Consider the following 53,180-nt stretch of genomic DNA (forward strand, 5'->3'; position numbering starts at 1 on the left):
AAATTTATGTAATAGAGCCTGTAAAGTGGCTCTGAATTACCGGAATATGTGGCTCTCATTCTCCGGAATGGTGGCTCTCAAAGTTCGGACAGGTGGCTCAAAGAGCCCCGGAATAATCACCGTTGCCAACCAGAAGGGCGGCGTTGGCAAAACGACCACCTGTGCTAACTTAGGGATATGTGGCCTACCGCAGGGCTGGATATTCAAAGAAATTCCGGCAGGAGCATGAGGAGGAAATCTTGCTGCACCAGGCCGCCAAGGAAGCCTTCAACGAGCTGAACGTGAAGAAGCTGCCCACCATCAAGGAGCTTCAGACCGAGTACGCCCAGCTGCTGGCGGACAAGAAAAAGGCTTACGGAGAGTACCGGCAGGCCCGCGCCGCCATGCGGGAACTGCTGACGGTCAAGAACAATGTGGATCGTGTCCTGGCGGTGGAGCAGACCGAGCCGCAACAGAAAGAAAAAGACCACGGCCAGCGGTAAGCTGGTCGCGGTCAAAAGCGTTCGCCAGAACGCGCAGCCACAGATTGAAAATCTGTGTTCCAAGGGGGCTTGGGGGACTTCCCTCAACAAGCGCGTGGGGCTATCTGGATAGCCACAGGCATCGCTTGCTGCTCGCTGCTCGTGTGCTTACATTATTATATATAGCTTCTCAAAGTGCGTATTTGTAATTTCCCGGCGCAGAATGCCCATCCTATACAATAAATATGAAAAAAGTATAGGAGGCAGGAATCTAAAAACAATACATGGAATCACAGCACAGGCTGCTGCGCCGTAATCTGTACCAGCAGTAAAATTTTTCATAATTTTATGGTATTCTTATCTATATACCCGGATATGTAGAAATAGAAAATCCGTAGTTTGTGATCTCAGACTCTAAAGCGGCGCCGCAGTTTGTCGATATTGGCATGGAGAATGAGGGAAGCAGCGTGACATATACAGACGTCGAAGGCAGAGTATATGAATATGAGATCACGGCAGTAGTGACCGGATACTAGTCAGAAGAAGGCGGTGGAGCACTCGTACTAATCATGGAAGAACAGTTGTCAGGACAGAGAGTGGAGATACATTGCGCACAGATACCCTGACTGCCTGGGGTGTTGCCGTTCTCAGTAGATCTGAGATGAAAAAATCTATAAAAACGGTAACTTTTACAGCTTGAATATGGTATTATTATCAGCATAGAAATGTGTTTTCAGAGGAGTGAGAGGATGGACAAGCTATATAAAACAGTGCTCGCAGCGGTGACAGCTGCTTCGGTACTCGTCTGCAGCGCCTGTGCGGGCGCTCCGGCAGCAGATCAGGTCCAGGACCCGGATGCCGGAAAAACATTGCCGGAGATGACAGAGAAGATTACCATACCTGCCTCGATATTTAAGTTTGCCAATACAGATATCGAGGACAACATGGAGGCTTTTGAAGATTACTGTACCGATGTAAGGCGTGACGGGGATGATCTAATTCTGGAAGTGACGCCGACGCAGAAAGAAGAACTTATAGAGATGTACGCCGGGTCCATTGACGATGTGCTGGAAGATATGGAGAAAGACGAACAGGGCTATTATGTAGAGGCGGATACCGATCACAGCCGTTTCATATATCATATCGACGAGAATATCGACGGTATTCTACAGGCAAAGATGCTGTTGACGATCACGACATCGGATGTCCTGACCGGAATCATGGAAACAGGGGATCCAAACTGGAGTGTCAGCGCAAAGATCGTGAACTGCCATACGGGGCTGACTGTCGGTGAAGGCACATTTCCGGACGGGAGCATCACCTTCGGGCCCGACGAATGGAAGGCCAGCTATGACGGCGGCGCATGGCTTGGTGCCAGACAGGAAGAGGTTATGGACATGACAGGCCTTACCGGGCCTTATGAGGAACTGACCGATACACAGAAAGGGGTCGTTACATCTGTCGTGCAGATGCTGGACTGGATCGAAGGGAAATATGAGCAGCAGTTTCATTATATATCCTACGCGCCGGGAGACGCCGTCGAGCAGGAACACCTAAAGGTGTATCCGGAACAGGGCGGTGAATCGGATGTTGTGACAGTGTACCGCACATATGAAAACGGCATGTACCGGTATGAAGACGATTACGGGGCGATCCTGATGCGCCCCGCCTATGAAGAGCAGGTACGCGCATTTGCAGAGCAGTATCTGCCTTCCGAAGGGATAAAGATATACACGGAGATAAAGAACGGCGGCAGCGGCGCGGCAGAAGAAGAAGCGATACTGAACGAGGTTTCCGCCGTGACGTATATTTTTATGGACGACGCCCTGTGTTCAGAACAGTACGAGGCGTTTCTGGAGGCTGTGCCGGACTGGCTGACGGAGAACTGTCAGGGCGTGCCGGCCGGGATCTATCTGCGCATGGCAGAGTCTGAAGCGTGGAAACAGATTGGCAGATCTGATTATGAGGATAAGCTCCGGGAAGATATCTATACCGAAGAGGCGGAGTGCGCGATATCCGGGAGCGGGAAAGTGACCGTATATTAGCTGAAAGGAAGAGAATTTATGAGGAAGGTATTACTGCTTATCGTATGCTGCGCCCTTGTATGCAGTTTGAGCGGATGCATCGTTTTCAGGCGGGGATCATCCAATGCATATCGTTCTGATAAAGAATTGGCGGATGAAATGATAGAAAACATTATCGGGTGCGCAGAGAAGGAAGATGCAAAAGCGCTGACGGGATTATTTTCGCAGTATGCCGGGGACAGTACGCTAAACTTAACGGAACAGGCGGAAGAATTCATAGAGTTTTTTCAGGGCGAATGTAAAAGCTGGAAAGGAAATGCAAGTTCCCATGAAAAAAGTGAACACGGAAAAATAACATGGCGGGAATTGAGAGGGCACTATTCGGTTATTACAGATGAAGCACAATATGAAATCGCATATATTTATATTCCTTTTTACAGAGAAGAACCGGATAAAGAAGGGCTTACTGCGATAGAGATCACTACGGAAGAAACTTTTAACAAGGATGAATTTCTCTGGAGTCTGGATCAGAAACCGGGTATCTATGTGACAGAAACCGGGGAAGAGACGTATTCGGAACAGAGGCTGATCACTCCGGAAGAACTGATCCGGGCGGCAGGACTTACAAAAGAACAGTACAGCAAAGTTGATCTGGAACAGTTTATTGAGGATTTTGACATCACGACAGAAGATGTGGATACGCTCAACATACCTTTGCTCCTGGAAGAATACGAACCGGAACGCAAATTCGGCATGTATGATGTAAGTTATCTCATTGAAGACGGCATAGAAGAACGCACATCTGATTTTACAGAAAATGTATATGCTGTAGCTTTTATGGAAAATAAGAATACAAGTACAGAATGTGTATATTATGATCTGCCGGACAGAAAAAGGTATCAAACGTCGGACGCGTATCTCTTTGATGACCTCTACCAGATACAGGGCGGATATTATGCGGACGGACAGCAGATCATTGAGGCGTTAGACAAGTATGGTGTTTTTGGCTGGGAATCCGGAACGGGTGAAGAGGAAATTACAGATCCCCAGCATATGGTGCTGGCTGTATTATATGATGACGGAACGGTCTTCCGTGTAGAAGCGTCCGGCTTGTTGTCGCAGGCGCTGCCGGACGAATACGATGAAGTGAAAGAAATGCTTCTGTCAGGAGAATACAGCGGAAGTTAAAAAAGAGTTTTGTTTCAAAGGGGGACGCTATGGATAGAGTGTTTGAAGATGAATTTATGGATGCGCAGTCACGGATTATTTCACTATGTGTCGAATTTGCGGGGAATAGGACTGATAAAGTTTATGCCTATGGCTCTATCGAAGAAAGCAGTATTTCGTTCAATGCATTTTTCAAGATTGATGGTCAGATAAAAACAACAAATAATATAGCTGCCGATCCGGACGCGATATGGGATTTTCTGGATCTTGGGGAAGCGGATCTTGAGAAGATAAGACAAATATGCATACATTACGAAAAACCTGTCCCCACGGAATTAAGAATGATTTATGACTGTAAAAGCGGTAAAATAGACACGGAATATAAGTATGAAAGTATCTGTTCCGCAAAGACGGGGACAGATTCAAGCGAGATTTTTATGAAGTGGTTAGATGAGGTTCGCCAAAGCACATGGAAGAGATAAAACAGCATTGTGAAAAAGTCATACAGATACTCCGTTCCGATTATAGTACGCAGTTACAGTATTCGGGAATAATCAAAAAAATATACGACGTTATGCTGCAGATCATATGGCGTCCATGTGGAGCAACAGAAAAGGGATGAAAATATTTACCAGATTGCAGAGCAGATAGTCCAATTACATCAGAAAGCCTATGAGTTTTATTTACCATTGGTTGAAGATGTGTGCAGCAGAACTGTGTCGGAAGATGAATTGTCACATTTGTTAGATTATTTACTGGACTTTGCGTGTGATGAAAAAATCCTGGGATTGTACAAAAGGGTATGTAGAAAGTATTTGGATGTATATCCCGGTTGTATTAGGGATTATATTGAAGCATATCGGGAAATGTGGGAAGATGAAGATAGTTACTCAGCAGATTTCTCTTAAAGGGAAAAGAATACGGTGTTTCAAAATGTTATGGTTTGCTTATGGGAGGTATAATGGGAAAAATAATTAAGGATACAATTCATGCGGCTGGGGTTGATATTGGAATTTATACGCAGGATTTTGAAAATGAATTTATTTCCTTGACGGATATTGCCCGATATAAGAGTGATGATCCGACAGCAGTTATTCAAAACTGGATGAGGAATCGGGATGTGATAGAATTTTTAGGTCTCTGGGAAAGGCTACATAATCCAGATTTTAAACCCCTCGAATTCGAGGGGTTTAAAAAGCAGGCTGGTGCCAATGCGTTTACAATGTCACCTAAGAAATGGATAGAAGCAACAGATGCTATTGGCATTGTTTCAAAAGCAGGACGTTATGGAGGAACATATGCCCATAGCGATATTGCCATGTCTTTTGCAACATGGATTTCTCCAGAGTTCCAGTTATATATTATGAAAGACTATAGGCGTTTAAAAACAGACGAAAATAGTCGGCTATCGTTGAATTGGAATTTGAATAGAGAAATTTCTAAGTTGAATTACAGGATACATACAGATGCGATTAAAGAAAATCTAATTCCACCAGAATTAACGCCTGCACAGGTGGCATATACCTATGCGAATGAAGCGGATCTATTGAATGTTGTTTTGTTTGGAAAGACGGCTAAGCAATGGAAAAATGAAAATCCAACAGTGAAAGGAAATATGCGAGATGTAGCAACACTGAATCAATTACTGGTACTTGCAAATCTGGAAAGCTATAATGCAGTTTTAATTAGTCAAGGGAAGAACCAGAAAGAGCGGATGGAATTACTTCGACAGTTGGCGGTGCAACAGTTGCAGACATTGGAGATGATAAGTTTAAATAATTTGCCGAAATTGGAAGATGGGTTTAACAAGAAGTAGGAAAAAAGTGATAGGTAAATAGTTATGAAATATGAACTTTTCTTTTTAAATAATATACATGATTCTATGGAAATGGTAAATGTAGAGCTAGATTCGTTTTTGGATTTGTTTAGTCAGGGTGATTTTGATGAATTAACCATAAAACATATTATATTGAATCTAGCAAGAAACTAATGGAACGGAGGAGGCTTGAATGATGGAGGATAAAAAAGGCGGTTCCGATACTGTTGGAAGTGAAATTATCATATATCAAACGGAAGATGGGCACACAAAAATTGACGTTAAGTTTGAAGATGAGACCGTTTGGCTTACACAGGCGCAATTATGCGAACTCTACCAAACCAGTAAATCCAATATCAGTGAGCATATTAAACACATTTTTGAAGAAGGCGAACTGGAAGAAAATTCAGTTGTTCGGAAATTCCGAACAACTGCTTCTGACGGGAAAAAATATAATACAATACATTATAATCTTGATATGATTATTTCTCTTGGGTATAGAGTAAAATCAAAAATTGCTACAAATTTTCGCCGGTGGGCTACTGAGCGCTTAAAAGAATACATGATAAAAGGCTTTACAATGGATGATGAGCGGCTGAAAAATCTGGGCGGCGGTAACTACTGGAAAGAGCTGTTAGACCGCATACGAGATATACGTTCGTCTGAAAAGGTTATGTACCGACAGGTTCTTGACCTTTATGCAACGAGTGTTGACTATGATCCTAAGAGCAGTGAATCTATTGCATTTTTTCAAATGGTGCAGAACAAATTGCATTATGCAGCACATGGACATACAGCAGCGGAGGTTATATACGAGCGTGCGGATGCGAGCCAGCCTTTTATGGGATTGAAGAGTTTTTCTGGTGACTTTCCTACTTTAAAGGATATAGGCATTGCAAAGAATTACCTTAATGATGAAGAATTAAAAATATTGAATAATATTGTATCGGGATATTTTGATTTTGCAGAAATTCAGGCTATGCGCCATAATCCCATGTATATGTCAGATTATGTGGAGCATCTTGATAATGTTTTGAAGACTACCGGGGAAAAGGTGCTGCAGGGTGCCGGTACAATCAGTCATGCGCAGGCAATTGAGAAGGCAACAGAAGAGTATAGAAAATATCAGGTACAGAATTTGTCACCGGTGGAAGAGAAATATTTGGAAAGCATTAAAAATATTCAAAGCATAGTAAAGAAAAAAGATAATAACTAATAGAACAGGATGCTTCCATGCAAATATCAAAATTGTTAAGGAGACTATCCATGTAAAAGGTATTGACAACAGGAATCTATACTACAAATTTTGAAAATGAATTTATTTCATTAACGGATATTGCAAAATATCGAAATGAGGACGCCCCGAGATTTGTGATTCAAAACTGGATGCGAAATAGAAATACGATTGAGTTTTTAGGCGTTTGGGAAGAATTGTATTGACACTATCATTGCATAATCCAGATTTTAACCGTGTGCAATTCGAGGCGGTTAAAAATGAGGCTGGATTAAATCGTTTTGTTATGACACCGACAAAGTGGATTACGCAGATTAATGTGTAAAAAGGAAATGATGATAGAAACACGGATATTTTACAATGTACCGGCGGGTTATCCTTATGGGGATGGCGTGTCCGGGACAGCGGTTTAAAGATAAGGAGACATAAAATTGCGTGCAGACACAGAAATCATGAATCTGATTATCCATACGGCTCAAACGGATGACAGAGTCCTGGCGGCATATCTGAAGGGATCGCGGACCAATCCGCATGCCCCGAAGGACCGCTATCGGGACTTCGATGTAATGTATGTGGTTAAAGAGACAGAAAGCTTTATTTCTAATCCGGTATGGCTGAATGTGTTCGGAAAGGTTATGCTCAGGCAGGAACAGGATGATGATTTTGGATATGGGGAGAGATTTGGAATACGCGGCCGTTATGAGGAAAGCTATTCCTGGCTGCTGCTGTTTGAGGATGGAAGCCGTATCGATATTGGCGTGGAGACGGTTTCGGCGCTGGAAAAGGGCAGCAATCGAAACAAGCTGTTTCTTCCGCTTTTGGATAAGACGGGATGTCTTCCGGAGTGTCCGCCGCCCACAGATGAGGAGTTCTATGTGACTCCGCCGGCCGCGAAGAGATATCGGGGCTGCTGCAATGAATTTTTCTGGTGCCTTTGTGATGTGGTCAAGGGGATTGCCAGAGATGAACTTCCCTTTGCCATGACGACCTATAATATGCTTGTGCGCAGTATGCTGGAGCAGATGCTGGTCTGGTATGTGGGCATCCTGACGGGGTATTCCGTCTCCTGTGGGAAAATGAATAAGTATTTCAAAAAGTATCTGCCGGCAGAAGTGTATCGGCAGTATCTGGAAACGTATTCGGACAGCAGCACCGGGCATTTTTGGAAGGCCATTGACACAGCCTGCGGCCTGTTTCATCGAACGGCGCAGTTTGTTGCGGAAGAGTCTGGCTTTCGATATCCGCAGGAAGATGAGGAGGGCTTTCGAAAATACGCTGAAATAGTAAAATCGATGCAGTCATATCAGTCTGACGAGGCAGGGAAAGAATAAAAGCAAGACAAAAGGACAAAAAGGACAGGCAAGACAGGAAGAAACGCAGAAACGCAGGAGGGGCATACGACATTTCCGGAAACAGGAAAGAACGTATGCCCCTCATCTCTATCACTTCACATACATATATTTTTCATCAAATTCTTCCGCGCTCAGGGGCCTGCTGTACAGGTATCCCTGTCCCACGCCGCAGCCGATCTCGCGTATCAGCTGTTCGTCTTCCGGAGTCTCGACGCCTTCCGCTACAGTGGAGATGCCGAGGCGGCCGGTCAGCCGTACGATTTCCTCCAGGATGAGCCGGATGCGTCCCTGATTCTGGGAGGGAGCGTTCATCAGGAAATCCCGATCCAGTTTCAGCTCATTGATTTTCAGGCTCCCGAATACATTCAGGGAAGAGTAGCCGCTTCCGAAATCATCCAGAGAGACCCGGAAGCCTTTTTCCTGAAGCTGCAGGATTCTGGCGTTCAGTTCGTCTACATTTTCCAAAGCAAGCCCTTCCAGAATTTCCAGAGTGATAAGGCTGGCGGGAATCTGATACCGGTCCAGCAGGCAGGTCAGGTTCCGCACATAATCCCGGTCGAAGAAGAGCAGCTTTGACTGGTTTACAGAGATGGGAACGGGGTCAAGGCCCCTGTCCAGCCAGGAACGGATCTGGCGGCAGGCCTGCTCAGCCATGTAGAGATCCAGATTGACGCAGAAGCCGTTCCTTTCAAAGAGAGGAATGAACTGTCCGGGGTAAATGGTGCGCCCGCTGTCTGCCTGCCAGCGGACCAGGGCCTCCGCGCTGTCCAGTCTGCCGGTTTTCAGATTGATTTTCGGCTGCAGGTACAGCTTGAATTCCCGGCTCTGCAGGGCATGGTGCATATGGCTTTCGATATAGTTTTCCAGTTCTTCCTGTTTATGAAGCTCTGTGTCGAAAAACCAGATGGTGCTGCTGTGTCCGCCTTTGGCCTTGTCCAGAGCAAATTGAACTCTTGTCAGCATATTTTCCGCTTCCAGCTCCGGTTCAATGCCGGCAGAGGAGAGGGTCACGCCGCAGTACAGGGCCAGCTGGTAGTCTGTCCGGATGTTCAGGGCATTTCTTTCGATTTCCGAGGTAAAAGCCTCCAGGCGTCTTCGTATGATTTCCGGATTCGTCTCCTGAAAAAACAGGTAGAAGCGGTCTTCGGTGTCATGGCAGAAAAATTCGTTTTTCTTTATATGTCTGGAGGCTGTTTCCTTAATGTGGCAGAGCAGCTCCACAGATTTTGTTTTGCCGAAGATTTCCGTCAGAAAAGGAAACTGGCGGATGCTGAGGGCGGTGACGCTTCCCCCGGAGGCGCTTAAGGAATCCGCCAGTTTCTGGCGGAAGCGGGTCATATTTTCCGCGCCGGTGACAGTATCGTGATAAGCCAGAAACAGCAAATCTTTATTATAATTACGCAGCGCCCGGTATCCATAGATCATCAGGAAGACGATCAGAAGCAGCACAGTGATAAATATGGACTGTATGATGCGCACGGAATTATCAGTGCCGGCGCTCAGCCCGTCGCCTGTGCTGACGCAGAACAGATACCAGTTGTTGAGTCCCACAGGTTCCATCAGAAAGGGGTATTTTTTCCCTTCATAGGTAAAGATGGAAAAGGTTCTTTCCTCTTTCTGAAGGGCTTCCTGCACCTCTTTTCTGGAATCCCCTTCCAGATAGGGACCATCAAAGATAGAAGAAATATCGTCCTTTACGACAGTCTTTGGAGAACGTACCAGAAAATCTCCTTTGGAGTTAATCAGATTGATATAGCCGCCCCCTCCCAGGACGGTGTTCCCGGACAAAATGTCAGAGAAAATCTCGATGTGGTCGCTGGCGGCCAGAGCGCCGATTACTTCACTGCCGTCATAGACGGGAACGCTGTATACGAATACGCGGCGGTCGGAGATGGTGCTTTCGAAAAGCTTTGAAACAGAGGCTTCTCCCGCAAGGGATTTTTCCACCGCCGCCTGCCCCTCGGCAGAGAGATCGGAAAGCTCCGCTTCGGTCAGGATGCTGCCCTCATAGTTGGAAAGGACGCCCTTTCCATCGCGGCTGAAGTAGACGATATTTACAAAATTGGTATACTTCTGTGTCTGCTGCAGGCGTTCTGCCAGAAGGTCCCAGTCCGAATAGGATGCATCCTTCAGAAATACGGACAGCGTTGAAAGGGTCTGAAAATCAGCCCGGAGCTGTTTCATGATCCGGGATTTGTATTCTTCGGCTTCCGTAATCACCTGTTCCTTCATGGTCTGGTTCCTGGCGGCCCGCAGATAAGCGGAAAAGATTCCGCCGCATACAAGGAGGCTCAGGTTGATGCAGACGACCAGGATTGCGGCCCGTCTCAGCCGTTTTCTCAGTTTTTCTTCTATCATGTCTGTACACTCCTTTGTCTTAAGCCGGAAATAAAATACGTATTCCCCATTGGCGTTTTACAGCTTTTTCTTCAGCATTTCCGGATTGGAAGCATGGGAAAGGGCTTCCTCCCGGGTGATCCGGCCGGAACGGCAAAGGGCCGCCAGGCTGGTATCCATGGAAAACATGGTATCTGATGAAGCGGAATAGATCATGCCGTCGATCTGCGGAATCTTATTTTCCCGAATCATATTTCGGATAGCGGGGGTCATAGTCATCAGCTCAAAGGCGGCGGTTCGGGCAGAGCCGTCGGCGGCCTGGAGCAGCTGCTGGGATACTACTGCCTGCAGGGTCGTGGACAGTTGTACAGCTATCTGGCGCTGCTGCCCGGGCGGGAAGACATCGATAATCCGGTCGATAGTGCTGGCGGCTCCCGGCGTGTGAAGGGTGGAAAGCACCAGATGGCCGGTTTCCGCCGCGGTCATGGCGATGGAGATAGTTTCAAAATCCCGCATTTCGCCAAGCAGGATCACGTCCGGACTCTGGCGGAGAGAAGCGCGCAGAGCTGTCACATAGCTCTCCGTATCAGAACTGATTTCTCTCTGGCTTACGATGCTTTTTTTATGCCGGTGAAGATATTCCAGCGGGTCTTCCATGGTAATGATGTGCTTCTCCTGGGTCTGGTTGATGGCATCTATGATGCAGGCCAGGGTCGTGGATTTTCCGCTTCCGGCAGGGCCGGTCACCAGCACCAGGCCTCTGGGGAGGCTTCCGAGACTGATGACAGCCTCCGGGATACCGAGAGCCCGGGGGTCCGGCAGCTCAAAAGTGATGATGCGTATTACCGCGGCCATGGAGCCGCGCTGCATATAAGCGCTGACACGGAAACGGGAGAGGCCGGATACCGCAAAGGAAAAGTCATCGTCTCCCCGGGTCTGAAGACGGGAAAGATCCCGGCCGTCCGCCAGGGAATAGATATCCCGGATCAGCTGCGCCGTATCTGCCGGCATCAGGCGTTCTTCCCCTATCGTCTCGATTCGCCCGTCCTTTTTGCAGGAAAGCTGGCGTCCGGCGACGATGAAAAGGTCGGACGCCCCCATTCGGATGGTCTGTGTCAGAAAATCTAAAGCATTTATCATAGTACTCTCCATTCTTCCGCCTTTGTCCGGCGGTTATTCCTCCATCAGCATATCTGACAGGGCATCTTCGTCCAGAAGAGGCAGACTTTCGTCAGATTCCCACTGGTGGGTGGACTCAGTGCGCCATTTCAGAATGCGGAAGCGGCTTCCGTTCCAGAGGGCTTCATAAGAGAGCTCCAGGGATACGCGCAGCAGCTGTTCTTCTTCCAGGGGAACCGCGTACTGCAGAGTCCGCTCGTCTGTAAATGTGATGCCTTCCCGTCCTTCCAGTTCTTCCTGTACCTGAGCGTAGAAAGAGGTCTCATTTTCGGCGCCGGAGTACTGCTCCAGGCAGGAAATGATATCCAGAAGAATGTCATTTGCCCGGTTCTCCGCGTCGTAATAGGCGGACGTGCGGTCCGCGCTCCGCCGGCTGAGCCGCAGATCGGCTCTGGCAGTAGCCAGAGAGAGAACGGAAAAGGTCAGCAGGCAGAGCATGACAAAAATCAGTACAAAGGAAGTAATGCCGACGCTGGCGGCAGAGCGTTTGTTTTCAGGATTCATGAGCCGATCCTCCTTCTGTCCCGGTATGTTCAGACGGATAACGCAGGTCAAGCTTATAGATGATAGTTCCGTCCGGCCCGGTCATGGACAGGCGCGCGTCTGTGCGGATGCCTTCCTGACTGGTGTGAATCAGAAGCGTATAAGCAGCTTCCTCACGGGAACAGGGCTGCCGGCTGCTGTCATAATAGACGGCGCAGGTCTGTCCGTCCGAGAGGGCAGCAGGGTCATCAGAGCCGGAGGCGCCAGTGACGCCGTCGGTGCTGACAGCCGCGGCTCCCGGAAGATAGACGGAAACGGCTTCCGGAGAACCATCCGTATACCGGATGACGGAAGCGGCGCTGGAGACCTGGGCGGAAGCAAAGCTTAAGTCCGAGGCCGCCTGGCTCATCAGATGCGCCTGGGCAAACGCCCGTACGCAGACGGCGCTTCCGGCGGAGAAAAACAGGATGGCGATGATGAGCTCTATCAGAAAAAGACTGGAGCGCGCGGGTTTCAGACGTGTCATATTCCGCCTCCTTCCGTATTCCTCAGATGCAGGAGAAAGGAAAGGACCTGTCCCCGGCTGTCCGGAACGGTAAAACGCAGGAAGCCCTCTCCCAGGTCCTCGATGGCAAAGCCCTCTGCCTGCAGAATCTGCTGTCCCATGGAAGCAAAGACTTCCGTGCCCTGCCGGACCACAAGCTCACAGAGATACCCGCCGTCCGGGTAAATATAAGTCTCGTAGATGCTGCCATCGATCTCGTCTGTCAGCAGAATGGCGTTTCTTCCTTCCAGCTGAGTCAGAGCCGTCTGCCCCTCTGCGTCATGCTGCCGGATTTTCTCCGCCACATAGGAGAGCGCAGTACGCGCGCTGTAGGTATCCTCCAGATACCGGGCCGTGGACCGGTATACCTTTACGCCCATGGAAACCACCAGAAACGCGCAGACAGCAAAGACGCAGAAAAGAGACAGGGTAAACAGAAAATCCACCGTATGGGACTGGAATTGTCTTCGTCTCATGAGCCTGCCCCCCTTTCCTTCAGAGGAATCACTGTCACGTCCGGCATCAGATTAGAGCCGATGACCTCATAGGAAACTACGTATTTTTTTGAGTCGTAGGATAGTCCGTAGTGTTCTTCCAGATAATTTAAATCTTCCGGATAAAAGCCCTCCAGCGCATAGCACTGGACTGCGTCCTGGAGCACAGTTTCCCGCAGCCTCAGCGCCTCTTCCCGGGCGGCGGCAGAAGAGACGGAGGAAAGGCCTTCAAGAAGCAGCAGAAGCATGACGCAAAAGAGCAGAGCAGGAAGCAGAACGCGGAGATACCGCAGCCGGCCCCTGCTTTTATGGAAACGGTTCATACATTATCCTCCGATATTTACCATGATGCCGAGAAGCGGCAGCATGACAGAGAGCAGAATCAGACCCACAGCCACGGACAGGACCGCCACCAGAGTAGGCTCCAGCCTGCCCAGGACTGTGTCGATTCGTTCCTCGATCTCTTCCTCGTACTGAGTGGAGATCTGCTTCATGACTTCCTCCAGGGAGCCGGCCCGGAAGCCTGCGGAGAGCATCCGCGCGTAAGTGCCTGAAAAAATCCGCGCCCGGGCAGCAGCTTCGGCGAAATTTTCTCCTTCCGCCACATTTTTGCGGATTTCCTGAATCTGATCCCGGACTTTCGGATGCTCCACCAGCTGTTCCGTCATTTCCAGGCTCTGATCCACATCCAGTCCGCTGCTTATGGACAGCGACATGGCGTCTGCAAAACGGGAGCAGGCGATCTTTTCAGCCAGCCTGCGGGTGAACACAGAACGGTTAAAGAGCCGGGAAGAGAGCCGCCGCCCCTGTTCCGTAAAAAAGAGGAAGACGCAGGCGGCAGCCACGGCCGCGGCCAGAATCAGAAAAACGGCGCTGTAATCGCCAAGGACGCCTCCCAGCTCCATGACAGCCCCCGGAAATCCGGTCATCTGCGCGCCCAGCTGGTCGAATACCTGGCGGAAGATGGGCATTACTTTTATCAGGAGCACGGCCATCACAGCAATCATCATTCCAAGCATCACCAGCGGATAGGCCACGGCGCTGCGCAGATTTCTGGAAAGCGCCTCTTCCCGACGGTAGTGGGCCGCCAGAGACTCCATCACGTCGTCCAGACGCCCGGTCTGTTCGCCCAGCTCCACCATGCTGCAGAGATAAGCGGGGAATACCTGCGCGGACTCCAGAGAACGGCTGAGGCTGCCTGTCTCCTCCATTTCCCGAATCAGCTGCTCCAGGAGAGTACGCCCGTCTCCCCCGGGGGAATCCTCCAGCATCAGCGACAGGCCTTCCAGAGAAGAAATGCCGGAGCGCAGAGTGAGAGCCAGCTGGCTGCAGAAAAAAATCAGTTCCGTGTTATTTAAAGCTTTCATAAGACTCCTTTCTCACCGGATATACTGAGTGGTATAGTTGGACCCGTCGCCAACATATTTCAGGGCGGCGCTGCTGCTGTCATTTCCGGCAGCCAGCGTGGGGTCCATGCGGGTCCAGCCCCCGGAGGTAAATTCAATCAGCCGGTCGATCCAGCCGGTTTCTTCCGTATAAACGCTGATCCAGGCGTGATAGATATCGCCGGAATAACCGATTTCCAGGCGTGTGGGAATATTCTGGGAGCGGAGCATGGCTGCCGTCAGCGAAGCGTAATCAAAACAGATTCCCTTTCCGGTCCGCAGAGTCTCATCCACATCCGGCAGATAGCCTGCGGCCACCGTCTCAGCCTTTTCCAGATCATAGGCGACATGCCCGATTACATAATGGTAGATATCCGCCACAGCGTCCAGGTCGTCGGACGCCTCCGCCGCCGCTTCCGCCGCCACAGCGACTGCTTCGGTCCTGGCATTGAAATTCACGTACTGGTTGGGATACAGAAATGGAAACAGCTCATTTTCCAGGCTGACCTCCGTGGTTTCGCGGAAAAGAACGGCGTACTGGGTGCCAGCGATATTTTCGTATCCGTCTATCTGATAGGTTCCGTCGCCGCTGGTCAGCGGGAGAGAGATAAAAGAATCAGACGGCGTAAGAAAATACTTGTAATGAATGCCGTCCGGTCCGGTGATTTGAATATTGGCTTTGGCAGCGCTGCCCGTATACCTGGCCATGACATAGCCCTGGTCTGTATGGGAAATGTCTACGATCAGAGGCTCCTCTCCAAGGGTGCTCTCCAGCGGAGCCTGAGGCTCGTACACCACCGGCGTATTGGGCCGGACGCCGCTTTGTCCGCCAGCCTCAGCCTCTCCTTTTTCCGCGGCAGCCGTGTTTCCGGCGGCCGTATTTTCCGGAAGCTTTGCTTCCGCCTCCGCTCCGGGTCCGGGACTGCTGCCAGAGCAGGCGGACAGGAAAACAGCAGAAAGCAGAAGCAGGAACAGGACCCGCCAGGAAGCGCAAAATCTTAAATGCATGCCTTCTCCTTCTTATATAAATGTATATCAGCTATAAATGTATATCAGCGCCGGTGTACAAAGGAAGTACGCCGGCGCTAACAGGTGAATTTTTTCTGCAGATACTTTCGTACCTTATTGATGGCCCGCTTGACCGTACTCAGACTCACTCCGAGGAAATCAGCAATTTCCTCCAGCTTCAGATTATTCTCATAGCGCAGAAGAAAAGCCTGCCGCATAGGGGAAGGAAGCTCGTCCAGATATCGATCCATACGCTCCTGGAAATCTTTGTCCCAGATTCCCTGAAAACAGTCGTTCTGCTCTGTCAGATTCAGCAGAAATTCCGTATCATCATTGACAGAAGTCTCATGGCTTGCCACAAGCTGGGATTTTTTCTGAAAATCACAGCATACATGGTAGGCGATCTGCTTGGCCCATGGATAGAACAGACGGTTCTCCTTCAGGGAAGAGATGGAACGCCATATTAAGATGTAGATTTCGTGCAGCGCATCCTGTGCCAGATGAACATCCTTCAGGAAATAACAGGCGTATCGGTACAGGTTCTTATATGTAGCGTAGTAAAATTCAGTAAAAGCCTCAGTGTCATGGTTCCGGATGCGTTCTGCAAGAAGCGAGTAATACTCGATATCAAGCTTATTTTCCATAGAGGGAACTCCTGCAAAAAATATGTTACTTTGTGAACGCAATTTGATATGCAGGACATTGCCTGCTGTGAACGTAGATAAAAATACGTTATTAACGTACTTAAGTATAACACCAATGAACGTAAAGAACAAGGAAAAGATGGTGATTTCATGCAAATGGGGGAAATTTACAGGAATAAGGCGGAGAATGTGTTTCTCCGCTTCTGGTGCCTGGGGCGCGCATATCACATTCCGGTGTTCCCGTTGAAGCTCCGGTGCTTCCAGAAAAAGCAAGAGATCTTTATCCATTATTAAGGAAGAAATAAGTTTCTGTTTATAAAAAATTTAAAAATGTGAAAAAAATGTGACCCATTTGTGAACTTATGACCGTCTTTAATTAACAAAGGGGTTAGAAAGAGTCTGTCTGAGGGCTCCCTCCGGTGGGGAATACTTGAGGGGCCCGGCCGGACAGATTCCTGACGGATAAACAGTAAGTGACAAGAAAAGGAAGGAGAACGTCATGAAAACCAGGAAGACGAAGAAAAGGAACATCATAAGGAGAACCGTCGCATTCCTGCTCTGCATGACCATGGTATTGGGACTGGGCATGCAGGATGTCATTGAGCAGGTGTATGCGGAAGGATTGTCCGCAGTATCGGAGCAGAGCGCGGATGTTCCGGAGACGCAGGAAGTGGAATTGACAGAGACCACGACTCCGGACGAAGAATCTGAACCGGAAGCTTCAGGAGAAACGACGGGTTCTGAAGAAACAGCGCCTACGACTCCGGAGGAGCCGAAAGATCCGGAAGTAGATACGGAGCCGACAGAACCGGCGAATCCGGCAGATACGGAGGAAAATACGGATGTCACGACTCCGCCGACGGAGACGACAGAACCGAGTGCTCCGGCAGAACCGACTACTCCGGCTGACGGCACAGAGAATACGGAGCCGGCAGAACCGGAAGTGCCTGAGACTCCGGCTGTTCCGGATGGTTCAGAGTCTTCCGATGAGACGACTCCGGGTGAAGATACAGAGACAGACGAAGAGGGGACTCCGTCTGAGGGAGAGGAGCTTCCTGTTGAGGAAGAGCCTGTATCCGAGCTGACCTATGCGGCAGAGGACGGAAGCTTCAGCGTGAAAGCTACAGCAGTGAGCGAAGATGTGGATCTGAGCGGTATCGAGATTCATGCGGCTCAGGTACAGGAGGACGGCGAAGAGTACGCAGCTGCAGAAGAGCTGGTAGCTGCTGCACTGGACGCGGAATCCCGTCAGATAGAAGAGTTTCTGGCATATGACATTTGGTTTACATATACAGAGAGCGGAGAGACGGCTGATCTGTCCGGTCAGGTGCAGATTTCTCTGGAGTATACTGAGCCGGAATTTCCGGAAGGAACGGACATGCAGCTTGAGGTATTCTGTCTGAACGACGGTGCTGCAGAAGCAGCTGGCGGAACAGATGCACTGGAAGCAGGGTACGATCTGTATGCGCTGGCGTGGACTGCATCTGCAAATGCGACTTATGAGACAGTCGTAGACGGAGTCAAAGTGATTGTAAAAGCAAAGCCGGGAGTCCTTCCGGACGGAGCGGTTCTGTCTGTGGAAAAGATAGAGTCTGAGGAGACAGAAGAAGAGATTAAGGAAGCTGTTGCAGAAGATATTGCAGCAAACAATACGACCATCCAGGATATGATGGTGTTTGATATCAGATTCCTTGTGGACGGTCAGGAAGTACAGCCGGACGGTGCAGTAACAGTAGAGTTCGAGAACACAGGATATGGAGCTGAAAATGGCATCTCCGTTTATCATGTGGATGATGAAAATGCAAACGCTACAAATATGGAAGCTACTACGGAGACAGAGGCGGACGTAGCGTTTGAGACGACCCATTTCTCTCAGTATGTCATTATAAACAATGGAAACAGTGAGGTAAAGGTAACCATACAGCATTTTCTTGAAGATGCTCAGGGCAGCGGTCAGCCGGTAAAAATATACCGTGATTTCGAAACTACCCTTAAGACGGGAACAGAAGAGCAACAGTTGACGGGATTCACCAAAGAAGACGAAGATTATGCCCTGAAACGTGTTGTAAAAGTAGTTGGTTCTGAGGAAGAACCTGTGTCTGGAGAACGGATTATAGTGGACAGTGATGCAGTATTTAAATGCTATTATACTGCGATAACAGGCACTTACGAAAATGGAACGACGTTTTTTGATTATGTAAATGGAGATGCTTCTGATCGTCGTTCTATTAACTATTTTGGTAACTACAGCGGAGGAAACGATAAAAACACATACAATAATCGGCTGGGTACTATCGGTGCAGCAAATGATTACCGGCTCATGGTGGAACGGACAGTAACAGTTAATGGGACTGAACAGAGCGGCCGGTTCAATGCCAATGCATTCTGGAGAATAGATACAGAAGATGGTGACATAGGAAATGGTTCCATTGAAGGGCTGGATGATAGAAATTATACGAGAGATCAGTATAATGGAAGCGATTGGGCAAGTAATCCACATGACTTTAGCTGGCCGATTATTACCGGATTAATCACACGCCTTAGCGGAGACAAGTGTGAAACTGTAAATTTCGCTTGTGACGAGCCGGGATTCTTTAGTAAAGAAAGCAAGAATGGTAAGACAATATACGAAGATTATGACCTGGTTTTTGATAAAAACGGCAATCGGTACACTCTTTCCAGAGTGGAAGAAAATAACGTAACAGTCGTAGATAATTTAAGTCAGTTCTTCCCACTTAATAATAAAAATGACGGTCAGAAGAATGAATATTTCGGAATGCGTTATGATTTCGAGTTTTCTGTGGGTGATTATCTTGGGGATATGACCTATTCCTTTACAGGAGATGATGACCTGTGGGTTTTCCTTGACGGTGAGTTGATTCTGGATTTAGGCGGAATTCATGCTGCATATGAAGGTTCAGAATATAATGAACTGACAAATTCGCTGTGGCCGACAGAAGTGGATATCTGGTCAGTCCTTTTGGAGAAGGAAGGAATTATCCAGTCGGGAGCAGACTATACAGAAGATGACAAATTGCAGGTAGATACGGAGGCAAAGCATACCGTAACGGTTTTGTATATGGAACGTGGCGGTGAAGCATCCAATTGTTATATGGAATTCGTTATGCCTAATGTGCAGGCTTCCGATCCGGTAATTTCTGCCACGCCAAAGGCAGAGCTGCAATTTACGAAAATAAATGCGGATACAAAGGCAGGTCTTCCGGGGGCAACGTTTACGCTGTATTCAGATGAGCAATGTACAACTATGATTGAGCAGGCAACATCGGATGCTAATGGAATTGTAAAATTCAATACACGGTTAAAGGCGGGAACTTATTATTTGAAGGAAACGGCTGCGCCGGATGGATATATTGCGAATTCAGAAAAATATACTGTAACTGTTACGGCGACGACTGATTCGGCAACTGCAGTTATAACGAACAGTAAAAACGAAAAAATTACGTCTATTTCGAATACCGAAATCGTGAAAGCCATTGAAAAAGATAAGACGGCGCATGTAGTAAACTGGGATGAAAGAATATATGAGATCGACCTGTCTGCGTCCTCACGTATGCAGTCTTCTATTCCTGGAACGGCCAAGGCAGTAGATGTAATGCTGGTTTTGGACGCGTCAGGAAGTATGTGCGAGTACAGCGGTTCCCTGTCGGGTGAGGAAGTCAGCTGGACGAGTGCGCAAAGTAATTATAATAGCGAGTATTACTTTGAACAGAACGGTACTCTATATAAAGTAAGTTATGCCCGCAGTTGGTTTGGCGAATGGAGGTGGCGAGTTTATTCTGAGTATGGAAGTGACGGAGGCGAACAGCAGTGGTTGGAGACTGATCGTGTAAATATCCCGGCAACTGTTAATACTGATTTTATTTCCAGAAATGAGGCAATGAAAGCAGCAGCCACTGAGTTTGTAAATCTGCTGGATGAAAAATCTCCGGACAGTAAGGTGGGAATTGCAGGATATTCAGACGGCTTGATGAATTGGCTGGCTTTAACGACCGTCGGAACAGATAAGGACAGTATTATTAATGCGATAAATAGAATTGATGCAAATAGCAGTACCTATGCATATCATGGTTTGCAGTATGCTAATACACAGCTGAGTTCGAGTGAAAGTGGAAATGATAAAATTGTTGTTCTCCTCAGCGATGGAGCGGATAATGGTGAAAATAGCGCGGAGTGGGTAGCTAATACATTAAAGAATAATGGAACCACTATTTATTCAGTTGGTTTCAAGGTTAATAGCAGTACGAAGAACTTCCTGGAAGGCATAGCGACAGATTCAGGGCACTATTATGGTGCAGACAGCATGGAAGAACTCGTGAATAGTTTTAAGCTGATTGTAGAAGGCGGTCTGGAAGGAACTACAATAGAGAATGCTACTGTCACGGATGTGATTGATTCCAGATTTGATGTCGTAGATGAAAATGGTAATCTCCTGTCTGATGGTGCCGAGATCGAGGATGTCAACGGAAATATAGGCATATTACGCAAAAATTCATCAGGCGAATGGTACGTGGAATGGTCTGGTATCGACATAGCGCCAAAATCTGAAGGCAGTAATTTGCCGGGATGGTCCGCGAAGATTTATGTCAAGGCAAAAGCCGATTATATCGGAGGCAATGACGTTCCGACCAATGCTGCTGGTTCAGGCATATCGTTCTCGGGAAATACAGTGCCGTTTGATCCGCCCAAAGTCAATGTAAAGGTGGAATTGGATATTTCCAATAAGGAAGTAACCATTTATAAAGGCGATACAGTACCGACGGGTGATACGATATTGGCTCAGCTGTTCAGTACAGAATACATAGGCAAATATGGAGTGACGGAAAACAGCTTTACATGGGGCTGGTATGATAATGAGGATTGCACTGGTACTCCGCTGACAACAGACCAGCTGGTTTCACAAAATCCGGAAGCAGATACCACATATTATCTGAAAGTGACATATAATGCAGGTGATCCTTCCGACGCCAGCAATACTAACACTACTTTGGGTGGAACTATTTACCATGCCGGCGTGGCTGACGGCGCTGGAAATTATATCGTTGAAGCTGTCAATGATGGTCTTGAGGCAGGAAGCACTCAAAATGATACCTTTACTGACTATGAAGATAAGCACTATGGAGTTTATAAGATTAATGTTATTTCAGGAGAAATAACAATTACGAAGAAACTGACGGAAGCAGCAGCTGAGGCGCAGACATTTAGTTTCCGGATCACCAAAGACGAGGCTCCGTTTAATCCTGCTGATGGAGGAACAGAGTGGACGGTTGATGTAGCTGCAGGTGCGGCGGAGGGTACTCAGACGATTCTGAACCTTGCAAGAGGGAATTATGTAATCACTGAAGTCAGCCGGGATGGATATGAATTGCGGAGCGTAGAAATTAATATAGGCGCTCCCGGCGGTACAAACTGTGAGAATACACGGGATGGTATGTCAGCCACTTTCGGACTGGGTAAAGACATGCATGGCAATAATGTCATTGGAAACGATTATACCTATGATGCAGAGGATGGTGGCACAAAGGGGGCTGTAACATTTACAAATGCAGCGGTTATTGGAAACTGGAGAATTGTAAAGAGGAGCAGCAGCGACACAACATTGACGCTCGAAGGCGCTGTATTCAAGCTGGAATCGAATGACAGCGGTTCAACACCCGGCGAACCTGGCGGACAGACAAAAACCACGTATTACGGAAAATCTGACAATGCCGGAATAGTAAAATGGTACAGTGATGAAGCGTGCACAAATGAAGTTACATTTTTGAGGTCAGGAGAGTATACACTGTCAGAAATTAAGGCACCTGTTGGATATACACTGAGTGAGGAGACATGGACAGTGACACTCCTAAATAACCGGTTAGAGTCTGTGACCAAGGCTGATGAAACCCCCATTGTGCCCAGAATGGAGACAGATGAAAGCGGAAAAGAGATTTATGTGTATACTTTCTATGATGCTATCCTTTATGATCTTCCCTCCACTGGAGGCCCGGGTATCTACCTGTATATGCTCGGCGGAGTCGCGCTTATGATGGCAGGCACGCTGTTAGTATATAAGAAACGGAAAGAGGAGGTGCTGAGAAGTTAAACTTTGAGAAGTGGCTTGTCGGCATCCCGACCGCCGGGACGGCTGCAGAAATACAATAGAAGCAGCCGTCCGGACGGCCCGGCAGAAGCAAGACTTGCCGGACGTTTGACAGACAGTCAAGTCTTAAAAATCAAAAAATCAGAGGGAGGTCCCTCGGAAAAGGAGTAAGAGAATGAAAAAGGTAAAGAAATTGTTGGCCTTGGTTATGGCGATGACAATGGTGCTTGGTATGGCGATTAGCGTATCAGCAGCTCCGTCGACAGAAAAAGGAACGGCTACAGTGATGGGAGTTACAGAAGAAGGTGCACAGGTAACTGCCTATCAGATGGTTACTTATGACGACACGGGAGTATACAGTGTTGTTCCCGCATTGGAAGGAAAGTATACAGTTGGCGAGGATGATGCGGCTGTAATTACATCCATTGCCAGTGACACAGCGCTGTTAGGACAGTTAAATGCAAAGAATCTTACAGATACAGATGGCGATGGAAACTGGACAGCAGAACTCACAGCTGGTACATATCTGGTACTGGTTACTGGTACAGGGGAAGCTATTTACAATCCTATGCTTCTGAGCCTTGAGGTTACCTATGAGGCAGGTGGCGTTGGCGACGGTGAGGTAGATGCAGATGGCGACTATGTGGTTAATGATGTGGTAATTTATGCAAAATCTACGGAAAGTGTTCCGGTAGACAAGAAGATCACAGGTGTAAGCGGAACTGCAATTGGTGTGGATAATCTTGGAAAAATCGATGATGTATCTGGAGGAGATACCGTTTATTTCACCATAACAACAAAAATTCCCTCCTACAGTGATCTGTATGATAACGAGAATCTCACATTTAAACTTACAGATACGGCAGATGAAAGACTGACACTTGACAATGAAAATGGCAAGCTGGTTGAGGCAATTCAAAACTGCCTTGAGGATGATGCGGCAAATGTGACTGTTAACGGTCAGGTGATCACTGTTGAGTTTAAGAGGGAATATATTCTTGCAAATGGGGGAGAAACGATCACGATTACCTATCCTGCTGTAGTAGAAGGCAAAGATGAAGATGCATTGCTTACAAAGGAAACTTTTGAGGCAGTGGAAAACAGCGTTGTTCTGGAGTATTCCAATACACCTACAGAGACAACAAAGAGTGATCCGAGTGTAACGAAGCATTATACATTTGATTTTCTGGTTTATAAGACAGATGCGACGACCCATGAGCAGCTGGTAGGTGCAGAGTTTAGTCTGACAAACACTGTAACCAACGAAACAATTACATCTACCTATGATAAATATTATCAGCAGCACAGGTATATATTTGGAGATGTGGATGCGGGAACATATATTCTGAAAGAGACGAAGGCTCCGGCGGGTTATAGCTTGTCTAATGAAGAGTATACTGTGAAAGTTACTCCTTTTTATGGAACTGGAAAAAATTTAATGAACTATACTGTAGAAATTCGTGATAGTGCAAATAGGCAGGTTGGCTTAACTACCTATCAACTTATAGGAGGTGGTGTTGCGATTCAGAATGCAAGTGATTTGAAACCGAATATTCCGAATACCGAACTTGCCTCTCTTCCCTCCACCGGTGGCATCGGTACTACGATCTTCACCATCGGCGGCTGCGCTATCATGATTGCAGCAGCAGCTCTGTACTTCGTGAACAGAAGAAAGTCCGAAGAGAACTAATGAAAGCAAACATCATATCTTTCAAAGTCTGAAGATGAGAAAGATACATAAGAATTCCAGGGCGGAATCTCCGCCCTGGATTCTGAAAAAATTACAGCCCAGATGATACTGGAGAATCGATACAGCATAAAGGAGAGTCCGGATGAAGAAAATTACTTACAGAATATTGGTGGCAGTCATATTTTTAGCCGGGTTGTCCTTGCTGTTGTATCCTTTTGTAGCAAACGAGTGGAATACATACAGGCAGGAACAGCTGATCAGCAGCTATGACGAAGTGGTCAGTGAAAAGACAGCCGCTGGAGCGATAGATTATGAAGGAGAATGGCTGAAGGCCCAGCAGTATAATGAAGAACTGCTGCCTTCGATTCTTCCTGATTCCTTCGCAGTGGCGGAGGCTTCGGAAGAGGACGAAGAATACATGTCGGCCCTGAATCTGGCGGGCGACGGCATCATGGGAACGGTGGATATTCCGAAGATAGGAATTACCCTTCCGATATATCACACGACAGATGAAGAGGTGCTGGAAAAGGCAGCAGGACATCTGGAAGGAAGCTCTCTTCCCGTAGGCGGAGAAAGTACTCATGCAGTTATATCGGCACACCGGGGACTGCCCAGTGCGTCGTTGTTTACAGATTTGGATCTGCTGGAAATCGGAGATCATTTTCTGATAAAGGTATTAGATGAGACTCTCTGCTATGAGGTGGACCAGATTCTGACTGTGGAACCGGATGAGACAGAGGCTTTGCAGGTAGAAGAAGGGGAAGATCTGGTGACGCTGCTTACCTGTACACCCTACGGAGTGAATACTCAGCGCCTGCTGGTGCGGGGGCACCGGGTTCCTTACGAGGAGACGGTAGTGGCAGAGGAAGAGACGCCGCTTGGTGCGGTAAGTCTCCATACGAACTATCTGCTGTGGGTGTTCGTGGGACTTGGCATAACGGCACTGTTTATTATTGGACTATTCCTGTGGGATCGCAGGAATCGCAGAAAACGTAAGGGGCGGGAGATAGAACATAAGGAGATAGAACATAAGGAGACAGAACAGTCATGAAGAAGATACTGAATGTAGTGTTCGCCCTGATGTTTGCGGCAGGCTTCCTGCTTCTGACATACCCGACGATTTCTGACCAGTGGAATACCTACCGTCAGAGTAAGTTGATTAGCAGTTATGAAGAAGCTGTGTCTACTATGGAGCCCGAAGATTTTTCGGAAGAATGGGAAAAAGCCCGGGCATTCAATGATACGCTGACAGAGAATAATATTTACGGGGATGTGTTTGCCGGGGAAGATGAGGACCTGGAAGATACGGAATACTGGTCCGTGCTCAATGCGGCAGGCGACGGAGTGATGGGATATATCTCCATCCCGAAAATCAACGTAAAGCTTTCCATTTATCATGGCACTTCCGATGACATTCTCCAGACAGGTGTAGGCCATCTGGACGGAACGAAGCTTCCCATCGGAGGTGAGAGCACACACTGTGTTCTGGCAGCTCACCGGGGACTTCCCAGCGCCCGGCTGTTTACAGATATCGATCAGCTGGAAAAGGGAGACCGTTTTTATATTCATGTACTGGATGAGGTACTTGCCTATGAGGTAGACCAGATCTATGACATGGTGGATAAAGACGACATGGAGACGCTGGAAAGTGCCATGTCCATTGTGGACGGAGAAGACCATGTGACGCTGTTTACCTGCACCCCATACGGAGTGAACACCCATCGGCTGCTGGTGCGGGGCGTGAGAGTTCCCTATGAGGGAGAGGAAGATGTCGCGGCGACTCCGACGGAGACCATGGTGCGGGCTGTGCAGGATTACTACATGCTTTATCTGGTTCTGGGCCTGTCGGTGACGCTTCTGGTAATATTGATTCTGAGATGCCTGATCAGGCCGAAGCGGCGTAAGCGCGGAGGCGGGCAGGCTGATTCCGGAAAGAGATAGATAGATCTTTAGGAGGGTAAAAGGAATGAGAAAAAAGAGATGGCGTAACAGAAAAGGAGCGGGGCTTCTGGCATTGGCGCTGACGTGTGTCTTGGCGCTTTCAGGTACGGGGGCGCTGGATTCGCAGGCAGCGGATGCGGTGGATGTGAATAAGAATGACTGCACCCTGACGGTAAATGCGAGTGAGCTGGAGATAGCGTTGGATAAGGATTATGTTAATAAGTATGATGGTTCAGCGCTGGATGCAAAGCCGGAGGATGTGAAGCTGACAATAGCATTATACCGGGTTGCGGATATTGACGTGAGCGGCAGGTATACAGCATTGTCTTATGTAGAAAATGAAAAGGTAGTAATGGACGGCAAGGAGCGAGGAACATTTGGTCAGATTGTGTCTGTTGTGAATTCTAATACAACACAGGCAGATTGGCTGGCAATGGCGGACGCAGTGTCAGGAGCTGTTGAAAGCGCTCCAGAGGATGCGGCTTTTACTCCAAAGGTTGCTGATAAGGCTAATGGTTATACAGTACTGTTCGAAGGGTTAAAAACGGGCCTGTATCTGGTAATGCCTCAGCAGGTAGAGACACCTTATTATATGTATAACTTTACACCGTATCTCATTTCTCTGCCGAGCAACTTCTATGTTCCTGAAAATGAGGAAAGCGATGACAGCTGGGTATATAACGTTGTTTCTTTGCTGAAAATGGAGAGTGAGGCGCGCCAGGGTAAACTGGAGGTAAAGAAAAACCTGCTGGATATGAACGGAACTCCTGGAAGCAATTCACCTGCTTTCGTGTTTAAGATCACGATTGATCCGCTTAAGGGAGAGATGGAAGAACGTTATGAAATGCTGGAGTTTAGTGAAATAGGCACAAAGCCCTTTATAATAGAGGGAATTCCTGCGGGCTCCACAGTAACTGTAGAAGAAGTATATTCTGGAGCCGGATACGAAACTGCTGATGGGACCAGCAATTTCTGGAAAGGCGTGGTAGGTGCCAATGATTACAGTGATGAGAATGTTTCAGCGATAAGCATCGATTTTACGAATCAGTCTGACGGTACTACGACAGGCGGTTCTGGCATTCGGAATCATTTCTTTAAAGATGAGAATGGATCATATCAGTATGACGGGCCTTACGGGTCACATGGCGGCAGCCAGTCAGAATAGGGAGGTGGATGAGCAATGAAAAACAGCAGAATCGGTAAGACAGCGCTTATAGCAGCTGCGGTTACCCTGACAGCTTCCCTGTCTGTAGGGAGTGCACTCGCGTACTTCACTACATACTGTACAGCTGAAGGAGCCTACACGATGAATATGGGCTTTCCGGATACAGATCTGGAAGAGCACGTGGATGAAGAAGGGAAGCATATATGGATTGAAAATACCGGAGAGTATGAGGCATTTGTAAGGGTAAAGGTATTTGCGCCGGAAAACTTAAATGTGTCTTTCAATCCGTCAAATGGCTGGGAATATCATATGGATGATGATTATTGGTATTATAGCCCTGTATTGCAAGCTGATGGCAAGACTACGGAGCTTCTGGTAAGCTATACATTCCCGGTTGACGAGGCGCCGAATGATGAGATTGATACCAGACCGGATGAGTTTAATATTGTGGTAATATATGAGAGTGTTCCTGTGCTTTATAATGAGAATGGAGATGCCGATATGATGCTCAGCTGGAGTAATGTAGCGGCGATTGAAAGTTCTGGCACAGCCACAGACGATGAAACAGAGAATCCGGATGATACGGATACCGCAGAGCAGGAGGGGGAATAAGCCATGAAAAAGAGAAAAAAGAATTCATTTCCGGTTAAGCCCGCTCTGCTTCTGGGAGCGGCAGCGCTTCTTCTCCTGAGCAGTACGGTGGGAAGCACAAGAGCGGCGCTGACCTATTACAGTGATAATTATGCGGCACAGATCGAGATGTCCAGCATCGGCGTGGCGCTGTTGGAGAATAAGGCAGAGGTCAGTGGTCAGAATTATGGGGATAATGCCACCACGACAGGAACACTGCTCAAAAATATGCTTTCGGATGGTGAGAAATTTACACCGGGCAAACCGTACGATGAGGCGCTTAGCGTAAGGAATACCGGTGATATCGATACTTTTGTCCGGGTAATCATCACAAAAAGCTGGCAGGACGCGAAGGGTAAGGATACCACACTTGCGCCATCTCTGATTGATTTTAACATTCTGGAGAATACCGGCTGGGTAGTGGATGACAGCACAGACTATTCCGATGAGCGTATCGTCCTTTACTATACGCAGGCTCTTGCTCCGGGAGAGGAGACAGAAGCCCTGTCGGATACGATCCGGATTGAGCCGGAGATTGCGCAGAGCGTGACGGTCGGCGAGGACGGGAAGTATGAATATGTGTACAACGGCTACAGCTTCCATCTGGAGGCAGAAGTGGACGCCGTGCAGATGCACAATGCCGAGGACGCCATCAAGAGCGCCTGGGGCGTGGATGTAACCGTTTCGGATGATGGCAGAGCCATTACTTTAAACTAGGAGGTGCAGGATGAAGAAGAAATTTTTGTGCCTCGTGATGGGGCTTGTAATGGCTGCGGGCATGTCTACGACAGCCTTTGCGCAGGATTATCAGGGAGCGTCCGACTGGACGGCGGAATTTAACGGGAACGACATCGTTACGAACTTTGCCAGCAGCAATGTGGCAGACTCCATGACGCAGGTTCTTCCGGGTGACAGCATTGAGCTGTATGTTACCATAAAGAATTCGGACAGTACAGAGACAGACTGGTATATGACCAACGAGGTGATCAGAACGCTGGAAGATACGCAGGCTTCGGCGTCTGGCGGAGCTTATGAGTACCGCCTGACCTATACAGACAGCAATGGCGTGTCCACTGACCTGTACAGCAGCGATACGGTCGGCGGAGAGGAAGCGGCAGGCGGAGAAGAAGGTCTTCATGAGATCGCCAATACTCCGGGCGAGTATTTCTATCTGGAGCGGCTTCAGCAGGGAGAGACAGGACGCGTCACCCTTTGGATGCGCGTAGACGGCGAGACGCAGGGTAATGGTTATCAGGAGACTCTGGCGCACCTGCAGATGAATTTCGCTGTAGAAGAAGTGCCGGAAGCACAGGTTCGTACAGAGGTCAATCACAGGGTAAACACCGTGAGCGGCGGTACAAGAGTGGTAACGACGGTTCAGACAGGTGATACGACTCCGCTGATGATCTGGAGCGCGGTAGCTCTGGGATGCGGTGTGATTCTTCTGATTGTCGGCATCAATGCCTGGAAGAGAAACAGAGAGAAAGGGGAGTAGTGCAAAATGAAGAGATGGAAGAAAGCGCTGGTCTCCCTTCTGACGGGATGCCTGGTATGCGGTATGATTCCGGTAAACGCGAAAGCAGCTGAGACACAGCCGCAGGAAGATGGATATGGATATACAATTACTTTATCAGCAGGAAATAAGGGGCTGATTGACGGTCAGTCGAAGATCGTTATGAAAGACCAGAAGCTGAACAGTGTAGTGAATTTTCAGCAGAATCTTCAGGACGTAGAGATATCGGATGACCGCTATTATGTAAAGGGCGTCCGTCTGAGCGGACGGGACAACGAGACAGCGGAAAATATCGTCTCTCCTGTATTTACGATAACTGGCGATGCAGATTATGTAATCGCTTATGGAGTGATAGGTGATCAGGTGGCTTACACCGTCCAGTATCAGGACGCGGACGGCAACACATTGGCGCCCAGCCAGACCTTCTACGGAAATGTAGGCGACAAGCCGATTGTAGCATATCAGTATATCGACGGCTATGTTCCTCAGAGCCTGGCTCTGACCAAGACATTAAGCGCCAACGAGGCTGAGAATATCTTCACTTTCGTGTACACGCCGGGAGATCCCGGAGATATCGTGAATACTGTAACGGATACGACGACGGTAACCGGTGATCCTACCATTGTGACGGTAGTAGTTCCGGGCGCAGGTACCGGCGGAGGAGCAGCTGCAGGCGGCGGAGCTGGCGCGGGAGCCGGAGCAGGCGGCGCTGCGGATGAAGGAGCGGCTGCAGGCGGCGATGAGACTACAACCATAGAGGAAGATCAGACGCCGCAGGGAACTCAGGATATCCAGGATCTGGATGAGGAAGAGACGCCTCTGGGAGATCTGGAGATTGAAGAGGAAGAGACAGCCAAAGGTCTTCCTCTGGCGGCCAGCGTCGGTATTGGAGCTGTAGCTGCTGTTGTACTGATTTGCCTGGTAGTATGGCTGATCAAGGGAAGAAAATCCGGAGACGGCGGAGCAGCTGAAGAGTAAGACACGGAAAGGTTGACAGTTTTTTGAAGAAAAGGAAACGCAGACCCGCGGTATTGCTGTGCAATGCCGCGGGCACAGCTGTATTAGTGCTGCTGATTCTGGCATGTCTGCCATTGACGCTTCCCCGTCTGGCCGGGTACCGTCTGTATACAGTGGTGAGCGGCAGTATGGAGCCGGAAATCCCGGTGGGAAGTCTTGTGATGGTTCATGACGCAGAACCGGCAGATATTGTGGAGGGAGATATCATTGCCTTTTATGGGGCGGTCGACTCGGCGGCGGTCATTACGCACCGAGTGGTGGGAAACAGCCCGGCTATGGGTGAGTTCATAACCAAGGGCGACGCCAATGAAGAACGGGATGTGAACCCTGTGGATTACAATGAGTTCATAGGAAAAGTGGAGCATGTAGTTCCCGGAGCAGGCGGAATCGCCGAGGCAATGACAGGACCTGCGGGCAGAAGAGCCGCAGGCTGTTTGATTGTCCTGGCGGCGGGTTTCCTGGTGCTGGGTTCTGTACTTGAGCATACAGGAAAAAGGAAAAAAAGGAAAAGCGGCGAACGGCAGAGTGAGCCGCGGTGATTTGGGGAATTATTTTTTGATTGCAGAGTTTCTTATATGATCTAAAAGAATCAAGGGCTGAAAGCTTCAGGATAGCTTTCAGCCCTTGATTAATGATGACTTCTTTCTTGCTTATTCGCAGTTTTTCCAAATTTCCAGACCACAGCGGTTAAGAAATCCCATCCGTATTCAGACGATTTACCCTATTGCTTAGTTGTGTACCTTGCTGCCTGCCGTAAGAGATACATTTATGTATGTGACAGAGAGAGCACTCGATAGTTGCCGTTTTTATCCGGTATCTGAATCAAAATCGGTTCTTCCGGAACGGCGAATGCGATACAGCCGCTGATTTCATCACACCAGGCCGGAGATACAGGCTCCTCTGTGGCGGAGGTACGGGCTGAAATGGAATTGTAATCCACACCTACCCCATCTCCGTCGCTGACATAGATCAGGATCAGGTTATCCTGTCTTTCATGGGAGACGATTACAGGCGCTTCCGAATCGATGCCCGTGATTTCCATACCGTGGGAAGTGTGCATTCCGGTCACGGAGTAGATATCAAGTAGGAGGTAGCCGTTCTCTTCTACCATGACCTGATACTGCTGGTAGCCGCTGGACTCCACAGAAAGACTCCGTTCGTTGATCTGCGCTGTCACATCCTGTACCGGAATCAGGGTATCTACCTGAAAGGATATCTGCACGGAAGAGGAATCTGTGGCCGGAGCGGCCGACACATGGGAGACTGAAGCGGGTACCACGGTACCGGGAGCCAGAAGAACAATAAGCAGGACTGCGCAGGCTGCTGCTGCGGCACGTTTCACTGCGTAGCGTCTGACTGCGATACGACGGTATTTTCTCTTTCTGCGGCCGGAGCCGGTCTCATATTCCAGATGGAGATCATCCAGAATATGGTTCAGCAGGCGGTCAGCCTGTTCGGGTGCAAGTTGTCTGTCTGAAGATGTCTGGTCCTGGATGCGCTTCATTCTGCCAGCTCCTTTCTGTCAAATGTGACCTTATTATATACGAGAAAACAGTATTTTGCAAATTATTATGTATAATAAACGGAAAATAATGCGTATAATTTCTCTATATAAAAAAGGACGGTAAAAAAACGGAGAACGGCTCAGGATCATACACATTTTATTATAGGAAACTGCAAAAAAAGCTGAAAATCAGGGGTAAAGCTGAGATCCGGAGGGAAATTTACCCTGCCGGAAGTAATTTTTTCGTGACCCATTTCACCGGTTTCTGGCATTGTCTCGTCACCAGGCCTACGCAGACGGCTGCTGCGACAGTTCCCTCCCGGATGCCTTCCAGCCCTCCCAGGAAGAGGAGGGACGTGAGGATGGAGATACATACGAGCGTGACATCGAAGGCAATTTTTACAGTGCTGAATTTTACGGGAAAGACCTGGCATATGGCAAGCACTACACCCTCGCCGGCAGTGGTGACAAGACCTGCGGCTACTTCGAGACTGACGCCCAGTCCTACGAGAAGGATGCCGATGACGCAGAGAAGCCACTGCTGAAAATAGTCTGCGAAAGTAATTCCCTGAATCAGCGCTCCGCCGGCGTCGATCAGCAGTCCGAATACAATTACGGCGGGAAACTGCAGAAGCTGAAACCACTGATATCTGTTCCTCAGAATGGGAATCTGAATCAGCACGAAAAAGGTGTTGACGATTATGGTGGTTGTGCCGACGGACAGGCCGGAGATACGGCTGGTGACATAGGGAAAGCTGGAAATCGGCGAAGTGCCCAGGGAGGCTGTGATGGAAAATGCTACGCCGAGGGCCATGACAGCCAGTCCAAGGCACAGAAGCACACACCGGGCAGGTAATTGTTTGAGAGTAAGCTGATGTTTCATTTTGCGGTCTTCCTTTCGTAGTTGTTGTCTGACAGAACCAGGGAAATCTTTTTCAGGGACTGCTTCAGCTGTTCCAGTTCTTCTGCTGTCAGCGCGGAAGCAGCCAGCTCATCTGTCTTATCAAAGACGGCCTGCATATTTTCGGCAGCCTGCATTCCTTTTTCTGTGAGGGATACGTAGAGAGAACGGCGGTTGCCTTTACGCTGTCTGCGGTGAATCAGTTCTGCTTCTTCCATGCGCATGAGAATACTGCCCGCAGTCGCCTGCTCGATTTCGCAATGTTCTGCTATGGTCTTCTGGTCCGCCTCCTGGGCTTCCCGGAGAAATTCCAGAATTTTAGGCTGGCCGGAGGTAAGCCCCATCTGGCTGGCTTCCCGCATAATGCCCCGGGAAACGATAGAGTTGGTTTTCATAAGAAGATAATGAAGTGATTCCATGAAACTTCCATCCTTTCATATCAAGAAATAACTATATTATAAGAATTAATATTATAAGAATTGATATTATAATGATTCTCACTGTATTATAAAAAGCGTCTTCTGTTTTGTCAAGAACGCCATGGACAGGCGCGGGAAGAATCGGGAGGACGGAAACTGAAGTTCACAGAATAAACATGGAACAGACACAGAACAAACAAAGAATGGTCACAATGGTCCGCTATAATGTGAGACATTACAGGAAAGAAGGAGCATGATATCAATGAAGAAATTTATGAAGATAATTGCCATAATGTGTGTTGCGACGCTGGTTTTTACTGCGCTTGCCGGCTGCGGAGGAGACGAAGACACTACGTCGGATACTGCGGCTGACAGCAGCTACAGCACCGATACGACAGACGATACGGAGACGACGGATACTTCTGCCTCTGATACAGAGGAAGATACTTCAGACAGTACCTATAGCACAGACAGCACAGAAGACAGTACAGAAGACAGTACATACAGCACAGACAGTACAGATTCCAGTACAGAAGACAGTTCCAGCACGTACTGATGGATGTGACGGACCTGGAGCCAGGTGCGTAGATTCTATTCAGTTTATATTTATATAATATCGGATTCATATCAGCCGGGATGCGGAAAGAAATCTGCAGACCGGCTGAAAAAATTAGAAAACTTGTGAAAAAGTGCTTGCATTCTAACAGATTCTATGATATAGTAATCAAGCTGGCAGTGCGCCAGAGGAAATGGTCGATTGGTCAAGCGGTTAAGACGCCGCCCTCTCACGGCGGAAACAGGGGTTCGATTCCCCTATCGACTGCTTTGGAACCCTTGAATTTCAGTTCAAGGGTTCTTTTGCGTTATATGGAAATTAATGTTATATGGAAATTGTGGTTATATGGAAATTTTGCGCGGCGGGACACCGGCCGGAGCGCGGCAGATGAAAAAAGTACGTGCGGATAAGAAAGGAGGGCGGTGAAGATATGCTTCAGATAGGAGTCTGCGATGATGACAGCAGAATGGCCTCCATGTACGCGCAGGCGGCGGAAGAGAGTCTGAGGCAGTGCGGGGCTGTGGGAAGGGTACTTTCCTATACGGACAGCCGGAACCTGCTCTGGGATATTACGGAAGACGGATTCTTTTTTGACCTTCTCCTGCTGGATATTGAGATGCCGGGAGTCACAGGCATGGAGCTGGCGGAGAAAATCAGGGATGTGCTGCCGGACATCCGGATTATTTTTATTACGTCTCATATGGAATATGCCATTGACGCCTTTGAACTGTCTATCTTTCGTTATGTGCCGAAAAACCAGCTGGAGCAGAGGCTTCCGGGAGCTTTGCGTGATGCGGTCCGTCTGCTGGAGCTGGAGGACGGCAGGGCTTATACGATTCAGACGAACAGCAGGCTGGAAAAAATTCCGTATAAGGAGATCTTTTTTATAGAGCGGGATGGAAAGAATGCCTGTTTTACCACAAAAGCCGGTACTGCCAGGGTGCGGAAAAGTCTTCAGCAGGTCTGGGAAGAGCTGGACGCGGAAGAATTTATTTTTATTGACCGGGGATGTATCGTCAATCTGATACATGTGATGCGGATGAAGGACGGCATGGCGGTGCTGAAGAACGGGACAGCCCTTCCCGTCAGCCGTTCTCATCTTCAGAGTGTCCGGGAACAGATAAACAGGTATTGGGGGAAACATGTATGATGAGAGAACTGCTGGCTGTGTCAGAAGGACTTGCCGGAGCGCTGCGCGTATGTGCCGGCCTGTATCTGATTTCCCATATCCTGGAGGCCCGGAAGCCTGAGAAAAGAGAACTGGCTGCGGCAGGATTTGCGGGTGCCTGCCTGGCCGCTGCTGTTTTTCTGACAGATATTCCAAAGCTGTATGGCATGGCCGCGGAGGCGGCTTTGATTTGCGGCGCTGCCGCGCGGGCGCAGAAGACGGAAAGAAGGCTGAGCCTGTTTTTGAGCGTTTTTTATGAAATAGCAGTGTATCTGTGGAGCTTTCTCACGGCGGCTTTTGTGGGAATATGCGCCCGGTCGGAAAGCTTTCTTGACAGGAGAAAGCCGGAAGGACAGGCGGCTGTCTGGTGCTTTTATCTGGCGGCGCTGGCGATTCTGGCAATCCTGCTTCTGCGCCGCTGTCTGCTCCGGAAAAAGGAGCAAGTGGAAGAACAGGGGGCTTCAAAAGGGGGAAGCCGCGCGGTTTCCCTTCTGGCTGCGGCAGGGTTTGTGGTTTCCGTCACCTTGTCCGAACAGGAGATTCTTGTATTTTCAAAAAACGAACTGGATGTATGTCTGCTGTTTTCTCTGCTTCTTCTGGTAGCTGTCATGGTCTTCAGTATGAACCGCCAGTACAGGGCGGAACAGGAGCTTGCGGAGATGAAGGCAGAGCAGGCCCGCCTGCTGGAACGGGATTATACGGCGTTGAACCGTGTCTATGAAATGAATGCCAGGCTGTTTCATGATCTGCACCGCCATCTGGGAGCGCTGCACCAGCTGCTTTCCCATGAAAAATACGGGGAGGCGCTCCGGTATCTGGATGAGCTTCAGGAACCTGCGCGGGAAATGACAGACCGGGCGTGGACCGGGGAAGAGACTGTGGATTATCTGATTGGGACCAGGGCCGCCGCGGCGGCGGAGAAGCAGATACGGTTTCAGGCAGAAGCAGAGTTTCCCAGGCATACGGGAATTCGGGATGCGGATCTCTGCGCGGTTCTCGGGAACCTGCTGGACAATGCCCTGGAGGCAGCTGAAAAAGTGGAAGCTGCCGAGGGCCGATGGGTGCGCCTGACCATGCGGGGAATTCATCAGATGCTGGTCATCCGGGTGGAAAACGGCTTTCAGGAAAAACCGGTAGAGGAACGAGGAGAATGGAAAAGTACCAAGACAGAAGGGGGACTGCATGGCTGGGGCCTGAAAAGCGCCCGGATAGCGGCCGAGAAATATGAAGGAACAGTAAGTACAGTCTGTGAGCAGAATGTATTCCGTGCAACGGCGACGCTCTGCTTTCGGCTCTCCCGTGAAGAGATAAGCGGGGATTGAAAAAGAGGAAAGCCGTCCGCGGGGAAAGAAAAACCGCCGGGCGGCTTTTTTGCGGTCAAAATCCTGCAGTTGGCGGACATTTCGGCACAGAGGCTTTTCATAGAGTATGATGCAGTTAGAAAGATATATAGCGAAACATCAGCAATCATAATTATATGAAACGCGGGCGGCGCGGTTAGGTACAGTGATGGAGAGAGCAGCGTCAGGAAACCCGCGGGAGGACTAAAAGGAGGAAATGAGAGATGCGTCGTCATATGTATGTAAGAGCCATTCTTGCGGTTATGCTTGTGATTGTGGGGCTTATCAGCCTGAATCCCCTGTTTCTGGTTCTGGGAGGAGTCTTTGGGTATTCAGCGCACTCGCTCTGGGAAAAGGAGAGCGGCCGCCGGGAAACTCATCAGGAAAAGGAACGTGGGAGCCGCAGCGATGGAGAGGAGCGTTAAGCATGGAAGATCTGCTTTTGTCGGTCAGACATCTGTATGCCTGGTATCAGAAGGAACAGATGGTTCTGTCAGACCTTTCCCTGGAGCTTCGGAAGCATGAGGCAGTGGGGCTGATTGGCTTGAACGGGGCCGGGAAGACTACGCTTCTTAAAGTGCTTTCCGGGCTCCATGGCGGGTTTCGGATGGAGAATACCCTGAATCTTCGGGATAATGCCTTTAAGCGCCGCCGGTATACGGTATTTGCAGAGGATCATTCCTTTGGGTACTTTACTTTTCGGGAATATTTGTCTTATGCTGCCGCGGCTTACGGCAGAAAGCCTCAGAGAGCAGAGGAGCTGGTGCGGGGATTTCATTTTGAGTCCTGTGAAAATATGCTTTTAAAGGAGCTTTCTACAGGAAATCAGAAAAAGGCTTTTCTGATCACAGCCTTTGCTCTGGAGCCGGAGCTGCTTTTGCTGGATGAGCCCGTGAACGGCCTTGATTTTCAGAGCACGGAATTTCTGTACCGGGAGATAGCCGGATATAAAGAAAGAGGAACTGTGCTGTTTGCGTCTCATGTGCTGGAAAGCATTACGCTGACAGCTGACCGCGTCCTGGTGCTGGAGAAAGGCAGGATAAGCCGGCAGTTTGAGAAGGAAGAGATAGACGCGCCGCAGATACGGGAAGCTCTTTACAGAGAAGAAGACTGCAGAGAAACAGATGACAGAGAATAAAATTATAGAAAAGAAATCTATAAAGAAGACTGCAGATAAGGGGTTGGAAGTCAGGAGGGAAATCGAGATGAAACACAGGGTTTCAAAATATCCGGCGCGCAGAATGGGCCGTCTGCTTTCTGCCTGCCGCGTATATCGGATATTTTCCGGAAAATTATTTGGAAGGAAACGGGAAAGACTGGTCAGCTCTCTGCTTGTAAGCGTTGCGGTATATTACGGCCTGCATACGGCAGAAATCCGTGTCACGGTCCATCCGTCAGTCCTTTTTCTGACGCTTTCAGCCTTTACGGGAAGCATCATGTGGCAGGCTCTGATGACGGAGAGTACGGTGGAAAACATGCAGAATCTCTTTATGCTTCCCTTTGAAAGGAGAGAAATGGTTTTCGGCTATGTGGCAGCCATGGGCCTGTATACGCTGGGGACAAAGACTCTGCCGCTTTTTGCGGTTCTGGCTGCTGCGGCAGAGCCTGGAGGAGTGGAAAGCATGACGGGACTGCTGGGCGCGGTACATGCGGCGCTGGCGGCAGCCTGTATCTTCGCGTTATCCGGGTATGCCTTTCTTTTGGGCCTATTTGCCTGCCTGCCTCTGGCGGCCTTCCTTTTCAGCCGGAATATGGCGGTATATGCGGCGCTTATGCTTGTGGAAGCCGGTGTGCTGACTGAGCTCTTAAATCGCGCGGACGCGTATGTGTTCTGCCGCCAGAAAAGCCTGAAACGGAAAGCGTTCAAGGGCGGGAAGGGACATTCTGTCTGGCGGTATTTCGGACGGTATCTGATGTCCCACAGAAACTATCTGCTGAATTCTGCGGGGCTGTGCGGCGCCGCCTGTCTTCTTCCCTGCATATTCCGGGGAATGAAAGCTGAAATGGTACTGCCCCTGGGCTTTGCCATGCTGACATTTCACACACCGCTCTGCATCCTGCTTTCCTGCGATCCGTTCCTGGAGCAGGCGGTGCGCGCCCTGCCCGGACAGAAGAGAGCGTTTTGTGTGCCCTATGCCCTGTTTCTTTCCGCGGTCTTTCTGGTGACGGACATCGTGTTTCTCTGCAGCTGGGAGATGCAGAACGGCAGTATCAGGGCAGTCTTTTTCGCGGCAGCCTTCTGTTTTGCGCTGGCAGGCGGCGCGGCCTCTGTGCTGATGGAATGGTACTTCCCGATTCGGAACTGGAAGACAGAAAGCGATCTCTGGCATCATCCGAGAAAGTATGTGGTTCCGGGAATTCTGCTGATGCTGGCAGGCGCTGCTGGGAATCTGCTGTGACAGCAGGGCTTCTGAAACTTCATGTGGATGAGATTTTCTTCCTGGAGGAGGATGGATAGCCGGGGCTTATATTCTGGAGGAGGATGGATAGCCGGGGCTTGACAAATATTTTCCCAGCCGATATAATGAACCCAGATTTATATAAATCCAACATACCAGAAAGGCTTTGACGGGAACAAGTAGAGCTTAAGGAGAGCCGTACAGAAAGCAGCCGGAGGATGAGAGGCGCACGGAGTACTTCAGCTTGAATACCTCCCTGAGCTGCGCACCCAAAGCAGGAGTCTTCGGACGGCGAGTAGGCTGCGACGTAAGAGACGAACGTTACAGCGTCAGGGTATTCGGCTGTTCGGATACCGACAGAGGCAGCTGTCGTGAGGCAGCTGTGAAGTAAGGTGGTAACACGGGAGAATGTACACTCTCGTCCTTTCAGTGAAAGGGCGGGAGTTTTTTTACAGGAAGCGCGCTGCTTCCCGCGGGAGCATTCAGACTCATCGCCCTGTACAAATACGGAAAAGAAAACCAAAGGAGAGAAAAGAACAATGAAAATCTATGATGAACTGACAGCCCGCGGCCTGATTGCCCAGGTGACGGACGAAAAGGAGATCCGGGAACTGATTGACAACGGAAAGGCGACCTTCTACATTGGATTTGACCCGACTGCGGATTCCCTTCATGTGGGCCATTTCATGGCCCTGTGCCTGATGAAGCGCCTGCAGGAGGCCGGCAACCGGCCCATCGCCCTGCTGGGAGGCGGAACAGGAATGGTGGGAGATCCTTCCGGACGTTCCGATATGCGTCAGATGATGACGGTGGAGACTATCCAGCACAACTGCGACTGCTTCAAAAAGCAGATGAGCCGTTTCATCGATTTTTCGGAAGGCAAGGCTCTGATGGTAAACAACGCGGACTGGCTGCTGAATCTGAACTATGTGGATTTCCTGCGTGAGATAGGACCCCATTTCTCTGTAAACAGGATGCTGACCGCAGAGTGCTACAAGCAGAGAATGGAGAAGGGCTTAAGCTTCCTGGAATTCAACTACATGCTGATGCAGAGCTATGACTTCTACGAGCTGTACTTAAGATACGGCTGCAATATGCAGTTTGGCGGAGACGACCAGTGGAGCAATATGCTGGGCGGCACGGAACTGATCCGCCGGAAGCTGGGCAAGGACGCCTACGCTATGACCATCACTCTGCTTCTGAATTCTGAGGGAAAGAAGATGGGCAAGACCCAGTCCGGCGCCGTGTGGCTTGATCCGGACAAGACCTCACCGTTTGATTTTTACCAGTACTGGAGAAATATCGCGGACGCTGACGTACTGAAATGCCTGCGGATGCTGACCTTCCTGCCTCTGGAGCAGATCGATGAGATGGACAAATGGGAAGGAAGCCAGCTGAACCGCGCGAAGGAGATTCTGGCCTATGAACTGACGGCTCTGGTTCACGGCGAGGATGAGGCGAAAAAGGCTGAGGGAGCGGCCAAGGCCCTTTTTGTCAGCGGAGGCAAGACGGACGATATGCCGACGACAGTGGTTCCGAAGGCTGATATGGAGGCAGGAAAAGACATTCTCTCCCTTCTGGTGGAGACGAAGCTTGCGCCTACCCGTTCTGAGGCCAGACGCCTGGTGCAGCAGGGCGGCGTAACGGTTAATGACGTGAAGGTGACGGATGTATATAAGACCTTTACGGCAGACGATCTGGATGAGGACGGAGCTCTGATTATCCGTAAGGGCAAAAAGGTATATCATAAAGTAAAGTGTGAGGATTAATGCCGGTGCAGCAGGGAGCGGAACGCTTCTTGCTGCATTGCGCAGAAAAATAGAAAATAAAAGCAGATGGAGGGTTAGTTCTATGATGAAAATGACGAAAGAAAACTGTATGCAGGCTCTCTATGGAGGTCTTTTCCTCGGAGGAGGCGGAGGAGGAAGCCTTCAGATGGGAATTGACGCCATGGAGGAAGCCTTCCGCCATACAGACGCGATCACGCTGATGTCCGTGGATGAACTGAAGCCAGAGGATATCATTGTGAATGTGTCTATGGTGGGCGCGCCTTCCGCGAAGGATACCTGCTGTACGGTAGAGCACTGGAAGACCGTATTAAAGAACTTTGAGAATGCCAGCGGAACTTCGATTGCCGGCTTTACTTCCTGTGAAAACGGCGGTGTATCCACCTCGAACGGCTGGGTGATATCCGCTCTGACAGGAGTTCCTGTCATTGACGCTCCCAGCAACGGACGGGCACATCCCTCAGGACCTATGGGCAGCATCGGCCTGAATGCCATTCCGGATTACAAGACTGTTCAGGCGGCGTGCGGAGGCAAGGGAGACAAGTATGTGGAGACAATCACAAAGGGAACCATGAATGCCACCTCCCATATGATCCGCCAGACAGCTGTGGCTTCCGGCGGCCTGTGCTGCGTACTGCGCAATCCTGTCACAGCAGAGTACACGAAAACCCACGCGGCTGTGGGGGCCATTTCCCAGGCAATGGATATCGGAAAAGCCTACATGGAGAACAAAGATAATGTGGAAGGGTTTCTGGCATTCCTGCAGAAGAACTATGAAGCTCAGGTCATCTGCCGGGGCGTGACCAGCGGGTACAATCTCTGCATGGACGGCGGCTATGATGTGGGCGAGGTTCATATCAAGGATGGCGGCAGTGATTATGAGCTGACTTATTGGAACGAGTATATGACTCTGGAAAAGAACGGAGAGCGTGTGGGAACCTTCCCGGATCTGCTCTGCACCCTTGACGCGAAGACAGGTCTGGCTTTATCCAGCGCGGAGATCGGAGACAATATGGACGTGATTATTGTGAAGATCCCGAAGGAAAAGCTGCTTCTGGGCGCAGGTATGCATCAGAGAGTACTGTTTGAGGAAGCGGAAGCGGTGATCGGCAAGAAGCTGGTATCCTATGACGAAGGACTGTTTGAGGATTAAGCGGAAGAGTTCTTCGGGAGAGAAGAGAAATCCTGTCAGGCAGGAGATATCGGAAAAATCGGAAAACATAAAAGGGAGTGTCGCAAAATCATCAATAACGGATGATTGAGCGGCACTTCCGCTCGTTACATTCAAAAATCCGGCGCCTTCTCTGTTTTCAGAGTAGGACACCGGATTTTTGCCGTACTTTAATAAGACCTTTCGGATTGCCTGTTTTTAGGCATAAAAAGGGAGCCGTTGCTCCATAGATGATTTCTCATCTATGGAGCAACGCCCCCTGGTCTTATGCGCCGGCCGGCGCACGTTTCTTATTCAATTTTTTTGTGTAAATTCAGATAAAACCTCAGACCATATCTACCAGCTTTGCAGCCGCATCCTGGAGCATCTGATAGAAGCCTTCCTCATCGGATGTGGTTTTCTGCTTTCCGGTCTCAATGATTTCCCGGAGTTCTTTCAGATCCGGATTATCCGGATCTTCCTTCAGCATCAGGCTGCACAGGCGCTCGGATGCTTCAATCATGCGGAGAGGCCCGTAGATTTTCGGCTCGCCTTTCAGGCCTGCGGCACTGGTAATCATGTAAACAAGCAGTTCAAAATAATCTTCCTGTCTCATACTTCCTCCTGCCATGCGTTGAAATGAAGGATTTCCTCCATCGGACGAAGGCGTCTGGGCCTGGGTTCTCCTTCCGGATAGCCCAGGGAAATCAGAAGTTCAATCCGGTAATCCTCCGGAAGCTTTAAGAGCTTTCGGACTGCCGCGTCATTGTAGGACTTGATGGCACAGGTGCCGAGTCCCAGGTCTGCGGCTTTCAGCATGATGTTTTCCGCAGCCATGGCGGCGTCCATGATGCAGCCGTAGCGTTCGGAATTGGGAGAACCGTGTACTGCGGCGTATCCCATATCGGAACAGATGGCCAGGATGACCGGCGGATGGCCGCTTAAGCCCGGGCTGAAAAGGTCTACCTTTTTCACCAGCTCCGGATCTGTCAGAAAGAAAAACTGCCAGGCCTGAAGGTTGCTGGCGCTGGGCGCCAGGCGTCCTGCCCGGGCCAGCTCCAGCAGAAGTTCTTCAGAAACCGGTTTGGAACTGAAGTTTCGAATGCTCCGTCTTTTTTCCAGAGCTTCCGAGATAGTCATATCTGTTTCCCTCTTTATGAATCGCTTCTGTTAAACAATCCAAGCGTAGCGGTGAAGAAACTGCACAGAGCAGCTCCGGCCAGAGCGCCTGCGCCCAGAATATTCAGGGTCTGCTCATGCTCAGCGTTGCGCTTCAGCAGGATGTGGCGGATCAGAAGACCAATCAGAATGGTGACGCCGTTCATGGTGGTTCCTACCAGAAGACCGGTAGCGAACAGGATACCGATCTGACGCTCGCCGCCGATCAGCTGAATGATTGCGCCCGGGATAGCCCAGATAAAGAGCCATTTTGCGATTTCAGCATTGGTTCCCGCGTCAATGGTAGCAGCAAAGGTGGCGCTTACAGGAGCAAAAAGTCCCTGATCGAAGTAGCGGTTTGCCATAAAGATTACGATAATCAGAGCAACGGCGAAGGAGAAAATGTTCGCGCGGTACTGCTGTTTTCTTCCTTCCATCTCCAGCTCCGGATCTACGCCTGAACCTCTTAAGATGTAACCAGACTTCAGGTCATAAGCCATATCTGAGAAGGCGGGACCGGTGGCGGAAGTGTAGCCTACCATCAGAGCCAGCGGAATCGGCGGGAAGCCGATCAGCATACCTACCAGCAGGAAGATCAGAGCGGTAGCGAATCCCGGGAACCAGCCGGAATGCATAGCGGAAATTCCTACGATCAGCTCAGACGCGATAGCGGCAAAGGCTGTGTAAATCAGCCAGATGATCAGCTTGACCGGAGACATATCGGTAAGGATACCGCATCCGAGAGCCAGGATAAAAGCTCCGATCAGATACACGCCGTAGCCGCCCACAAGAGTCTTCTTTAAGCTGTTCATGCTGCGGGTATATTTTCTTCCGGTAGCGGAAGTATCGGTGCCATTCTTGCCTTTTTTCATCAGCATGACTGCGCACTGAATCAGGGAGACGGCGCCTGCGCCGATCATAACGCCGTGGGGCATGTAGGTGATCATGGCGCTGGAAGAAAAGCCTTCCGGGAAAATGCCTGAGAACAGAGACGCGCTGTGGCCAAACAGGGACAGAACGAATCCATTGTCATTGATCACGCCGATGACGATGGAACCTACGCCCAGAGCCAGCATGGCAAAGAAATCGCCGAACCAGGATACGCCCAGCAGGTCCGTGGGAATCCCGGCAAGCTTGCCGACCCAGCCGATTACAATACCGACAATCATAAGGAAAGCTTTCTTTCCTTTTTCTACAACAGCCAGGATGGACTCGGCAGAAGCTACTCCTGGCGGCCATGCGCCGTCAGCCGGGAACATTTCAGAGTCAAAGCTTCTGTAAAGAATGGTAGCGTCGATAACAGTAGCGATAAATACGCCGATCAGCATCGGAAATACCAGATCCGGACGTCCCATAACCACCGGAATACCGATGGGCAGAAGCAGGCAGTTGGCCGCGGAAAAAGTTGCGCCTGAAATAGAGGTGGCAATCAGATTCTGACGGTGCACGCTGCGGAACTTCTGACAGAACGCGACGGGAATCCGGGACAGAACGATGGCGAACAAAGCTCCGATGATAGAGGTGTTCGGCGTCACGCCTGTACGGACGATGAGCTCAAGACCGATGATGGCGCCCAGAGCACACATAATAATATTTAATATCAGTGTCGGGCCTTCAAATGCCTTGGGGTGTTCGGAAGCAGGAATGATTAATTCCTTTGGCACTTCGTACTTGGGTTTTTCCATAAACTCACACTCCTTTTAAAAATAACTTCGCTCAATTTTCTCATTAAAATGACAAAATGTCAAATAAAAATAAAGAGAATCTAAAGAATTTATGAAAAAATGCAAAATTTTTCATGAACTTTTCCATATCATTACAGAGAAAAAACATTTTACAGTATTTTCCAGACCAGAATAAATGTCAAAAAATTCGTTGCGTATTCAGAATAAAAGCTTTATAATCATAAAAAACGACATAGGAGGTAGATCATTATGCTGATTAAACAGATTATGGAAGTGTTCGATGTACTGGACAGCAGTACGGTGACAGGCAAGTCCGTGGAGGAATATCTCCGCAGTATCAAGGCTGACGCGAATATTGAAGTCTATGCGCTGAAAGGCCCCAAGGGAGAGAGCACAGACATGGTTAAGGTGCGTATCCCCGGAACAAAAGGAAAGATGTCAGGCGGAGAAGCGCCCACCATCGGCCTTCTGGGACGTCTCGGCGGTATCGGCGCGCGTCCGGAGATGATTGGCTTCGTATCAGACGGTGACGGAGCCCTGGCTGCAATCGCTATCGCTGCGAAGCTGCTGGATATGCAGAATAAGGGAGATTATCTGGAGGGCGACGTATTTGTTTCCACGCAGATCTGCCCCCATGCGCCCACAGCGCCCCATAAGCCTGTACCCTTCATGGGATCTCCGGTAGAGATGTCACAGGTGAACAGAGAAGAGGTATCTCCGGATCTGGACGCTATCCTGTCTGTGGATACCACAAAGGGCAACCGGGTCATCAATACGAGGGGCTTTGCGATTTCCCCGACTGTAAAGGAAGGATGGATCTTACGTACCTCCGAGGATCTACTGGAGAAGATGCAGATTACCACGGGACGCCTTCCCTATGTGTTCCCGCTGACCATGCAGGACATTACGCCTTACGGCAATGATGTATACCATCTGAACAGCGTTCTTCAGCCCTGTACGGCTACAGACGCTCCGGTAGTCGGCGTTGCCATTACCGCGGAAGTGATGGTTCCGGGCTGCGCGACAGGAGCGACCCATTTTGCGGATGTGGAAGAGGCTGCCCGTTTCATGCTGGAGGTAGCCAAGGACTTCGGCAGGGGCGAACTGAAATTCTACGATGAGGAAGAGTATGCGCGTCTTCAGAAGCTGTATGGCTCCATGAAGCATCTGCAGACACTGGGCAAAGAAGACTAAGGAGGGAATGCCATGAAGATCGGAGCGATTACCATCGGACAGGCTCCCAGAACAGATGTGACGGCAGATATCATGCGGCTTTTTGACGGCAAAGTAGAGCTTCTCCAGAGAGGAGGACTGGACGGGCTGACAAAGGAAGAGATCGCCCGTTTCGCTCCTGAGGAAGGGGATTACGTTCTGGTTTCCCGCCTGACGGACGGTTCTTCCGTGACCTTTGCGGAGCGCCACATTCTGCCGAGACTTCAGGAATGCATTCATGAGCTGGAGGATGAAGGCGTAAGACTGATTATGTTTTTCTGCACCGGAGATTTTCCGGACAGCCTTACTTCCAAGGTCCCCCTGGTGTATCCCTGCAACATTCTGAACCGTGTGGCCCCACTGCTTACCAGAAAGTCCAGTATCATTACGATCACGCCATCCCCCCTTCAGGTGGAGCAGTGCGAGAAGAAATGGTCCCAGTTTGTGGATCATGTAAAGGCAGTGCCTGCCTCACCCTATGGGGACTGGGAGACACTTGAAAAAGCCGCCCGCCAGGTAAAGGATATGGACGGCGACCTGGTAATTCTGGACTGTATCGGATTTACCCAGGAGATGAAAAATATGTTTGCCAGGGAGACTGGAAAGCTGGTAGTTCTGCCGAGGACGCTGCTGGCCCGCGTGATCTCTGAGCTGACAGACGTGGAATAGGAGACGGACAATGGATTTAGTAACGATTTCTGAAAATGTGTTAAGAGACTGTCTGGGAGCGAAAGCCGGGGAAGAGGTCCTTATCGTCACGGATGACACCAGGGTCTCTATCGCGCAGGCCTTGTATGAGGGCGCGAAGAATCTGGGCTGTGAGGCCATGATGACTGTGATGAAGGAGCGGAAGCTCAACGGCGAAGAGCCGCCGAAGGCGATTGCGGAAGCCATGAAAGCGGCGGATATCGTGATCTGCCCCACAGCCAAATCCCTGACCCATACCAATGCCAGAATCCAGGCAGTGGCTGCAGGCACCAGAGTGGCTACCATGCCGGGCATCACGGAGGAGATGTTCTCCCAGGGGGCCATGACGGCAGATTACAGCGCTGTGGCAGAGCTGACCGCGAAGATCACGGAGATGCTGACGGAGTGTCAGACAGCCAGAATCGAAAAGGACGGCTGTGTGCTGACTCTGAATCTGGAAGGACGAAAAGGAGTTCCCAGTCCCGGCGTATACAGGGAGGCCGGACAGAGCGGAAATCTGCCCTCCGGGGAAGCCTATATCGCGCCTCTGGAGGACGGCGTCAATGGCGAGATGATTATTGACGGTTCCATGGTCGGCATCGGCAAGCTGGACGCTCCTCTGAAGGTCATTATCCGTGACGGAAAGCTTCAGAAGATCGAGGGTGATAAGGACGGCAAGCTGGAGGTCCTTCTGGCCAATGAGCGCAATGCCACAGTAGGAGAGCTGGGGATCGGCACAAATGAGGCCGCCATTCTGAACGGCATTATTCTGGAAGATGAAAAGGTGTACGGAACCGTGCATATCGCTTTCGGAACCAATACCTCCTTCGGAGGCGTCAATAAGGCGGACTGCCATATGGATGGAATCATCCTTAAGCCGACGCTGTATTTCGATGACAAACTGATTATTGATAAGGGGAAATTCGTGGTTTAGGATTTCTCCTTGCGCGGAAGCAGAAGGTATCGGCATAGAAGGGCTGCGTATAGATTACATGGAATATTGTGTATAAGGTATAAGGAATAAGGAAGGAAATAGATCATGGATAAAAAATTTACTGTGGGAGTCATCCGTGTTCTGACCTCTGACGATCCGGAATTTGTGGGTATGCATGGGCGGTTTATCGAGGAGCATTATCCCGGAATCCGCTGTGTTTCCAAATGTATTCCGGATCAGCCGGAAGGAATTCACAGCCATGAACTGGAGCGGATTGCGGTGCCCAAGATTGTGGAGACGGCAAAGTCCTTTGAAGATGTGGATATGATTATCGTCAGTTGCGCCGACGATCCGGGTGTGCCCGAGGTGCGTGAGGCGCTTCCAGGTATTCCGGTGACAGGAGGCGGAGAGACCACAGCCGCGCTGGCGCTCCGTTACGGGGAAAAGATCGCGGTTCTGGGAATTGTGGATTATGCTCCCAAGGCCTATCTGCGGATGATTCCGCCGGAAAAACTGGTGGCTGTGGGAAGACCCGAGGGAGTAAACAGCACACTCGATCTGATGACGCCGGAAGGAAGAGAATCCTGTTTCCGGAAAGCGAGGGAGCTGAAAGAAATGGGCGCGGAGGTAATTGCTCTTGGCTGCACAGGTCTGGCAACCATCGGCATCGCCCGGGATCTGGAGAAGGATCTGGGAATTCCGGTGATCGACCCGGTCCTGGCGGAGGGGCTCTTTGCCTATTTTGAAGCTGTGCGCAGGCAGGGCTGAGCGGTATTTCATTTCCACGCGCATAAGACTGCGGAATAAATACGCAAAATAAGTACACAAAACAAAAAACGTGAAATAAAAAACGTGAAATAAAAAACGGGGGATTTTTTCCGGACCGGATGCTCAGGAACGGAAAAGATCCCCTTCTGTTTACAGCTGAAGTATGGTATACTTTCAGGTATCACAGAAGAAAGGAAATAATCCTATGTATGATTATCTGATCGTGGGCGCGGGACTTTACGGCGCTGTGTTTGCAAGGCAGGCAAAGGAACAGGGGAAATCAGTTCTTGTCATCGATAAACGATCTCATATCGCAGGCAATGTCTACACAGAAGAGGTGGAGGGCATCCAGGTGCATAAGTACGGAGCCCACATCTTCCACACGAACAACCGGCAGGTATGGGAATATGTGAACAGATTTGCCCGGTTCAACCGGTTTACCAATTCTCCGGTAGCGAATTATCATGGGGAGCTTTACTCTCTTCCCTTTAATATGTACACCTTCAATAAAATGTGGGGAGTGGTGACGCCGCAGGAAGCCGCGGACAAGATTGAAGAACAGAAGAAGGCGGCCGGAATCACAGAGCCGAAGAATCTGGAGGAGCAGGCCATCAGCCTGGTGGGAACAGATATCTACGAGAAGCTTGTGAAGGGATATACGGAGAAGCAGTGGGGACGGCCCTGTACAGAGCTGCCGGCCTTTATCATCCGCAGGCTTCCGGTCCGCTTTACCTTTGACAATAATTATTTCAACGCTCTGTATCAGGGAATTCCGGAAGGGGGCTATACAGCCCTCGTGGCTGCGATGCTGGACGGCATCGAGGTACGCCTGGGCGTAGATTATCTGGAAAAGAAGGAAGAACTGGACGGTCTTGCAGAGAAGGTGGTATACACAGGCCCCATTGACGCGTACTTCCAGTATCAGCTGGGATATCTGGAGTACCGTTCCGTCCGTTTTGAGACAGAAGTGCTGGATATCCCCAATTTCCAGGGAAATGCGGCGGTAAATTACACGGACAGGGAGACACCCTGGACGCGGATCATTGAACACAAATGGTTTGAGTTCGGAAAAGACGCGGAAGGCAGAGAACTTCCCAAAACGGTTATCAGCCGGGAATATTCCTCAGAGTGGAAGCCGGGAGAGGAGCCCTATTATCCGGTCAACGATGAGAAAAACAGCGCCCGGTATGAGCAGTATCGAAAGCTGGCAGAAGAAGAAAAAAATGTGATCTTCGGAGGACGGCTGGGAGAGTACCGGTATTATGATATGGACGCAGTAATTGCAAGCGCTCTTGCCATGGCAGAAAAAGAGCTGCGGGGATAACAGGAAAAAGCAGAAAAAGAAAATTTAAAATACGGGAAACCGGAAAACAAAGAATCGTAAAAACAGGAAATCAGAAAAGAATACCAGAAAACAAAGGAACGCAAAAACAGCAGGGAAAGGTGTCGGGCGGAAAATATCTGCCGGAGCACAGGATCCCTGCTGTATTTGTTTCAGGCCTTTATGGTGGACCTGTTTATCATTGGCAGTCTGATGTCTCAGGCAGTCTACAGGGTAAATGCTCCGCATGAAATACCTTTTACATGTAAATAAGAAAAAACAGAAAATCAGAACAATAAGAATAGAAGAAAAAAGGCATATGCTTCCGGCTCTACATCCGATTGATGAATTGCTCGACAGTTTGAACCTGGCGGGCCAGAAGAAACCAGTGCTTTAGCTGAAAAAAGCTTTTCTGTTTCAAAATTTTTTCCTGAATTCCCAGTGGAATTCTGCCGTAATCAGATAAAGTTTCCAGAATACATTCTGCTTTTCCTTCCGCCACTCCCAGGTCATGGGCTTCGGCGTGAAGAAGACAGCAGGTATCCGGATGGAAAGCGGGCTTCTGCTGCATGAATCCTCCTCCTTCCTTTGATGTGGATTTTGTGCGGACAGGCAAAATGCAAAGAGCAGTGCGGGCTGTGAGGCGATCTCAGAAACGAAATTCCCGGTAAAGGGAGTCGTTTTATGCGAATATTATAATCTGCTTAAAACGTAAAATCAAGGATAAAAATGGAAAAGACAAAGACAGACATTGTGCAACATGAAAATACAAACGCATTTAAAGAAAGCCGGCACATATTGAAAAATGTGAAATCAGACAGGTATGAAAAGGGAAAATAGCAGCAAAATGAAAAGGATGAAGAATAAAATCTGCAGGAGGGATTGTTTACAATGGAAGAACGAATTATAACGGAAGATATGCTGCTGCGCTACAGAAAGTATCTGGAAGAGGAAGAAAAAAGCCGGAATACAATAGAAAAATACATGAGAGATCTCTGCGCCTTCCGATCCTGGCTGTCGGGGCGTCCTGTCAGCAGACAGGAGGTGATGGCCTGCAAAGAAAAACTGAAAGAGACTTATGCTGTGCGGAGTGTCAATTCCATGCTTTCTTCCATAAATGGTTTTCTCCGGTACTGCGGCTGGTCAGACTGCTGTGTACGCCAGCTGCGTGTACAGAACCAAATCTTCTGTCCCCAGGAAAAGGAGTTGTCAAAGGAAGAATACAGAAAACTGGTAGAGACGGCCAGAAAGCAGAAAAAGGAACGGCTGGAGACTGCCCTTCAGACGCTCTGCGCTACAGGCATCCGCATCAGCGAGCTTTCCGCTATCACGGTGGCGGCTGTATTCCGGGGAAGCGCGGAGGTGTCGTGCAAGGGAAAATGCCGCCAGATTTTCCTGCCCCGGAAGCTTCAGATGATTCTGAAACAGTATATCCGCAGAAAGAAAATCCGTTCCGGCCCGGTTTTCATAACGGATGGAGGAAAGCCCTGGGACCGGAGCAATATCTGGAGAGAAATGAAAGCGCTGTGCCGGGAAGCGGGCGTGAGCCCCGGAAAGGTGTTTCCCCATAATCTGCGCCACCTGTTTGCGAGAACCTATTATAATATGAAAAAAGACATTGCAAAGCTGGCGGATATCCTGGGACATTCCAGCATCAATACGACACGCATTTATATTATTTCCACGGGAAGAGAGCATCAGAGGCAGATAAGCAGGCTGGGACTGGTTCTGTGAAATAAAAAAACAACATAATGCCGATTATGTTGTACGTAATGTTTCTCTGAGATTTGACTATACATAGTTTACCATTTCCTGGCGGAAAAATCAACAGTAATAACGAAGTTTCAAAAGTGTTTTTCGTTGTACTTTCGAGAAAACAGGTTAAAAATTTCGGAAAAACTTATAAATTTCAAGAATTGCATGACAAATAACCGGCCGAATCAGGACCGGTTTGTTTTGCGTGTATTTCTTTTCAGATGTTTTCTGTACCGCTCTTCTTCAGGCGGATATCCGCAGTTTACTGTTTTCTGGAAGATTGTAAGATTCAAGAAAAACAGTTTTCACATCCAATTCTGGAAAAATAACTCAAAATACGGTAAAAACGTACCACATAATCGGCATTATGTGGTAGCTCTGAGAGCTGACATACTATATTTGGGAAAATGGAGGGAAGACAGTGAAAATAAAAAAGGGCCGTCATGTGAGATGGGCTGTGCTGCTGCTTGCAGCGGTGCTGACGGCCTGTTCTTCCGGCGAGTCTCCGGATATATATGCAGAGGCAGGAGAAACAGTTCACACAGGACTGTTTGATTTCGTTGTCAGTGATATTTCCGTAGTTCGAAGTTATGGAATCCTGATACCGAATGATGGGAGTAAGCTGGTGCGGATGGATTTGTCTGTCACCAATACCAGTGATGAAAAATATACGATGTTTGCCCAGGATTTTCAGCTGCAGTGGGGAGACGGGGAAGAGGATTTCGGCACCTGTCTGGCTGCGGTAGATGAGGATATGACGCCTTATTCCTACACGCTTTATCCGGGTGACAGCTATGACAGCGTTATGGTAGTGCAGATTCCGGAGGATGCGGACAAGCTGACGGTTGCCTATCAGGAGAAACTTTCCAGTGGAGAGGATGGGTCCGCTTATTTTGTGGAGGCTGACCTGTGAAATGGGTGAAGCATGCGGCGGGAATGCTTCTCTATGCTCTGGGAGCGGCCCTGATTGCGCTTCTCATCTGGAAAGGGCCGGAGTGGTTTGGCGAATGGAGGCTGAGACAGGAAAAGCCGGGGACACCTGTCGTCACGGTGATTGAGCCGTCCGGAGCCGGAGATTCCGGCGATTCCGGAGAAAATGCAGAGGAAGAGCTGTCTGCGGAAGAAATTGAGGCGGCGCAGCGTGAAAAATATGCTTCGATTCTGGCCCGCAATCCGGATGTGGTGGGCTGGATGACGATTGAGGATACACCGGTGGATCTGCCTGTGCTGCAGACGACGGACAATGAATTTTATCTGCATCACAACCTGGACGGCGAGTATGACGCCGCCGGCCTGCCCTTTGTGGATTATGAATGCGATGTGAAAGAGGGACGTCATCTGATTATCTACGGCCACCATATGAGCAGCCGGTTTGATGCTCTGGCGGAATATTATGAACCGGATTTTTATGTGGAGCACCCGGTCATCCAGCTGGACACGCTGTATGAAAGCAGTCTGTATAAGGTTGTGGCGGTATATGCGGTCACGGCGCGTACAGAAGACGCAGATTATTTTGCATTTAACACGTATGTGGATTTTGAAAGTGATGAAGAAGAGCAGGAATATCTGGATGAGATAGAGCAGAGGGCGTTTTACACGACAGGGGATTATGTGCGCGCAGATGAAAAGCTGTTGTCTCTGTGCACCTGCACGTACCAGATGGAAGATGCCCGTCTGGTGGTAATGGCCCGCCCCTTGCGGGAAGGGGAGAGCCCTGAAGCTGACACAGTTACGGTAAATCCCGACCCGCTGGTGCCGGCGCGCTGGCCCTGAGGGCGTACGCCTTCGGCAGGCCTTATGTGACTTTCAGGATTTCAAACGCTGCGGCCGAAAAAACAGGGCCCAGGCTGCGGCGGTTTGGAATAAATTTTATGAATGAAAAGGAGTAATGAAATGTTGAAGACGAAAAAGCTGCATCGTCTGATGGCAGGGTTACTGGCGGTTCTGATGCTGTGTGTTTCTGTTCCGTCGGTGGCGTTTGCGACGGAAGGTAACCAGGAAACTAAGAGTGTAGGTGTGAACTATTGGGATATCGAGAATAACGAGCAGGCAGGGGAAGGTGAAGTAACAGTAGCAGGAACTGCAACTAATGTGAATACCAGCGCCCTGACAGATGTACCGAAAGGCTATGAAATAGTTTCTACTGGCGATATAGCAATCAGTGACGGCTGGATTTATGTAGAAGTGAAGCCTGTTGCAGAGAAAGAGATCGGTGTAAACTATTGGGATATCGAGAATAACAAGCAGGCAGG

General features: G+C 49.3%; 52 protein-coding genes, 1 tRNA gene and 2 pseudogenes. 39 read left to right on the plus strand and 16 right to left on the minus strand.

The annotated features are described in order from the left end of the window. Positions 1-67: 67 nt before the first annotated feature. The 11 genes and pseudogenes from B5E82_RS17985 to B5E82_RS14525 all read left to right on the plus strand — a co-directional run. Positions 68-193, plus strand: a pseudogene (locus B5E82_RS17985) (ParA family protein); the annotation flags it as partial. Beyond that, positions 177-482, plus strand: a pseudogene (locus B5E82_RS14485) (relaxase/mobilization nuclease domain-containing protein); the annotation flags it as partial. The pseudogenes B5E82_RS17985 and B5E82_RS14485, both read left to right, overlap by 17 nt. A 380-nt stretch (positions 483-862) precedes the next feature. Further along, positions 863-997 (plus strand): hypothetical protein, encoded by a 135-nt coding sequence (locus tag B5E82_RS18635; RefSeq protein WP_275533167.1) that lies wholly within the window; start codon positions 863-865, stop codon positions 995-997. Positions 998-1,210: 213 nt separating this feature from the next. Then, positions 1,211-2,506, plus strand: coding sequence for a hypothetical protein (locus B5E82_RS14490; RefSeq protein WP_087308267.1), 1,296 nt, complete (start codon positions 1,211-1,213; stop codon positions 2,504-2,506). An 18-nt stretch (positions 2,507-2,524) separates the two neighbouring features. Further along, a complete protein-coding gene (locus tag B5E82_RS14495) occupies positions 2,525-3,673 on the plus strand; it encodes a DUF5104 domain-containing protein (protein WP_087308268.1) in 1,149 nt (382 codons plus the stop codon). Positions 3,674-3,702: 29 nt separating this feature from the next. Continuing rightward, on the plus strand, positions 3,703-4,134 hold the full coding sequence (locus tag B5E82_RS14500) for a hypothetical protein (RefSeq protein WP_087308269.1): 432 nt from the start codon (positions 3,703-3,705) through the stop codon (positions 4,132-4,134). 117 nt (positions 4,135-4,251) lie between these two features. Continuing rightward, positions 4,252-4,560 (plus strand): hypothetical protein, encoded by a 309-nt coding sequence (locus B5E82_RS14505; RefSeq protein ID WP_087308270.1) that lies wholly within the window; start codon positions 4,252-4,254, stop codon positions 4,558-4,560. Positions 4,561-4,613: 53 nt separating this feature from the next. Further along, entirely contained in the window at positions 4,614-5,468 is an 855-nt protein-coding gene (locus B5E82_RS14510; protein WP_087308271.1) for a KilA-N domain-containing protein, read from the plus strand. A 196-nt stretch (positions 5,469-5,664) separates the two neighbouring features. Further along, positions 5,665-6,684 carry a virulence RhuM family protein gene (locus B5E82_RS14515; protein ID WP_164488698.1) on the plus strand — a complete coding sequence of 340 codons (1,020 nt, stop codon included), beginning with the start codon at positions 5,665-5,667 and terminating at the stop codon, positions 6,682-6,684. 62 nt (positions 6,685-6,746) lie between these two features. Further along, the gene (locus B5E82_RS19000) at positions 6,747-6,908 is read left to right on the plus strand and encodes a KilA-N domain-containing protein (RefSeq protein ID WP_330398383.1); all 162 of its coding nucleotides are present in this window, start codon (positions 6,747-6,749) and stop codon (positions 6,906-6,908) included. Between the two features lie 225 nt (positions 6,909-7,133). Beyond that, positions 7,134-8,033 carry an aminoglycoside 6-adenylyltransferase gene (locus tag B5E82_RS14525; RefSeq protein WP_087308273.1) on the plus strand — a complete coding sequence of 300 codons (900 nt, stop codon included), beginning with the start codon at positions 7,134-7,136 and terminating at the stop codon, positions 8,031-8,033. A 111-nt stretch (positions 8,034-8,144) separates the two neighbouring features. Here the strand turns inward: B5E82_RS14525 and B5E82_RS14530 are convergent, their stop codons facing one another. The 9 genes from B5E82_RS14530 to B5E82_RS14570 all read right to left on the minus strand — a co-directional run bounded on the left by B5E82_RS14530 (position 8,145) and on the right by B5E82_RS14570 (position 16,128). Then, positions 8,145-10,412 carry an EAL domain-containing protein gene (locus tag B5E82_RS14530; protein WP_087308274.1) on the minus strand — a complete coding sequence of 756 codons (2,268 nt, stop codon included), beginning with the start codon at positions 10,410-10,412 and terminating at the stop codon, positions 8,145-8,147. 57 nt (positions 10,413-10,469) lie between these two features. Continuing rightward, entirely contained in the window at positions 10,470-11,528 is a 1,059-nt protein-coding gene (locus B5E82_RS14535; RefSeq protein WP_442911314.1) for a type IV pilus twitching motility protein PilT, read from the minus strand. Between the two features lie 36 nt (positions 11,529-11,564). Next, positions 11,565-12,074: a hypothetical protein gene (locus B5E82_RS14540; RefSeq protein ID WP_087308276.1), complete on the minus strand. Its 510-nt coding sequence runs from the start codon at positions 12,072-12,074 to the stop codon at positions 11,565-11,567. Next, positions 12,064-12,579, minus strand: a complete 516-nt coding sequence (locus B5E82_RS14545; protein WP_087308277.1) for a hypothetical protein — start codon at positions 12,577-12,579, stop codon at positions 12,064-12,066. The genes B5E82_RS14540 and B5E82_RS14545 overlap by 11 nt, the downstream gene beginning before the upstream one ends. Next, complete coding sequence (locus B5E82_RS14550) at positions 12,576-13,073, minus strand: DUF4860 domain-containing protein (protein ID WP_087308278.1); 498 nt, start codon at positions 13,071-13,073, stop codon at positions 12,576-12,578. The genes B5E82_RS14545 and B5E82_RS14550 overlap by 4 nt, the downstream gene beginning before the upstream one ends. Next, positions 13,070-13,414 (minus strand): hypothetical protein, encoded by a 345-nt coding sequence (locus B5E82_RS14555; RefSeq protein ID WP_087308279.1) that lies wholly within the window; start codon positions 13,412-13,414, stop codon positions 13,070-13,072. The genes B5E82_RS14550 and B5E82_RS14555 overlap by 4 nt, the downstream gene beginning before the upstream one ends. A 3-nt stretch (positions 13,415-13,417) precedes the next feature. Then, positions 13,418-14,458 (minus strand): type II secretion system F family protein, encoded by a 1,041-nt coding sequence (locus B5E82_RS14560; RefSeq protein WP_087308280.1) that lies wholly within the window; start codon positions 14,456-14,458, stop codon positions 13,418-13,420. 12 nt (positions 14,459-14,470) lie between these two features. After that, positions 14,471-15,484, minus strand: coding sequence for a transglutaminase-like domain-containing protein (locus tag B5E82_RS14565; protein ID WP_087308281.1), 1,014 nt, complete (start codon positions 15,482-15,484; stop codon positions 14,471-14,473). Between the two features lie 77 nt (positions 15,485-15,561). After that, positions 15,562-16,128: an RNA polymerase sigma factor gene (locus B5E82_RS14570; protein WP_162610795.1), complete on the minus strand. Its 567-nt coding sequence runs from the start codon at positions 16,126-16,128 to the stop codon at positions 15,562-15,564. 943 nt (positions 16,129-17,071) lie between these two features. Here B5E82_RS14570 and B5E82_RS14575 point away from each other — a divergent pair. The 10 genes from B5E82_RS14575 to B5E82_RS14620 all read left to right on the plus strand — a co-directional run bounded on the left by B5E82_RS14575 (position 17,072) and on the right by B5E82_RS14620 (position 30,723). After that, complete coding sequence (locus B5E82_RS14575; protein WP_162610796.1) at positions 17,072-22,231, plus strand: SpaA isopeptide-forming pilin-related protein; 5,160 nt, start codon at positions 17,072-17,074, stop codon at positions 22,229-22,231. A 172-nt stretch (positions 22,232-22,403) separates the two neighbouring features. Further along, the gene (locus B5E82_RS14580) at positions 22,404-23,918 is read left to right on the plus strand and encodes an isopeptide-forming domain-containing fimbrial protein (protein WP_087308284.1); all 1,515 of its coding nucleotides are present in this window, start codon (positions 22,404-22,406) and stop codon (positions 23,916-23,918) included. 142 nt (positions 23,919-24,060) lie between these two features. After that, the gene (locus B5E82_RS14585; RefSeq protein WP_087308285.1) at positions 24,061-24,969 is read left to right on the plus strand and encodes a class C sortase; all 909 of its coding nucleotides are present in this window, start codon (positions 24,061-24,063) and stop codon (positions 24,967-24,969) included. Beyond that, the gene (locus tag B5E82_RS14590; protein ID WP_087308286.1) at positions 24,966-25,859 is read left to right on the plus strand and encodes a class C sortase; all 894 of its coding nucleotides are present in this window, start codon (positions 24,966-24,968) and stop codon (positions 25,857-25,859) included. The genes B5E82_RS14585 and B5E82_RS14590 overlap by 4 nt, the downstream gene beginning before the upstream one ends. Before the next feature lie 25 nt (positions 25,860-25,884). Further along, positions 25,885-27,024 carry a hypothetical protein gene (locus B5E82_RS14595; RefSeq protein WP_087308287.1) on the plus strand — a complete coding sequence of 380 codons (1,140 nt, stop codon included), beginning with the start codon at positions 25,885-25,887 and terminating at the stop codon, positions 27,022-27,024. A 15-nt stretch (positions 27,025-27,039) separates the two neighbouring features. Beyond that, positions 27,040-27,636, plus strand: a complete 597-nt coding sequence (locus B5E82_RS14600) for a hypothetical protein (RefSeq protein ID WP_191417503.1) — start codon at positions 27,040-27,042, stop codon at positions 27,634-27,636. 3 nt (positions 27,637-27,639) lie between these two features. Next, complete coding sequence (locus B5E82_RS14605; protein ID WP_087308288.1) at positions 27,640-28,371, plus strand: hypothetical protein; 732 nt, start codon at positions 27,640-27,642, stop codon at positions 28,369-28,371. 10 nt (positions 28,372-28,381) lie between these two features. Continuing rightward, positions 28,382-29,149 carry a hypothetical protein gene (locus B5E82_RS14610; protein WP_087308289.1) on the plus strand — a complete coding sequence of 256 codons (768 nt, stop codon included), beginning with the start codon at positions 28,382-28,384 and terminating at the stop codon, positions 29,147-29,149. 6 nt (positions 29,150-29,155) lie between these two features. Then, positions 29,156-30,145 (plus strand): MucBP domain-containing protein, encoded by a 990-nt coding sequence (locus B5E82_RS14615; RefSeq protein ID WP_087308290.1) that lies wholly within the window; start codon positions 29,156-29,158, stop codon positions 30,143-30,145. 23 nt (positions 30,146-30,168) lie between these two features. Then, positions 30,169-30,723: a signal peptidase I gene (locus B5E82_RS14620; RefSeq protein WP_087308291.1), complete on the plus strand. Its 555-nt coding sequence runs from the start codon at positions 30,169-30,171 to the stop codon at positions 30,721-30,723. A gap of 227 nt (positions 30,724-30,950) precedes the next feature. Here B5E82_RS14620 and B5E82_RS14625 read toward each other — a convergent pair whose 3' ends face one another. The 3 genes from B5E82_RS14625 to B5E82_RS14635 form a co-directional block, all read right to left on the minus strand. Then, a complete protein-coding gene (locus B5E82_RS14625; RefSeq protein WP_087308292.1) occupies positions 30,951-31,688 on the minus strand; it encodes a hypothetical protein in 738 nt (245 codons plus the stop codon). Positions 31,689-31,908: 220 nt separating this feature from the next. Beyond that, positions 31,909-32,571 carry a YczE/YyaS/YitT family protein gene (locus B5E82_RS14630; protein WP_087308293.1) on the minus strand — a complete coding sequence of 221 codons (663 nt, stop codon included), beginning with the start codon at positions 32,569-32,571 and terminating at the stop codon, positions 31,909-31,911. After that, positions 32,568-33,008 carry a MarR family winged helix-turn-helix transcriptional regulator gene (locus B5E82_RS14635; RefSeq protein WP_206415720.1) on the minus strand — a complete coding sequence of 147 codons (441 nt, stop codon included), beginning with the start codon at positions 33,006-33,008 and terminating at the stop codon, positions 32,568-32,570. Before B5E82_RS14635 ends, B5E82_RS14630 begins: the two co-directional genes overlap by 4 nt. Before the next feature lie 262 nt (positions 33,009-33,270). Between B5E82_RS14635 and B5E82_RS14640 the strand changes: the two genes are divergently transcribed. The 9 genes from B5E82_RS14640 to B5E82_RS14680 all read left to right on the plus strand — a co-directional run bounded on the left by B5E82_RS14640 (position 33,271) and on the right by B5E82_RS14680 (position 41,411). Beyond that, entirely contained in the window at positions 33,271-33,564 is a 294-nt protein-coding gene (locus tag B5E82_RS14640) for a hypothetical protein (RefSeq protein WP_087308294.1), read from the plus strand. Between the two features lie 195 nt (positions 33,565-33,759). Then, positions 33,760-33,831: transfer RNA gene (locus B5E82_RS14645), tRNA-Glu, on the plus strand. Positions 33,832-33,994: 163 nt separating this feature from the next. After that, positions 33,995-34,714 (plus strand): LytR/AlgR family response regulator transcription factor, encoded by a 720-nt coding sequence (locus B5E82_RS14650; protein ID WP_087308295.1) that lies wholly within the window; start codon positions 33,995-33,997, stop codon positions 34,712-34,714. Then, positions 34,711-36,054, plus strand: coding sequence for a sensor histidine kinase (locus B5E82_RS14655; RefSeq protein WP_087308296.1), 1,344 nt, complete (start codon positions 34,711-34,713; stop codon positions 36,052-36,054). Before B5E82_RS14650 ends, B5E82_RS14655 begins: the two co-directional genes overlap by 4 nt. A 242-nt stretch (positions 36,055-36,296) precedes the next feature. Continuing rightward, on the plus strand, positions 36,297-36,497 hold the full coding sequence (locus tag B5E82_RS14660; protein ID WP_140393156.1) for a hypothetical protein: 201 nt from the start codon (positions 36,297-36,299) through the stop codon (positions 36,495-36,497). Between the two features lie 2 nt (positions 36,498-36,499). Continuing rightward, positions 36,500-37,210, plus strand: coding sequence for an ATP-binding cassette domain-containing protein (locus tag B5E82_RS14665; RefSeq protein ID WP_087308298.1), 711 nt, complete (start codon positions 36,500-36,502; stop codon positions 37,208-37,210). A 67-nt stretch (positions 37,211-37,277) separates the two neighbouring features. Beyond that, positions 37,278-38,471 carry a hypothetical protein gene (locus tag B5E82_RS14670; protein WP_140393157.1) on the plus strand — a complete coding sequence of 398 codons (1,194 nt, stop codon included), beginning with the start codon at positions 37,278-37,280 and terminating at the stop codon, positions 38,469-38,471. 539 nt (positions 38,472-39,010) lie between these two features. Next, on the plus strand, positions 39,011-40,240 hold the full coding sequence (tyrS, locus tag B5E82_RS14675; RefSeq protein WP_087308300.1) for a tyrosine--tRNA ligase: 1,230 nt from the start codon (positions 39,011-39,013) through the stop codon (positions 40,238-40,240). Positions 40,241-40,322: 82 nt separating this feature from the next. Then, positions 40,323-41,411 (plus strand): S-methyl thiohydantoin desulfurase domain-containing protein, encoded by a 1,089-nt coding sequence (locus tag B5E82_RS14680; protein ID WP_087164508.1) that lies wholly within the window; start codon positions 40,323-40,325, stop codon positions 41,409-41,411. Between the two features lie 343 nt (positions 41,412-41,754). On the opposite strand, the gene B5E82_RS14685 is transcribed toward B5E82_RS14680, so the two are convergent. Genes B5E82_RS14685 through B5E82_RS14695 form a run of 3 tightly spaced genes read right to left on the minus strand, consistent with a single transcriptional unit; the run spans position 41,755 to position 44,251 of the window. Then, positions 41,755-42,024, minus strand: coding sequence for a DUF6092 family protein (locus tag B5E82_RS14685; protein WP_087164507.1), 270 nt, complete (start codon positions 42,022-42,024; stop codon positions 41,755-41,757). Continuing rightward, positions 42,021-42,548: a nitroreductase family protein gene (locus B5E82_RS14690; protein WP_087308301.1), complete on the minus strand. Its 528-nt coding sequence runs from the start codon at positions 42,546-42,548 to the stop codon at positions 42,021-42,023. Before B5E82_RS14690 ends, B5E82_RS14685 begins: the two co-directional genes overlap by 4 nt. A 14-nt stretch (positions 42,549-42,562) precedes the next feature. Further along, positions 42,563-44,251: an OPT/YSL family transporter gene (locus B5E82_RS14695; protein ID WP_087164505.1), complete on the minus strand. Its 1,689-nt coding sequence runs from the start codon at positions 44,249-44,251 to the stop codon at positions 42,563-42,565. A 249-nt stretch (positions 44,252-44,500) separates the two neighbouring features. On the opposite strand from B5E82_RS14695, the gene B5E82_RS14700 reads away from it, so the two are divergent. The 5 genes from B5E82_RS14700 (at position 44,501) to glf (ending at position 49,176) form a co-directional block, all read left to right on the plus strand. Continuing rightward, entirely contained in the window at positions 44,501-45,445 is a 945-nt protein-coding gene (locus tag B5E82_RS14700) for a DUF1177 domain-containing protein (protein WP_087308302.1), read from the plus strand. 12 nt (positions 45,446-45,457) lie between these two features. After that, on the plus strand, positions 45,458-46,132 hold the full coding sequence (locus tag B5E82_RS14705; protein WP_087308303.1) for an AroM family protein: 675 nt from the start codon (positions 45,458-45,460) through the stop codon (positions 46,130-46,132). Between the two features lie 10 nt (positions 46,133-46,142). Next, positions 46,143-47,084 (plus strand): aminopeptidase, encoded by a 942-nt coding sequence (locus B5E82_RS14710; RefSeq protein ID WP_087308304.1) that lies wholly within the window; start codon positions 46,143-46,145, stop codon positions 47,082-47,084. A 105-nt stretch (positions 47,085-47,189) separates the two neighbouring features. Beyond that, positions 47,190-47,852, plus strand: coding sequence for an aspartate/glutamate racemase family protein (locus B5E82_RS14715; RefSeq protein ID WP_087308305.1), 663 nt, complete (start codon positions 47,190-47,192; stop codon positions 47,850-47,852). A gap of 205 nt (positions 47,853-48,057) precedes the next feature. Next, positions 48,058-49,176: a UDP-galactopyranose mutase gene (gene glf / locus B5E82_RS14720; RefSeq protein WP_087308306.1), complete on the plus strand. Its 1,119-nt coding sequence runs from the start codon at positions 48,058-48,060 to the stop codon at positions 49,174-49,176. A 328-nt stretch (positions 49,177-49,504) separates the two neighbouring features. Here glf and B5E82_RS14725 read toward each other — a convergent pair whose 3' ends face one another. Next, positions 49,505-49,744, minus strand: coding sequence for a hypothetical protein (locus tag B5E82_RS14725; RefSeq protein ID WP_087308307.1), 240 nt, complete (start codon positions 49,742-49,744; stop codon positions 49,505-49,507). A gap of 320 nt (positions 49,745-50,064) precedes the next feature. Between B5E82_RS14725 and B5E82_RS14730 the strand changes: the two genes are divergently transcribed. The 4 genes from B5E82_RS14730 to B5E82_RS14745 form a co-directional block, all read left to right on the plus strand. Then, positions 50,065-50,907, plus strand: a complete 843-nt coding sequence (locus B5E82_RS14730; RefSeq protein WP_087308308.1) for a tyrosine-type recombinase/integrase — start codon at positions 50,065-50,067, stop codon at positions 50,905-50,907. A 442-nt stretch (positions 50,908-51,349) separates the two neighbouring features. Further along, entirely contained in the window at positions 51,350-51,841 is a 492-nt protein-coding gene (locus tag B5E82_RS14735) for a DUF4352 domain-containing protein (protein ID WP_162610797.1), read from the plus strand. Next, positions 51,838-52,701 carry a class B sortase gene (locus B5E82_RS14740; protein ID WP_087308310.1) on the plus strand — a complete coding sequence of 288 codons (864 nt, stop codon included), beginning with the start codon at positions 51,838-51,840 and terminating at the stop codon, positions 52,699-52,701. Before B5E82_RS14735 ends, B5E82_RS14740 begins: the two co-directional genes overlap by 4 nt. A gap of 120 nt (positions 52,702-52,821) precedes the next feature. Next, positions 52,822-53,180: hypothetical protein (locus B5E82_RS14745; protein ID WP_140393158.1), on the plus strand; the 359-nt coding region annotated here is incomplete at its 3' end.

The sequence above is a fragment of the Lachnoclostridium sp. An138 genome (assembly GCF_002160765.1).
Classification (GTDB): domain Bacteria; phylum Bacillota; class Clostridia; order Lachnospirales; family Lachnospiraceae; genus Laedolimicola; species Laedolimicola faecalis.

Bases quoted from the DNA above. Each gene is read 5' to 3' on its own strand.
- B5E82_RS14490 (WP_087308267.1), top strand. From the start codon at position 1,211: ATGGACAAGCTATATAAAACAGTGCTCGCAGCGGTGACAGCTGCTTCG.
- B5E82_RS14495 (WP_087308268.1), top strand. From the start codon at position 2,525: ATGAGGAAGGTATTACTGCTTATCGTATGCTGCGCCCTTGTATGCAGT.
- B5E82_RS14500 (WP_087308269.1), top strand. From the start codon at position 3,703: ATGGATAGAGTGTTTGAAGATGAATTTATGGATGCGCAGTCACGGATT.
- B5E82_RS14510 (WP_087308271.1), top strand. From the start codon at position 4,614: ATGGGAAAAATAATTAAGGATACAATTCATGCGGCTGGGGTTGATATT.
- B5E82_RS14515 (WP_164488698.1), top strand. From the start codon at position 5,665: ATGGAGGATAAAAAAGGCGGTTCCGATACTGTTGGAAGTGAAATTATC.
- B5E82_RS14530 (WP_087308274.1), bottom strand. From the start codon at position 10,412: ATGATAGAAGAAAAACTGAGAAAACGGCTGAGACGGGCCGCAATCCTG.
- B5E82_RS14540 (WP_087308276.1), bottom strand. From the start codon at position 12,074: ATGAATCCTGAAAACAAACGCTCTGCCGCCAGCGTCGGCATTACTTCC.
- B5E82_RS14545 (WP_087308277.1), bottom strand. From the start codon at position 12,579: ATGACACGTCTGAAACCCGCGCGCTCCAGTCTTTTTCTGATAGAGCTC.
- B5E82_RS14550 (WP_087308278.1), bottom strand. From the start codon at position 13,073: ATGAGACGAAGACAATTCCAGTCCCATACGGTGGATTTTCTGTTTACC.
- B5E82_RS14555 (WP_087308279.1), bottom strand. From the start codon at position 13,414: ATGAACCGTTTCCATAAAAGCAGGGGCCGGCTGCGGTATCTCCGCGTT.
- B5E82_RS14560 (WP_087308280.1), bottom strand. From the start codon at position 14,458: ATGAAAGCTTTAAATAACACGGAACTGATTTTTTTCTGCAGCCAGCTG.
- B5E82_RS14565 (WP_087308281.1), bottom strand. From the start codon at position 15,484: ATGCATTTAAGATTTTGCGCTTCCTGGCGGGTCCTGTTCCTGCTTCTG.
- B5E82_RS14570 (WP_162610795.1), bottom strand. From the start codon at position 16,128: ATGGAAAATAAGCTTGATATCGAGTATTACTCGCTTCTTGCAGAACGC.
- B5E82_RS14580 (WP_087308284.1), top strand. From the start codon at position 22,404: ATGAAAAAGGTAAAGAAATTGTTGGCCTTGGTTATGGCGATGACAATG.
- B5E82_RS14585 (WP_087308285.1), top strand. From the start codon at position 24,061: ATGAAGAAAATTACTTACAGAATATTGGTGGCAGTCATATTTTTAGCC.
- B5E82_RS14590 (WP_087308286.1), top strand. From the start codon at position 24,966: ATGAAGAAGATACTGAATGTAGTGTTCGCCCTGATGTTTGCGGCAGGC.
- B5E82_RS14595 (WP_087308287.1), top strand. From the start codon at position 25,885: ATGAGAAAAAAGAGATGGCGTAACAGAAAAGGAGCGGGGCTTCTGGCA.
- B5E82_RS14600 (WP_191417503.1), top strand. From the start codon at position 27,040: ATGAAAAACAGCAGAATCGGTAAGACAGCGCTTATAGCAGCTGCGGTT.
- B5E82_RS14605 (WP_087308288.1), top strand. From the start codon at position 27,640: ATGAAAAAGAGAAAAAAGAATTCATTTCCGGTTAAGCCCGCTCTGCTT.
- B5E82_RS14610 (WP_087308289.1), top strand. From the start codon at position 28,382: ATGAAGAAGAAATTTTTGTGCCTCGTGATGGGGCTTGTAATGGCTGCG.
- B5E82_RS14615 (WP_087308290.1), top strand. From the start codon at position 29,156: ATGAAGAGATGGAAGAAAGCGCTGGTCTCCCTTCTGACGGGATGCCTG.
- B5E82_RS14625 (WP_087308292.1), bottom strand. From the start codon at position 31,688: ATGAAGCGCATCCAGGACCAGACATCTTCAGACAGACAACTTGCACCC.
- B5E82_RS14630 (WP_087308293.1), bottom strand. From the start codon at position 32,571: ATGAAACATCAGCTTACTCTCAAACAATTACCTGCCCGGTGTGTGCTT.
- B5E82_RS14635 (WP_206415720.1), bottom strand. From the start codon at position 33,008: ATGGAATCACTTCATTATCTTCTTATGAAAACCAACTCTATCGTTTCC.
- B5E82_RS14640 (WP_087308294.1), top strand. From the start codon at position 33,271: ATGAAGAAATTTATGAAGATAATTGCCATAATGTGTGTTGCGACGCTG.
- B5E82_RS14650 (WP_087308295.1), top strand. From the start codon at position 33,995: ATGCTTCAGATAGGAGTCTGCGATGATGACAGCAGAATGGCCTCCATG.
- B5E82_RS14655 (WP_087308296.1), top strand. From the start codon at position 34,711: ATGATGAGAGAACTGCTGGCTGTGTCAGAAGGACTTGCCGGAGCGCTG.
- B5E82_RS14660 (WP_140393156.1), top strand. From the start codon at position 36,297: ATGCGTCGTCATATGTATGTAAGAGCCATTCTTGCGGTTATGCTTGTG.
- B5E82_RS14665 (WP_087308298.1), top strand. From the start codon at position 36,500: ATGGAAGATCTGCTTTTGTCGGTCAGACATCTGTATGCCTGGTATCAG.
- B5E82_RS14670 (WP_140393157.1), top strand. From the start codon at position 37,278: ATGAAACACAGGGTTTCAAAATATCCGGCGCGCAGAATGGGCCGTCTG.
- tyrS (WP_087308300.1), top strand. From the start codon at position 39,011: ATGAAAATCTATGATGAACTGACAGCCCGCGGCCTGATTGCCCAGGTG.
- B5E82_RS14680 (WP_087164508.1), top strand. From the start codon at position 40,323: ATGATGAAAATGACGAAAGAAAACTGTATGCAGGCTCTCTATGGAGGT.
- B5E82_RS14685 (WP_087164507.1), bottom strand. From the start codon at position 42,024: ATGAGACAGGAAGATTATTTTGAACTGCTTGTTTACATGATTACCAGT.
- B5E82_RS14690 (WP_087308301.1), bottom strand. From the start codon at position 42,548: ATGACTATCTCGGAAGCTCTGGAAAAAAGACGGAGCATTCGAAACTTC.
- B5E82_RS14695 (WP_087164505.1), bottom strand. From the start codon at position 44,251: ATGGAAAAACCCAAGTACGAAGTGCCAAAGGAATTAATCATTCCTGCT.
- B5E82_RS14700 (WP_087308302.1), top strand. From the start codon at position 44,501: ATGCTGATTAAACAGATTATGGAAGTGTTCGATGTACTGGACAGCAGT.
- B5E82_RS14705 (WP_087308303.1), top strand. From the start codon at position 45,458: ATGAAGATCGGAGCGATTACCATCGGACAGGCTCCCAGAACAGATGTG.
- B5E82_RS14710 (WP_087308304.1), top strand. From the start codon at position 46,143: ATGGATTTAGTAACGATTTCTGAAAATGTGTTAAGAGACTGTCTGGGA.
- B5E82_RS14715 (WP_087308305.1), top strand. From the start codon at position 47,190: ATGGATAAAAAATTTACTGTGGGAGTCATCCGTGTTCTGACCTCTGAC.
- glf (WP_087308306.1), top strand. From the start codon at position 48,058: ATGTATGATTATCTGATCGTGGGCGCGGGACTTTACGGCGCTGTGTTT.
- B5E82_RS14725 (WP_087308307.1), bottom strand. From the start codon at position 49,744: ATGCAGCAGAAGCCCGCTTTCCATCCGGATACCTGCTGTCTTCTTCAC.
- B5E82_RS14730 (WP_087308308.1), top strand. From the start codon at position 50,065: ATGGAAGAACGAATTATAACGGAAGATATGCTGCTGCGCTACAGAAAG.